The organism is Vreelandella sp. 162(4c) (assembly GCF_058152265.1).
Window position 1 is genome coordinate 4860342 of record NZ_CM176981.1, and the last position, 56259, is coordinate 4916600.

At 55.7% G+C, this 56259-nt stretch carries 54 protein-coding genes, 4 pseudogenes and 2 riboswitches (2 of these 60 running past the window's edge); of the genes and pseudogenes, 40 read left to right on the forward strand and 18 right to left on the reverse strand.

What is annotated here, in order from left to right:
* The 6 genes in view from cbiB to AC4EYZ_RS22340 are tightly spaced (each overlapping or abutting the next) and all read left to right on the forward strand, a layout consistent with a single transcriptional unit that may run on beyond the window.
* Positions 1–798: the 3' portion of an adenosylcobinamide-phosphate synthase CbiB gene (cbiB, locus tag AC4EYZ_RS22315; RefSeq protein ID WP_427769815.1), read on the forward strand. 207 nt of this gene lie to the left of the window's left edge; the window shows 798 of its 1005 coding nt (coding positions 208–1005); its start codon lies beyond the left edge, outside the window; its stop codon occupies positions 796–798.
* Complete coding sequence (gene cobD, locus AC4EYZ_RS22320; protein WP_190373041.1) at positions 795–1943, forward strand: threonine-phosphate decarboxylase CobD; 1149 nt, start codon at positions 795–797, stop codon at positions 1941–1943. Before cbiB ends, cobD begins: the two co-directional genes overlap by 4 nt.
* Positions 1940–2509 carry a bifunctional adenosylcobinamide kinase/adenosylcobinamide-phosphate guanylyltransferase gene (locus AC4EYZ_RS22325; protein ID WP_474191885.1) on the forward strand — a complete coding sequence of 190 codons (570 nt, stop codon included), beginning with the start codon at positions 1940–1942 and terminating at the stop codon, positions 2507–2509. The genes cobD and AC4EYZ_RS22325 overlap by 4 nt, the downstream gene beginning before the upstream one ends.
* A complete protein-coding gene (cobS, locus tag AC4EYZ_RS22330; RefSeq protein ID WP_474191886.1) occupies positions 2506–3276 on the forward strand; it encodes an adenosylcobinamide-GDP ribazoletransferase in 771 nt (256 codons plus the stop codon). The genes AC4EYZ_RS22325 and cobS overlap by 4 nt, the downstream gene beginning before the upstream one ends.
* Positions 3213–3866 (forward strand): histidine phosphatase family protein, encoded by a 654-nt coding sequence (locus AC4EYZ_RS22335; RefSeq protein WP_474191887.1) that lies wholly within the window; start codon positions 3213–3215, stop codon positions 3864–3866. The genes cobS and AC4EYZ_RS22335 overlap by 64 nt, the downstream gene beginning before the upstream one ends.
* Positions 3818–4243, forward strand: a complete 426-nt coding sequence (locus tag AC4EYZ_RS22340) for a bifunctional adenosylcobinamide kinase/adenosylcobinamide-phosphate guanylyltransferase (RefSeq protein ID WP_474191888.1) — start codon at positions 3818–3820, stop codon at positions 4241–4243. Before AC4EYZ_RS22335 ends, AC4EYZ_RS22340 begins: the two co-directional genes overlap by 49 nt.
* A 147-nt stretch (positions 4244–4390) precedes the next feature.
* Here the strand turns inward: AC4EYZ_RS22340 and AC4EYZ_RS22345 are convergent, their stop codons facing one another.
* Positions 4391–5008, reverse strand: coding sequence for a hypothetical protein (locus AC4EYZ_RS22345; protein ID WP_027957626.1), 618 nt, complete (start codon positions 5006–5008; stop codon positions 4391–4393).
* Between the two features lie 74 nt (positions 5009–5082).
* A riboswitch (cobalamin riboswitch) is annotated at positions 5083–5304 on the forward strand.
* 156 nt (positions 5305–5460) lie between these two features.
* Here AC4EYZ_RS22345 and AC4EYZ_RS22350 point away from each other — a divergent pair.
* Genes AC4EYZ_RS22350 through AC4EYZ_RS22365 form a run of 4 tightly spaced genes read left to right on the forward strand, consistent with a single transcriptional unit; the run spans position 5461 to position 9941 of the window.
* On the forward strand, positions 5461–7281 hold the full coding sequence (locus tag AC4EYZ_RS22350; RefSeq protein WP_490204026.1) for a TonB-dependent receptor domain-containing protein: 1821 nt from the start codon (positions 5461–5463) through the stop codon (positions 7279–7281).
* A gap of 46 nt (positions 7282–7327) precedes the next feature.
* The gene (locus tag AC4EYZ_RS22355) at positions 7328–8185 is read left to right on the forward strand and encodes a cobalamin-binding protein (RefSeq protein WP_427769846.1); all 858 of its coding nucleotides are present in this window, start codon (positions 7328–7330) and stop codon (positions 8183–8185) included.
* Entirely contained in the window at positions 8185–9171 is a 987-nt protein-coding gene (locus AC4EYZ_RS22360; protein ID WP_400671212.1) for a FecCD family ABC transporter permease, read from the forward strand. Before AC4EYZ_RS22355 ends, AC4EYZ_RS22360 begins: the two co-directional genes overlap by 1 nt.
* Entirely contained in the window at positions 9171–9941 is a 771-nt protein-coding gene (locus tag AC4EYZ_RS22365; protein ID WP_039859170.1) for an ABC transporter ATP-binding protein, read from the forward strand. The genes AC4EYZ_RS22360 and AC4EYZ_RS22365 overlap by 1 nt, the downstream gene beginning before the upstream one ends.
* Before the next feature lie 3 nt (positions 9942–9944).
* Here the strand turns inward: AC4EYZ_RS22365 and AC4EYZ_RS22370 are convergent, their stop codons facing one another.
* Positions 9945–10835: an NAD-dependent epimerase/dehydratase family protein gene (locus tag AC4EYZ_RS22370; RefSeq protein WP_474192268.1), complete on the reverse strand. Its 891-nt coding sequence runs from the start codon at positions 10833–10835 to the stop codon at positions 9945–9947.
* Between the two features lie 168 nt (positions 10836–11003).
* On the opposite strand from AC4EYZ_RS22370, the gene AC4EYZ_RS22375 reads away from it, so the two are divergent.
* Positions 11004–11615 (forward strand): Yip1 family protein, encoded by a 612-nt coding sequence (locus AC4EYZ_RS22375; protein WP_022523063.1) that lies wholly within the window; start codon positions 11004–11006, stop codon positions 11613–11615.
* Between the two features lie 79 nt (positions 11616–11694).
* Here the strand turns inward: AC4EYZ_RS22375 and AC4EYZ_RS22380 are convergent, their stop codons facing one another.
* The 6 genes from AC4EYZ_RS22380 to AC4EYZ_RS22405 all read right to left on the reverse strand — a co-directional run bounded on the left by AC4EYZ_RS22380 (position 11695) and on the right by AC4EYZ_RS22405 (position 17977).
* Complete coding sequence (locus tag AC4EYZ_RS22380; RefSeq protein WP_022523064.1) at positions 11695–12459, reverse strand: ABC transporter ATP-binding protein; 765 nt, start codon at positions 12457–12459, stop codon at positions 11695–11697.
* Entirely contained in the window at positions 12459–13523 is a 1065-nt protein-coding gene (locus tag AC4EYZ_RS22385; RefSeq protein ID WP_474192269.1) for a FecCD family ABC transporter permease, read from the reverse strand. The genes AC4EYZ_RS22380 and AC4EYZ_RS22385 overlap by 1 nt, the downstream gene beginning before the upstream one ends.
* Complete coding sequence (locus AC4EYZ_RS22390) at positions 13520–14536, reverse strand: ABC transporter substrate-binding protein (protein ID WP_474192270.1); 1017 nt, start codon at positions 14534–14536, stop codon at positions 13520–13522. The genes AC4EYZ_RS22385 and AC4EYZ_RS22390 overlap by 4 nt, the downstream gene beginning before the upstream one ends.
* Positions 14537–14600: 64 nt before the next feature.
* Positions 14601–14792, reverse strand: a riboswitch (cobalamin riboswitch).
* A gap of 242 nt (positions 14793–15034) precedes the next feature.
* Positions 15035–15490, reverse strand: coding sequence for a DUF2931 family protein (locus AC4EYZ_RS22395; protein WP_474192271.1), 456 nt, complete (start codon positions 15488–15490; stop codon positions 15035–15037).
* Between the two features lie 143 nt (positions 15491–15633).
* A complete protein-coding gene (locus tag AC4EYZ_RS22400; RefSeq protein WP_474192272.1) occupies positions 15634–16230 on the reverse strand; it encodes a DUF2931 family protein in 597 nt (198 codons plus the stop codon).
* Positions 16220–17977: a type VI secretion system PAAR protein gene (locus tag AC4EYZ_RS22405; RefSeq protein ID WP_474192273.1), complete on the reverse strand. Its 1758-nt coding sequence runs from the start codon at positions 17975–17977 to the stop codon at positions 16220–16222. Before AC4EYZ_RS22405 ends, AC4EYZ_RS22400 begins: the two co-directional genes overlap by 11 nt.
* A 327-nt stretch (positions 17978–18304) precedes the next feature.
* On the opposite strand from AC4EYZ_RS22405, the gene AC4EYZ_RS22410 reads away from it, so the two are divergent.
* The 9 genes from AC4EYZ_RS22410 to cobJ all read left to right on the forward strand — a co-directional run bounded on the left by AC4EYZ_RS22410 (position 18305) and on the right by cobJ (position 30457).
* Positions 18305–20101: an AAA family ATPase gene (locus AC4EYZ_RS22410; protein WP_490204027.1), complete on the forward strand. Its 1797-nt coding sequence runs from the start codon at positions 18305–18307 to the stop codon at positions 20099–20101.
* Entirely contained in the window at positions 20098–20691 is a 594-nt protein-coding gene (cobO, locus tag AC4EYZ_RS22415; RefSeq protein WP_190373054.1) for a cob(I)yrinic acid a,c-diamide adenosyltransferase, read from the forward strand. The genes AC4EYZ_RS22410 and cobO overlap by 4 nt, the downstream gene beginning before the upstream one ends.
* Positions 20691–22061: a cobyrinic acid a,c-diamide synthase CobB gene (locus AC4EYZ_RS22420; RefSeq protein ID WP_490204028.1), complete on the forward strand. Its 1371-nt coding sequence runs from the start codon at positions 20691–20693 to the stop codon at positions 22059–22061. Before cobO ends, AC4EYZ_RS22420 begins: the two co-directional genes overlap by 1 nt.
* Entirely contained in the window at positions 22048–23169 is a 1122-nt protein-coding gene (gene cobW / locus AC4EYZ_RS22425; RefSeq protein ID WP_474193159.1) for a cobalamin biosynthesis protein CobW, read from the forward strand. The genes AC4EYZ_RS22420 and cobW overlap by 14 nt, the downstream gene beginning before the upstream one ends.
* Positions 23169–27026 carry a cobaltochelatase subunit CobN gene (gene cobN, locus AC4EYZ_RS22430; protein WP_490204029.1) on the forward strand — a complete coding sequence of 1286 codons (3858 nt, stop codon included), beginning with the start codon at positions 23169–23171 and terminating at the stop codon, positions 27024–27026. Before cobW ends, cobN begins: the two co-directional genes overlap by 1 nt.
* Positions 27004–28170: a cobalamin biosynthesis protein CobG gene (locus AC4EYZ_RS22435; RefSeq protein WP_190373058.1), complete on the forward strand. Its 1167-nt coding sequence runs from the start codon at positions 27004–27006 to the stop codon at positions 28168–28170. Before cobN ends, AC4EYZ_RS22435 begins: the two co-directional genes overlap by 23 nt.
* A gap of 189 nt (positions 28171–28359) precedes the next feature.
* Positions 28360–28989 (forward strand): precorrin-8X methylmutase, encoded by a 630-nt coding sequence (locus AC4EYZ_RS22440; RefSeq protein ID WP_027957610.1) that lies wholly within the window; start codon positions 28360–28362, stop codon positions 28987–28989.
* A complete protein-coding gene (gene cobI / locus AC4EYZ_RS22445) occupies positions 28986–29711 on the forward strand; it encodes a precorrin-2 C(20)-methyltransferase (RefSeq protein WP_490204030.1) in 726 nt (241 codons plus the stop codon). The genes AC4EYZ_RS22440 and cobI overlap by 4 nt, the downstream gene beginning before the upstream one ends.
* Positions 29708–30457: a precorrin-3B C(17)-methyltransferase gene (gene cobJ / locus AC4EYZ_RS22450; protein ID WP_490204031.1), complete on the forward strand. Its 750-nt coding sequence runs from the start codon at positions 29708–29710 to the stop codon at positions 30455–30457. Before cobI ends, cobJ begins: the two co-directional genes overlap by 4 nt.
* Here the strand turns inward: cobJ and AC4EYZ_RS22455 are convergent.
* A complete protein-coding gene (locus AC4EYZ_RS22455; RefSeq protein WP_474193190.1) occupies positions 30454–31191 on the reverse strand; it encodes a cobalt-precorrin-6A reductase in 738 nt (245 codons plus the stop codon). The genes cobJ and AC4EYZ_RS22455 overlap by 4 nt on opposite strands.
* Between AC4EYZ_RS22455 and cbiE the strand changes: the two genes are divergently transcribed.
* The 10 genes and pseudogenes from cbiE to AC4EYZ_RS22505 all read left to right on the forward strand — a co-directional run.
* On the forward strand, positions 31190–32398 hold the full coding sequence (gene cbiE / locus AC4EYZ_RS22460; protein WP_490204032.1) for a precorrin-6y C5,15-methyltransferase (decarboxylating) subunit CbiE: 1209 nt from the start codon (positions 31190–31192) through the stop codon (positions 32396–32398). The genes AC4EYZ_RS22455 and cbiE overlap by 2 nt on opposite strands.
* On the forward strand, positions 32395–32778 hold the full coding sequence (locus tag AC4EYZ_RS22465; RefSeq protein ID WP_474192833.1) for a cobalamin biosynthesis protein: 384 nt from the start codon (positions 32395–32397) through the stop codon (positions 32776–32778). The genes cbiE and AC4EYZ_RS22465 overlap by 4 nt, the downstream gene beginning before the upstream one ends.
* Positions 32778–33581 carry a precorrin-4 C(11)-methyltransferase gene (gene cobM, locus AC4EYZ_RS22470; protein ID WP_474192829.1) on the forward strand — a complete coding sequence of 268 codons (804 nt, stop codon included), beginning with the start codon at positions 32778–32780 and terminating at the stop codon, positions 33579–33581. Before AC4EYZ_RS22465 ends, cobM begins: the two co-directional genes overlap by 1 nt.
* Positions 33578–34342 (forward strand): precorrin-6A synthase (deacetylating), encoded by a 765-nt coding sequence (cobF, locus tag AC4EYZ_RS22475; protein ID WP_474192830.1) that lies wholly within the window; start codon positions 33578–33580, stop codon positions 34340–34342. The genes cobM and cobF overlap by 4 nt, the downstream gene beginning before the upstream one ends.
* A 70-nt stretch (positions 34343–34412) precedes the next feature.
* Positions 34413–34853, forward strand: a complete 441-nt coding sequence (locus AC4EYZ_RS22480; RefSeq protein ID WP_342582739.1) for a YtoQ family protein — start codon at positions 34413–34415, stop codon at positions 34851–34853.
* Between the two features lie 560 nt (positions 34854–35413).
* A complete protein-coding gene (locus AC4EYZ_RS22485) occupies positions 35414–36799 on the forward strand; it encodes a hypothetical protein (RefSeq protein ID WP_474192831.1) in 1386 nt (461 codons plus the stop codon).
* A gap of 99 nt (positions 36800–36898) precedes the next feature.
* Complete coding sequence (locus tag AC4EYZ_RS22490) at positions 36899–37816, forward strand: hypothetical protein (RefSeq protein WP_490204033.1); 918 nt, start codon at positions 36899–36901, stop codon at positions 37814–37816.
* Positions 37817–37871: 55 nt separating this feature from the next.
* Positions 37872–38330: a hypothetical protein gene (locus AC4EYZ_RS22495; RefSeq protein WP_490204034.1), complete on the forward strand. Its 459-nt coding sequence runs from the start codon at positions 37872–37874 to the stop codon at positions 38328–38330.
* Between the two features lie 91 nt (positions 38331–38421).
* The gene (locus tag AC4EYZ_RS22500; RefSeq protein ID WP_490204035.1) at positions 38422–40107 is read left to right on the forward strand and encodes a hypothetical protein; all 1686 of its coding nucleotides are present in this window, start codon (positions 38422–38424) and stop codon (positions 40105–40107) included.
* Positions 40108–40717: 610 nt separating this feature from the next.
* Positions 40718–41196 (forward strand): annotated as a pseudogene (locus AC4EYZ_RS22505) (transposase); the annotation flags it as partial.
* Positions 41197–41232: 36 nt separating this feature from the next.
* Here the strand turns inward: AC4EYZ_RS22505 and AC4EYZ_RS22510 are convergent.
* Positions 41233–42249 (reverse strand): IS30 family transposase, encoded by a 1017-nt coding sequence (locus tag AC4EYZ_RS22510; protein ID WP_317998401.1) that lies wholly within the window; start codon positions 42247–42249, stop codon positions 41233–41235.
* Positions 42250–42296: 47 nt separating this feature from the next.
* Here AC4EYZ_RS22510 and AC4EYZ_RS22515 point away from each other — a divergent pair.
* Together AC4EYZ_RS22515 and rho are read left to right on the forward strand one after the other, a co-directional pair.
* A pseudogene (locus AC4EYZ_RS22515) lies at positions 42297–42941 on the forward strand (IS3 family transposase); the annotation flags it as partial.
* A gap of 557 nt (positions 42942–43498) precedes the next feature.
* A complete protein-coding gene (gene rho / locus AC4EYZ_RS22520; RefSeq protein ID WP_474193014.1) occupies positions 43499–44455 on the forward strand; it encodes a transcription termination factor Rho in 957 nt (318 codons plus the stop codon).
* 70 nt (positions 44456–44525) lie between these two features.
* Here the strand turns inward: rho and AC4EYZ_RS22525 are convergent, their stop codons facing one another.
* On the reverse strand, positions 44526–45722 hold the full coding sequence (locus tag AC4EYZ_RS22525; RefSeq protein ID WP_474193012.1) for a DEAD/DEAH box helicase: 1197 nt from the start codon (positions 45720–45722) through the stop codon (positions 44526–44528).
* Positions 45723–45941: 219 nt separating this feature from the next.
* On the opposite strand from AC4EYZ_RS22525, the gene AC4EYZ_RS22530 reads away from it, so the two are divergent.
* Positions 45942–46079 (forward strand): hypothetical protein, encoded by a 138-nt coding sequence (locus AC4EYZ_RS22530; RefSeq protein WP_474193013.1) that lies wholly within the window; start codon positions 45942–45944, stop codon positions 46077–46079.
* 106 nt (positions 46080–46185) lie between these two features.
* Positions 46186–46593 (forward strand): hypothetical protein, encoded by a 408-nt coding sequence (locus AC4EYZ_RS22535; RefSeq protein WP_490204296.1) that lies wholly within the window; start codon positions 46186–46188, stop codon positions 46591–46593.
* 161 nt (positions 46594–46754) lie between these two features.
* Here the strand turns inward: AC4EYZ_RS22535 and AC4EYZ_RS22540 are convergent.
* The 4 genes and pseudogenes from AC4EYZ_RS22540 to AC4EYZ_RS22555 all read right to left on the reverse strand — a co-directional run.
* Positions 46755–46856: pseudogene (locus AC4EYZ_RS22540) on the reverse strand (hypothetical protein); the annotation flags it as partial.
* A gap of 135 nt (positions 46857–46991) precedes the next feature.
* Positions 46992–47450 carry an acyl-homoserine-lactone synthase gene (locus AC4EYZ_RS22545; RefSeq protein ID WP_490204036.1) on the reverse strand — a complete coding sequence of 153 codons (459 nt, stop codon included), beginning with the start codon at positions 47448–47450 and terminating at the stop codon, positions 46992–46994.
* Positions 47447–48609, reverse strand: a protein-coding gene (locus AC4EYZ_RS22550; protein WP_490203814.1) for an IS3 family transposase whose coding sequence is annotated in 2 segments (ribosomal slippage) — positions 47447–48354 and positions 48354–48609 — 1164 coding nt in all. Because the reading frame shifts where the segments join, the coding sequence is not laid out codon by codon here. The genes AC4EYZ_RS22545 and AC4EYZ_RS22550 overlap by 4 nt, the downstream gene beginning before the upstream one ends.
* A gap of 62 nt (positions 48610–48671) precedes the next feature.
* Entirely contained in the window at positions 48672–49178 is a 507-nt protein-coding gene (locus tag AC4EYZ_RS22555; protein WP_490204037.1) for a hypothetical protein, read from the reverse strand.
* A gap of 214 nt (positions 49179–49392) precedes the next feature.
* On the opposite strand from AC4EYZ_RS22555, the gene AC4EYZ_RS22560 reads away from it, so the two are divergent.
* Positions 49393–49629 carry a hypothetical protein gene (locus AC4EYZ_RS22560; protein ID WP_490204038.1) on the forward strand — a complete coding sequence of 79 codons (237 nt, stop codon included), beginning with the start codon at positions 49393–49395 and terminating at the stop codon, positions 49627–49629.
* Positions 49630–49652: 23 nt separating this feature from the next.
* On the opposite strand, the gene soxR is transcribed toward AC4EYZ_RS22560, so the two are convergent.
* Positions 49653–50135, reverse strand: coding sequence for a redox-sensitive transcriptional activator SoxR (soxR, locus tag AC4EYZ_RS22565; RefSeq protein WP_041158577.1), 483 nt, complete (start codon positions 50133–50135; stop codon positions 49653–49655).
* Between the two features lie 178 nt (positions 50136–50313).
* Between soxR and AC4EYZ_RS22570 the strand changes: the two genes are divergently transcribed.
* From AC4EYZ_RS22570 to AC4EYZ_RS22585, 4 genes are all read left to right on the forward strand, one after another.
* Positions 50314–51884 (forward strand): IS3 family transposase gene (locus AC4EYZ_RS22570; RefSeq protein ID WP_233926273.1). Its coding sequence is split into 2 segments (ribosomal slippage): positions 50314–50767 and positions 50767–51884, totalling 1572 coding nucleotides; the frame shifts between segments, so codons are not numbered across the junction.
* A gap of 66 nt (positions 51885–51950) precedes the next feature.
* Positions 51951–52967 carry an IS30 family transposase gene (locus AC4EYZ_RS22575; protein ID WP_317998401.1) on the forward strand — a complete coding sequence of 339 codons (1017 nt, stop codon included), beginning with the start codon at positions 51951–51953 and terminating at the stop codon, positions 52965–52967.
* A 60-nt stretch (positions 52968–53027) separates the two neighbouring features.
* Positions 53028–53465 carry a VOC family protein gene (locus tag AC4EYZ_RS22580; protein WP_490204039.1) on the forward strand — a complete coding sequence of 146 codons (438 nt, stop codon included), beginning with the start codon at positions 53028–53030 and terminating at the stop codon, positions 53463–53465.
* A gap of 116 nt (positions 53466–53581) precedes the next feature.
* Positions 53582–54004, forward strand: a complete 423-nt coding sequence (locus tag AC4EYZ_RS22585) for a VOC family protein (RefSeq protein WP_490204040.1) — start codon at positions 53582–53584, stop codon at positions 54002–54004.
* 146 nt (positions 54005–54150) lie between these two features.
* On the opposite strand, the pseudogene AC4EYZ_RS22590 reads toward AC4EYZ_RS22585, so the two are convergent.
* Positions 54151–54327: pseudogene (locus AC4EYZ_RS22590) on the reverse strand (transposase); the annotation flags it as partial.
* A 360-nt stretch (positions 54328–54687) separates the two neighbouring features.
* A complete protein-coding gene (locus AC4EYZ_RS22595; RefSeq protein ID WP_490203942.1) occupies positions 54688–55680 on the reverse strand; it encodes an IS30 family transposase in 993 nt (330 codons plus the stop codon).
* Between the two features lie 182 nt (positions 55681–55862).
* Here AC4EYZ_RS22595 and AC4EYZ_RS22600 point away from each other — a divergent pair, with 182 nt between their 5' ends.
* Positions 55863–56259: the 5' portion of a LodA/GoxA family CTQ-dependent oxidase gene (locus tag AC4EYZ_RS22600; protein ID WP_490204041.1), read on the forward strand. Its footprint extends 1436 nt past the window's final position; 397 of the gene's 1833 nt are visible here — the first part of the coding sequence; it begins with the start codon at positions 55863–55865; the stop codon falls past the right edge of the window.

The window sequence follows — 56259 nt, forward strand, 5'->3', positions numbered from 1 at the left end:
GTATGGGGTATTAGCGGGCTAACGCTGGCGCTGCTGGAACGCTTGCACCCAGGGCTAGCGCTGATCGCCGAGCTTTGGCTGCTCTCTACTACGCTGGCGATCAAAGGTCTGGGCGATGCGGCCCGCGCCGTGATCCAACCGCTTACTCAAGGCGATTTGCCTGCTGCCCGCAAGGCGCTGGGGATGATTGTCGGCCGCGATACGCAAAATCTAGACGAAGCGGAGATTACTCGGGGCACGGTGGAAACCGTGGCGGAAAATACCGTTGACGGCATCACCGCGCCGCTATTTTTCGCGCTTATCGGCGGGGCGCCGCTAGCGCTGGCCTACAAGGCAGTCAATACTCTTGATTCGATGGTAGGCTACAAAAACCAGCGCTATGCCGATTTTGGCTTTGCCTCTGCCAAGCTAGACGATCTAGCTAACTGGGTACCCGCACGCTTAACCGCGCTGTGTCTATGGCTTGCAGGCTTGCTATTAAGTCTTTCAGGTGTTGTACGATTGCGTTGGCAAGGCGCACTGTGGGGCACCTTCCGCGATGCTCCGCGCCACCCCAGTCCCAACGCCGGTTGGCCAGAAGCCATGGTGGCCCGTTTGCTCGGCGTGCAGCTGGGCGGCACCAATTTCTATGCAGGCGAGGTCTCACACCGTGCGACCTTGGGCGAGCCGCTTGAGCAACTGCGTGTTGCCCATATCAGCACCACACTTCGTTTAATGCACGGCGCCTGGATACTGTTTATGTTGCTGCTTGCTGGGGTAATAGTTGGATTGATGTTTATGCTGCGAGGATCGCTATGAGTACTCCTCTATTGCCCAACGCTCCATGGCCAAGCTCTCCATGGCCCAGCCATGGCGGCCAGGCCGAGACACTGCTGGCCCATTTCGGCTTGCCCGCCGATCACCGCCTGGACGACTTTAGTGCCAACCTTAACCCCTTGGGGCCTCCGGCGTGGGTTAGCGATTGGCTGGCTAAGCAACTGGCAGGTCTTGAACGCTACCCCGCGCCGGATTACGCCGCTGCACGTCAGGCCATCGCCACCCATCACCAGCTTCAGCCCGAACAGGTACTGCTCACCAACGGTGGCGCTGAGGCAATTTTCCTCGCCGCCGCGCTGCATGCAGGTAAGCGAGCGGCGATTATTACCCCGAGCTTTGGCGAGTATGCCCGCGCTTGCCGTGCCCATCGGCTTTCAATCAGTGAGATCGCGCTGCCCGCGCCGCACTTCACGGTGGATATAGACGCGCTAACGGCTGGGCTTAACGACATTGATGTGCTGTTTCTATGCCGCCCCAATAATCCGACCGCTACGCTTATCGATATTTCAGCAATGGAAGACCTGTTGAATTACACCGCTGCGATGGGTTGCCGCGTTGTGGTCGACGAAGCCTTTATCGACATGGTGGGTGAGACGTCACAAGCGTCGTCGTTGGTGCCGCTACTGGCGCGCTACCCGCATCTGCTGCTGCTCCACTCAATGACCAAATTTTATACCCTGCCGGGGCTCCGGCTGGGCTACCTGCTGGCGGATGCGGCCACGGTTCAAGCGGCACAGGCTCACCAGCCACCTTGGAGTGTCAATCACCTCGCGGCTGAACTGGTGGCACCATTGCTGGCAGATGATGCCTTTGCCCGGCGCACCCAGCGGTGGTTGGCCAGCGAGCGCTCGCGCATGGCTGAGGCGCTTGCTCAACTAGGGCTGGAAGTCGTGCCCAGCCAGGCGTGTTTTTTTCTTATCCGGCCCTGTGCCGCGCAGGCAATCACCAGTGATGCGTTGTTTGAGCAGCTCCTACGCCGGGGTATTTTAGTGCGTCATACCCATAATTTTGCCGGGCTCAATGGTGATTGGCTGCGGGTAGCGCTGCGCGATGCCCCTGCTAATCGACGGCTGATAAGCGTGTTGAAACATGTTTTAGAAAATGTTTTGGAAAAAGGAACTGCATGATTGTCTTTGTTAGCGGCGGGGCGCGTTCCGGCAAAAGTGATATCGCCGAGCAGCGAGCAGTGAGTGCAGCAGGCAGTTCGCCCTGTTACTACTTAGCCACCGCAGACGTATATGACGACGAGATGGTCGAGCGGGTAGCGCGTCATCGTCAATCCAGGCAAGGGCAGTGGCGCACCGTTCAATGGAAAACGCTAGAGGCACCGCTGCGTATTGATCGAGCGATTGCCAAGGTGCCTGATGGTGGCGCCGTGCTGCTGGATTGCTTAACGCTATGGGCAAGCCAAGTCCTGTACGCCAGTAAACTAAGCGAAGAAGAAGGCTTCGCGTTGCTAGTAAACGCACTGGCTGATGCCCGAGCGCGCAGCCTTTATCTAGTGATTGTCTCCAATGATATCAACGAAGCTCTGCCGCCTACGGATGCTGAAACCTGGCGCTATCTGGCGTTTCTACAGCGGGCTCACTGCTGGGTAGCGCAAGAGGCCGATTCCGTGCTCGAAGTAGTCGCAGGCTGCGCCATTAAGTGGAAGCATCAGGAGTGTAAGCATGAGAAGGAGGTAAACGTTTGAAAAATGCCTTGTTCGGTGTGTTGCTGGCGCTGCAGTTTCTGACCCGAATCCCGATTCCTATAGCCGTTCCCTGGACGCCCGATACCCGGCGCTGGGCAGTGCGCGCCTATCCATTAGTGGGGTTGATGATAGGGGGCTTGCTGGCGCTAGTAGCGCTGGGGATGCAGAACGTTCCTGCGCCGGTCACCGCGTTGACGGTGCTAAGCCTCTGGGTGACGCTCTCGGGTGGGCTGCATTTGGACGGCGTGATGGACATCGCCGATGCCCTGGGCAGCAATCAGCCCCTGGCGCGCCGCTGGGAGATCATCAAAGACCCGCAAATTGGCAGCTTTGGAATGCTAGCGCTAGTGTTTTTGCTCGCCTGGAAGGGCATTCTGCTATGGGCATTGCTGGCCTATCAGGCTCCCTTGTGGTGGCTGTTGATGCTGCCTGCGCTAGGGCGCTGGGCTGGCGTTGCATTACTGGTGCTAACGCCATGCGCCCAGCAGAAGGGCTTGGCGTGGAGCTGGCAGCAGTCGCTTAGCGGCCAGGATGTGGCACTAGCGCTGGTGCCGATTGTGCTGATAGCCCTGTTAGCGCCCGCGATAGTGTTGATGATGCTTACGGTTACTGTTTTCGTGTTACTAATCCGCTGGCTAATGTTGCGACTGTTTAACGGCATTAACGGCGATATGGTAGGCGCCACCATCGAAGGAGGAGAGCTTTGGCTACTGATCTTACTGTGGAGCTGGTGGCAGTTCGCCACGGTATCACCGCTTGGAATTTAGAGCGCCGTTATCAAGGCCAGCAGGATATTCCGCTGCTGTTTCCTGATGCTGAAGCAGGGTTGCTGGAACTGCGCGACGTACTGGCGAATGAGCGGTTCGATGCTATCTATTCAAGCGATCTTAGCCGCTGCCAGCAAACCCTGGAGTGGGCTGACGTCACCAAGGATGGCGTGCCGCTTGTACTTGAGCAACGCCTGCGTGAACTCGATTTTGGCGAGTACGAAGGCAAAGTTTACGATGAGCTGAAAGACTTGCCCCATTACCGTGCCTGGATTGATAGCGTGGGCGAGCTGCAAATTCCCGGCGGAGAATCGGCGGCCCAACTGCGTGAACGTTTAGACGCTTGGTTGCATGATCTGGCTACGAATGGCCGCGTCGACGGCCATAAAAAGATTCTGGCCGTCACCCATGGTGGCGTGATTCGTGAGCTGCGCCGCCGCTTTGAAACGATTCATTTCTGGGACGGTACCGTGCTCCAAGCCCAAGGCAGGCGCTGGCAGCTTATTTATCAGCAAGACGACCATGGAAAAGGGGAATGGCAATGCAGCTCTTCATCGGCGGTGCCTGCGCTGGTAAACGTGACGCCGTAGCCGCACGCTTTCCCACTGCAAACGGATGGCGGCTTGATGCTGCTAAGCCCTTCAGCGATAGCCAGCAAGCGCTCGTAGCCGATACGCCGCTTGTTCTCACAGGTGTGCTTGAATGGCTTGGCGCTGCGCTTGAGCGTGACGATAACGATGCCCTGCGACAGCAGTGGCAGAGCGATATGGCAGCACTCTGCCAGCGCGCCGAAGAGCTAAACGCACCGTTAATCATCATTGCCAACGAAGTTGGCCGTGGGATTGTGCCCATGCAGCCCGAACAGCGCCGCCTGCGCGATCTTAATGGCTGGTTTATTCAGGATTCCACTGCCCAGGCTGAACAGGTGTGGTATGTCCGGCATGGGTTGGTGATGGCGGTTAAGTAGTTAGAAACCTCTGATTAACTACTGCGCTTGACCATACAGCGTTAAAAATCGCCTCAAAATGCTCATTTACAACCTGTAAACTCCGCTTTTTCGTTGATTTTTGCCTTGTCTGGCCTGCGCTCATCACGTTAATCAGAGGTTCCTTAGCTAAGCTTGGCTCCGCCAGCGCTGCCAGCCAATCATCAGCAAATGCACTGGCAGGTAGACTATTACGGGCCAGAGTAGCGAGAGTAGAAACAGATAGAGCAACGGGTTGAGGCTGTCCTGGGGTTGGCCGAAGGGCCCATGCACCCAATTGATATTGCGCTCGGCCTCGGTGAGCAGGTAGCTCAACGGCACCACTATCCAGGTCAGCAGGGTCTGCCACAGTAGGGCGCGGCGCGCATAGCCCAGCTTGGCGACGCCAATGCCAGCCACCAGCGGCAGTACCACGTGGTAGAGCGACATGGCTCGCGCCATGGGGGGATGCTCCGGGTCAAACATATACTCGGTGCCGCCGATAGGATGCACGCCAGTGAGCGCAGCCGTGGCGACGTCCAGGCTCCATAAACTGCCGACCAGTGCCACCGCTAGCCATTGCATCGACATCAGGGTGCGGTGTTCACTCCACAGCGCCACCAGCAGCAGAAAACTCGCCACGTTGCACAGCCAAAAGAAGTTCTGCGCTCCCAGCAGCACTACGTAGCTTGGTGCCCAGACCAGGACCCACAGTGTAAAAGCCAGCTTTAACCAGCGTGGCACACCGGCTGCCGAGAAATCGATCATGGCCGTCTCCTGTTCTGTGCACTGCCTTTACTCTAGCAGCTCATCATGAATTGACCTCTCTTGGGCAAGTTGCTAGCTTACGCCCACTCTCAGGTGCTGGCGGTGGATTAAAGCCGCTAGTGAAACGGGAAGTTGGTGAACGCCTTGCGTGATTCCAACGCTGCCCCCGCAACGGTGATCGAGATAAGAACGGCTAAGACGCCACTGTGCTAACGCACGGGAAGGTGGTCGTTCGGAAAGAATGAAGACGTCTTTCGCTCGTCAGCCCGGAGACCGGCCCGAGAGTAATGGTTCAACCTGAACCGATATATGCCGAGGTGCGGTGGGCGCTCTCAGGGCGATTAACGGTGGTGCGATGCGATCATGCCGCGCGACCGAGACTCCCTTGTTTGATCCTCCGTTCGGTCAAAAAAATGCGCTGTGCGGGTGAGCACACGAGCAAGGGGTCTCACATGAACCACCGTTTCCACACCACCGCCAAACGGGCGGCGTTTAGTATGGCTGCTTTACCGCTAGCCTTTCACATCCAAGCCGAAGCCCAATACGCCGAAACAACGACCGATTTGGCCACGCTTGATCCTGTCGTCGTTACCGCTGCGTTAGCGCCCCGCACTGCTAATGAAAGCCTCTCTTCCGTTAGCGTGCTGGATGAAGCCACTTTCCGCCGCCAAGACCCCACCAGCCTGACGGATCTTCTGCGCGGCCAGCCGGGCGTTGATGTCACGAGTAACGGCAGCTTTGGCAAAAGTAGCAGCGTTTATCTACGCGGTGCGCCCAGCGATGCCTCCGTGCTCATGATTGACGGTATCCGGCTACGATCCGCCACGGCGGGCGGTGCTGCATTTCAGTACTTGGATCCGCGTATGTTTGATCGTGCGGAAATCGTGCGCGGCCCCCGCGGTAGTCTTTACGGAGCGGATGCCGTCGGCGGCGTGATACAGCTTTTTACCCTTGATGGTGACGAAGAGGGGCCGCAACCGAGAATTTCAGTCGGCGGTGGTTCATTCAATACCCAGCGGTTAAGCGCAGGCGTTTCAGGGCGCGAGGGGGGCACGCGTTACAGCTTTGCCGCTAGCCATTTCAATACCGATGGCCAGCCCATTCGTCGGGGTGGTGAGGACAAAGGCTACGACAATACCTCAGCGCTAGCCCGTGCTGCGCATACCTTTGAGAGTGGCGCTGAAGTCGGCGTGTTGGCACTGCGCGCTCGTGGTAACAACGAGTATGACGGTGGGGAGAATGACTTCGTCCAGCAGGTAGCAGGCGTCTACGCTGAGTTGCCGGTAACTGATACGTGGCAGAGCCGACTGACCCTTAGCGAAGCCCGCGATGAGCTGGACACGTTGGATAATTTCGGCGACTCAGTCATTGATACCCGCACGCAAACCGCCCGTTGGCAGAACAACATTCAGTTTGGTGCCCATGAGTTGATCGCTGGCGCTGAAATCAGCGAAGACCGCGTTTCAAGCACCAACGATTTTGACGTTACCAGCCGTGATAACAAAGCAGTGTTTACCCAAGGGTTACTCGACTTTTCGCCGTTCGCCATTCAAGCAAGCCTGCGTTATGACGATAACGAAGCCTATGGTGATGAAGTCACCGGCAGCTTGGCGCTGGGCTACGATCTGGATAACTACCACACGCTGCGTGCCAGTGTAGGTACTGCGTTTAAAGCACCGAGCTTCAATGACCTTTATTGGCCGGATTCGGGTAACCCTGATCTCAATCCGGAAACCTCTGAAACCGTCGAGGTGGGCGTTCGCGGCCAATACAGCCAGTGGTTCTGGGACTTGGCCGCCTTTCAAAACGACTACGACGACATGATTGCCTGGGCGCCAACGTCGAGTGGCTTATGGGCGCCGCAAAACGTTAACAGCGCGCGTATACGCGGGGCTGAGCTGTCAAGCGGCGTAGAGGTCAATGACTGGACACTCCAAGCTGCCTTCACCTACCTGGATCCGGAAGACCGGGCAACCGGCAATCGATTAGCCCGCCGGGCCACTCAAAGTGTGCGTTTGGATGCAGATCGGGAGCTTGGCGATTGGTCGTTGGGCGGCTCACTTGTAGCGCAGAGTTACCGTTACGATAACACCACCAATACCCAGCGTTTAGGAGGCTATGGGCTGGTTAACCTGCGCGCTGGCTGGCAGTTTGCGCCACTCTGGAGCGCTCGTGTTACGCTAGAAAATGCCTTTGATAAAGAGTATTCAACCACCCGTGATTACATCAACGCTGGCCGAGCAGGGTTCTTGAGTGTTCACTTTGGCCAATAGAAAAAGTGGTTTTGCGCGCGGGGCCCTGGGCCTCGCACTACTGCTGATGGCGTCCGCTGCCCCGGCACACGAGCACTCGCGCTGCGCAGTGGATGATCGTGACCGTGAGGTCTGTCTGTATAATGCTGCTCAGCGCATTGCCACGCTCTCCCCTGGCGCAACCGAGCTGACCTACGCGGCTGGCGCAGGGGATCAAGTGGTCGCTGTCGTCTCGTATAGTGACTATCCCCCGGAAGCCAAACAAGTGGCGTCGGTGGGCAGCCATACCCGAATTGATTTAGAAAAACTGGTGGGACTTGCACCCGATATAGTGATTGGTTGGGTGACGGGTAACCCCGCCGAACAGCTTGAAACCCTTGAAGCCCTGGGCATGCCAGTGTTCTATATCGAGCCCCGCGATGTAGAAGGTGTGGCCAGCGCCATTGAGCGCTTGGCAAGGTTGGCAGGCACAGAAACAGTGGGGCAAGCAGTGGCCGACAATTTCCGCAATACCATGAACGCCCTTGAAGAGCGCTATCGAGACCGGGAGCCGGTACCCACGTTTTACCAAGTGTGGGATGAGCCGCTAATGAGCGTTAACGACCAGCACCTGATCGGCCAAGTGGTTGAGATTTGTGGCGGTGAGAATGTGTTTGGCGATCAGGCACGCCTTGTGCCGCGTATCGATGATGAAGCCGTGTTGGCAGCGAATCCTGAAGCGATTGTTGCCGGTGGCATGGGGGAAGAGAATCGCCACTGGCTGACGCACTGGGAACAGTATCCCAACTTGACGGCGGTTGCGGAAGATAACCTCTTTTTTGTGCCGCCCTCACTGATTCAGCGGCCCACGCCGCGACTGATGGAGGGCACCCAGATCCTCTGTGAGAAGCTCGACATCGCCCGCCAAAAACGTGAGCGCAGTTAATGCTCGCACGCCTGGGACTGCCGCTTAGCCTGCTATTACTAGCGGCCTTGGCTTCGCTGGTCATCGCCATTGGTGTCGGTAGCGCGCAGATTTCACCGGCTCAAATCTGGCAGGCGGTGGTGGGTAACAGTATCCAGGGCGAAGGCGATGCACTAGCGCGCACCATGGTGATCGAGCTGCGCTTGCCCAGGGCGCTCTCGGCTTTTGCCGTAGGCGGTTTACTGGCGGTAGCCGGTGCGTTGATGCAGGTGTTGCTGCGTAACCCCCTGGCAGACCCTTACGTGCTTGGTCTTTCCGGTGGCGCCTCGATTGGCGCACTAGCAGCCATGCTGGGTGGACTAGGCGGGCTGGCGATTTCAGGCTCGGCATTTGGCGGCGCACTGCTCTCAACGTTTTTAGTCTTTGGTTTGGCCCACGGCAGCGGCGGCTGGACGCCTTCGCGGTTGCTGCTCACCGGTGTGGTGGTCGCGGCGGGGTGGGGGGCAGTAATTACACTAATGCTGGCGTTGAGCCCCGCCGAACGTCTGCCGGGTATGCTTTACTGGCTCATGGGTGATCTCTCCTATGCGCGTACGCCTTGGCCGCCGCTACTGCTGTTACTGGCTACCTGCGTGGTGCTGATTCCGCTCGGGCGGAGCCTGAATGTGCTGGCCCGTGGCCCGCAGCAAGCCGCCGCGCTGGGCGTTGCGGTCAGACCGCTTGAGTGGTGTATCTATATTGCCGCCAGTCTGCTGACTGCTGCTGCCGTTACTACCGCAGGCAGCATTGGTTTTGTCGGTCTAGTGGTACCTCATATGCTGCGTTTACTGCTAGGCAATGATCAACGGCTGATACTGCCCGCCTGCGCACTGGCGGGTGGCACGCTGTTGGTGCTGGCCGATACCCTGGCGCGCACCATGATCGCCCCGGAACAGTTGCCCGTAGGAGTAATCACCGCGCTATTAGGTGTGCCTACCTTCCTGTTTCTGCTCTACCGGAGCCGCTGATGAGCGTACTGGCTACCCGTAATCTCATCATCGATGTGCCTGGCCGCGAAGGCGGTACGCAGCTTAATATAACCATCGAACCAGGGCAGGTGTGGGGTGTGTTAGGGCCTAACGGTGCGGGAAAAACGACGCTATTACACACCTTAGCTGGCCTGCAAGCGCCACGTTCAGGCAGTGTTCAGCTCAACGATTCAGCGCTTGGCCAACTGCGCCGCCGCCATGTTGCTCAGTGCTTGGGGTTAGTGTTTCAAGATCGCCAGGATGGGTTTCCAGCAACCGTGTTGGAAACCGCGCTGATTGGCCGTCACCCTTATCTATCGCCTTGGCAGATGGAGGGGGCTGAAGACTACGCCCGCGCGGAAGCCGCCCTTGAGCGCCTGGATGTTGCGCACCTGCGTGATCGTCTGGTAAGCACTCTTTCCGGTGGCGAGCGCCAGCGGGTGGCGATTGCCACGGTGCTGACGCAAGCGCCCAATGTGTGGCTAGCGGATGAACCCACCAACCATCTGGATCTTCATCACCAGAGTGCCGTGATGGCGCTAATGGCAGAACAGGCCATTCAGGGGCAGGCGGTCATCATGTGTTTACACGACCTAAACCTTGCTGCCCGCTGGTGCGACCATGTGCTGTTGCTTTATCCCAATGGCGAGGCGTGCTGGGGCTCGCGGGATAACATGCTGGTGCCCAGCGCGCTGGAAGATCTCTACCGCCAAAAGCTAGCAGTAGTAGAGGTGGATGGTGCACCGGTGTTTGTGCCGATAAAGGGGTGATACTTACTGCTCCAGCTCTTCCCGCCAGGAGTGGCGTGGTTCAAAGCCGACCAGACGACGGGCCTTTTCGATGCAGTAGAAGGTTTCGAATTCATCCATTTCGCGCTTGATAGGTACGCCGGAGTAGAAGCGCTCTATCACCTGGGCGTTGGTCAGGCTAACCGATAGATCGTCATTGGCGACGTTAAATACCTGGTAGCCGAGGCCATCCGTTTTCAGGCAGCAATCGACCATCTGGCCCAGGTCGCGGGCGTCGATATAGGCGAAGATATTGCGGCGGCGCAGGGCGGGGTCGTCCATGTAGGCTGGGAAATTTTGGCGGTATTCGTGGGGCTCAATAACGTTGTTGATGCGCAGGCCGTAGATGTCGATCCCTGAGCGCGCCTGGAAGGAGCGTGCCGTTACTTCGTTAACTACCTTGCTCATGGCGTAGCTATCTTGAGGCACGGTGAGGTGCTCTTCATCGACGGGCAAGTAGTCGGGTTTTTGCTCGCCATCAGCGAAGCAGACACCGTAGGTGGTCTCGCTAGAGGCGAAGATGACCTTGGGAATACCTAACTTGGTGGCAGCATCAAGAATGTTGTAGGTACTTAGCGTATTGATGCGGTAGGTCTCGTTGTCCGGCCTATGCAGAATGGCTGGTATGGCCGCGAAGTGGACTATCGCATCGTAACGCGGCACGCCGGTGCCGGGTTCCAGCTCATCGAACCCAGCGTAGGCTTGGCAAGCATTAAACACTTGCCCAGCATCGGTCAGATCGGTTTTCAGGGTAGTAATACCGGGCACATCAGACGCCACCCAGTCCAGATTAGTGACTCGATGGCCTTGATCGCGAAGATAAGCGGTCGCATGACGGCCAGCCTTGCCACTGCCGCCGGTGAACAGAAGACGCATATGAACTCCACCAATGAATAGAATGAACTCCTCCACCTTAGCAAAGAAAAATCCTCACCTCCGAAAATGATTTTGTGTTCTACACTAAAAATGATTCGGAACCTTGTTGATCCGATCGATCATCGCCTGATCCTAACAAAAGCGTGTCCACAAAAACGGGAGGTCGTTATGGTCAATCATGTTTGGGGGCTTCTCCATCATCCTGAACGGGAGTGGTATAAGATCAGTGAGGAGCATGAGTCTGTCAGTCATCTCTATGCTCACCATGTCCTGTTACTCGCTGCCGTTCCTGTTGTCTGTGCCCTGATAGGCACCACCCAGGTAGGCTGGACTTATGGTGGTTCGGCAACCTATAAAGTCTCCCTTGCCAACGGTATTGCCTTAGGCGTGGCTTTTTATGCGCTGATGCTAATGGCTGTGGGGGTGGTGGGGAGTGTGATCCATTGGATGGCCCGCCGTATTGAGAATCGACCTAGCCGCCGCGACTGTATTATCTTCGCAGGTTATATTGCGACCCCGATGTTCCTCAGCGGCGTTTTTGCGCTCTATCCGGTTTTCTGGTTGTGTGTGCTAGGGATGGTGATCGGCCTGCTCTATAGCACCTATCTGCTCTACAAGGGAACGCCCAGCTTTCTGGGAATCAGTCATAAGCAGGGGTTTATTCTGTCGACCACGACGCTGGGTATCGGTGTTTTGGTGCTGGAGGCGCTGCTTGTCGTCGTTGTACTTCTGTGGAGTATGGGCACGGATCACAGTGTGGTTTGGCATTTTTTTCGGTGAATGAGGACTGTAGCGCCGGGGGGCACGAAAGTTTGCGCTGTCGGTAACTGAGCATTTTTCCTAGCAGACTAGGATCTAGCTAAATCGCACTGTGAAAACGCATGACTTGCTTGCCATCGACAGGATCATCGATCACATGGGCATAGACCCCAAAGGTCTGTTGTAGCCTGTTAGGCGTGAGTATGTCTTGGGGGAGGCCGCTATCGATCAGGCGGCCGCCATCCATGACGCCGATGCGGTCACATTCCATGGCTTGATTAAGATCATGCAGTGAGATAACCACCGTGATCGGTAGTTGCCTGACCAATTCAAGAATCGAAAGCTGGTGGCGAATATCCAGATGATTGGTGGGTTCATCCAATAGCAGAATTTTAGGCTGTTGTGCCAGCGCTCGGGCAATATGAACTCGCTGGCGCTCACCGCCAGAGAGGGTATGCCAAAGGCGATCGGCCATGTGCGCCATATCCACATCTGCCAGCGCCTGCGCCACGATGGCATCATCTTCCGTTGACCAGGGACGCAACGCGGAAAGGAAAGGTGTACGACCCAGTGATACCACTTGGTGCACGGTAATGCGGTCGGTAGTGTCCGCCTGCTGTTCCACCAAGGCAACGGATTGTGCGATCGCCCGTTGCTTGAGCGTGTGCAGGGGCTGGCTATCCATCAACACCCGTCCTGCCTTGGGTTTGTTCAATCCCGCCAACAGACGCAACAGGGAGGTTTTCCCCGAGCCGTTCGGCCCCACCAGCCCAAAGGTCTGGCCGGGCTCGACGGTAAGATTGACGTCAGCAAGCAATGGCGTGCCGTGCACTGACCACGCAAGCTGTTCAGCCGATAAGCGCATCAGGACCTCTTGCCGCGAACCAGGATCAGCGCAAACGCGGGCGCGCCGATCAGTGAGGTAATCACCCCGATGGGAAGTACTTGGCCGGAGATCAGCACCCGGGAAAGAATATCCGAACCGATCAAGAACACGGCGCCTGCCAGAGCGGTTGCTGGCACCAGTCGGGTATGGCGGCTCCCCACGATAAAACGCATCGCGTGAGGGATCACCAGACCCACAAACCCAATCGCCCCTACGATAGACACCATCACCGCCGTGACCAGCGCCATGGCGATAATCAGCATGCCACGCACCGGGCGCACCGCGATGCCCATGGAGGCGGCGCTGTCTGCGCCGAAGGTAAATGCATCCAGGGAACGCCGGTGCCACAGGCAAACCAGCAGCCCGAATAGCGCAGCAGGCACCGCCAAGGATACATCGGCCCAGCGTACCCCGGATAGATTGCCCATCAGCCAAAACATGATGCCCCGGGCCTGCTCGGCGCTCGCTGACTTGGTAATGATAAAAGCGGTCAGCGCATTGAACAGCTGCGAGCCTGCAATACCCGCCAAAATAATTGCCCCGGCGGCCTGAACGCCGCGCCCGCCACCCACACCGCTGTTGGCTGCATGGGCGAGCATCACCACGATACCAAAGGAGAGTAGGGCGCCGATAAAGGCGCCGAGGGAGAGCGAAAGTGCTCCTGCGCCCAGCCCGGCGACGGCCACCGCCACCGCCCCGGTAGAAGCCCCAGCGGAAATACCCATCAAGTAGGGGTCAGCCAAGGGGTTACGCAGCAGCGCCTGTAGCACGACCCCGGCCAGGGCCAAGCTGGTGCCGCAACAGGCGGCAACCACGGCGCGGCTGAGACGATAGTTCCAAATAATGCCCGCGTCGATTCGGTCAACCGGGTAATCCGTTCCTATCAGCTGGTTGGCGAGCACTTTGACAATGGTATCCACGGGAATCGGCGTCTCGCCGATGGCGGTGCCCGCGATCAGTGCCGTCACAAGCACGAGCGGCGTTATCCATAGCCAGCGCAACCCGAAGTGTGCGGAGGAAGCCCTCGTTAGCGCTATGCTCATTCGTTAAACGACATATTGGATAGTGCCTCGGCAAGTGATTCAAGGCCGTAAATAGTGCGCATAGTGGCGCTCATGGCGTGGGCGTCCATCTCTACGATGCGGTTGTTTTTAACCGCCGTCATTTCACGGGTGACCGGATCACTGCGCAGAAACTCACGCTTGGCTTCAATGTCGTCGGCAGGAAAGCGACGACGATCCATGTTGGCGATAACAAGCACATCGGGATCAGCCCTGGCGATGCTCTCCCAGCCCACCGTGGGCCACTCTTCGTCAGACTCGATGACATTACGAATGCCGAGTTTTTCCATCATATACCCTGGTGCCCCCAGCTGCCCCGCCACGAAAGGGCTAACCCCCAGATCTGTCGATGAAAACCAGAATGCCGCCGACAAGTCTTCCGGTAAATCAAGGCTGCTCGCCAAGTCGATAGCGCGCTGTTCGCGGGCGGTAAGGTCGGCTATCAGCGCCTCGCCAGCGTCTTGAACATCGTAGATCTCGGCTAACTCGGTGATCCCTTTATAGATGGAATCGGTCGAGAAGGCGGCGGTGCGGGTGCCATCGCCGCCGGTAGAGTTATCCTTGGTGTCGCAATCGGCGGGCATAATATAGGTATTAATACCCAGCTCATGAAACTGCTCACGGGTGGCGACACTGCCGGTGGGGCCCACGTGCCACTCATACTGCACCGCCACCAGATCAGGCCGTTTATTGACCACGGCCTCGAAGCTCGGGTCGTCGTTGGCGATCCGCTCGATCGCTTCATTGGCATCAGCAAACTGGGGAAGAACCGGATTAAACCAAACCGAAGTGCCATTCACTCGATCAGCGAGCCCCAGCGAATAGAGAATCTCCGTAGCTGACTGGCCAACCGTCACTGTTCGCTCCGGGGGGGACGTCACACTGAAGTCAACGCCGCAATTGGTTAGCGTAAGGGGGTAGTCGGTGGAGGCGTAAGCCGCCTGTGCAAGGCCAACAGTGCTCGCGGCGATGGCCGTGGTCAATCTCAACATCATGTACACTCCCGTGCATGATGAGCTCCGCATTCGGGCAGAAAATACTGACCGAGCCACTTCGCTCGATGTAAGTAATATATCGGCAGTTCTCCTGACTGACGGGTCATGGCTAGCTCGCCTTCCCAGACTCTGTGTCCAGTGGCATCAAAGAGCATCGCTCGCCGCCTACAGTTGCGGGGGCAGTTCCGGTTCGCGGCAAGCCGCGGCGGATTCTCTATTAAGTTCCGGGGGGAACACCGACACTGGTCATTCTAGGTTGCAGGTGGATAGCGAACAACAGAAAGCCTAAGGATCTTATGAGTTCTTGTTTAAAATGAAATGTTATAACATTGTATTGTGTAGGAGCGTAAAAATCCAACTGTATCCTTAGCGTCAGCTGATATAAGTTCTCGCACAGTTAACCGCTTGCAACAGATTGGCCTCGCCGCCATGCCTTCCTCGGTTAAGAAATATGCATGAACTGGATGAGGCACCTTCGCGAGGATTGTTTAGCCGCCATTACTCACCAGGGCTGGGAAAGAGCCCCTCGTTAATAAATTGTTCGGTTTGGCTCCGGTATCGACTTGGATCGCCTTCCACCACGGTCGCTTGCGCATTTTCAACGATGGGGGTGCTAAAATCCTCACTGCGATCATAGCCACAATCCATGCATCTGGCCCGCCACCAAACAAGGGCTTCACCTTTTCCGGAAAAGCCCACAATTAAGTAGTGTCCGTATTTGGGTTCGGGGTACTTCTGGTACCAGTCATCAACACGGTCACTAAAGTCTTCTGGAAGCGAAAGATCGATCTGGTAAAAGGCTTGGATTCTATGTGAAAACCAGCGAGCCTGCACCGAATCGGGAACTGCCTTTGGCAACGACAATACCACCAGTGCGCCCCCCGGTGGATTGTGGTCAAAGCCGCCTCTAAGAATGCCTGCCGGAGCACCCCAGCTATTGTCAAATGTGAGCATTTCTACTCTGGCTGGCCACCCAGTTGGGCCACCTGCCACTGAAATAACAAAATTATATTCACGGGGTTCGCTGGAGCACGCGGTGGCCAGGGTTAGGCACAGAGCCACTAGCAAGGCTCGAAGCATTGAAGTTTTAGCTGTCATTACTCATTAGGTCTAGGAAAGAGCCCCTCGTTAATAAATTGTTCGGTTTGGCTCCGGTATCGACTTGGATCGCCTTCCACTATGTTCGCTTGCGCTTTTTCAACAATTGGGGTGCTAAAATCCTCACTGCGATCATAGCCACAATCCATGCATCTTGCCCGCCACCAAACAAGGGCTTCACCTTTTCCGGAAAATCCAACAATGAAGTAATGGCGATATTTGGGTTCAGGGTATTTTTGGTACCATTCATTAACACGGTTACTAAAATCGTCCGGTAGAGAAAGATCAATTTGGTGAAAAGTCTTGGTTCTGTAAGAATACCAGCGGGCTTGTACCGAGTTGGGAGCTGGCTTTGGCGATAATATTACCATTGCTCCCCCTGGTGGGCTGTGGTCGAACCCTCCTCTAAGGATGCCTCCCGGAGCACTCCAGTTATTGTCAAATGTGAGTTCTTCAACTCTGACTGGCCAACCTATGGGGCCGCCTGCCACTGAAATGCCAAAATTATATTCATGTGGTTCTCCAGAACACGCGGTGGTCAGGGTTAGGCACAGAGCCACTAGCAAGGCTCGAAGCATCGACGTTTTAGTCGCCATGACTCACCTGACTCCTTGGCTGTGCTGCACGTTGGGAATTGCTAAGGAAAAAACGCCGTACCCGATTCGGCTCTGGCCTATGGGCAATGTCACCGATGCGGTAAGAGGTATGAATATAGTCATAAAGATAATCACGTGCATTCGCTAGGTCGCCACCCGAGGTTTGCCACTGATTAAGGGCATCTTGCAACTGGGCAGGTATGGGATAATCGTTCATTAAGTCCAAAGGTACGCCTGCACTTATCGCTTGGTCGTACATTTTATGTAAAGCGAAGTAAGACAGCTCCTTGCGGGTAGGGCGTCGCTCCTCTGCGATCACATCGCTTCCTTCAATTCGGGGTTGAATGTTTCGTGAGTCTGTGGCGTTAAGTTCCGCAATCTTCTGCTGAGCAGACCGGATGGTTCGGGAGTTATGGCCGTGCCCCCTATACCTTCTTACCTCAAACCGTTCATAGTTCTGAAAGTCCACTTCAGGGTTCTCATAGCCCCCGCCCACATCGGAATGAACCCCCGGCAATGCCTCTTCTATAAAGTTACCGGGTAGGCCGTTAGCCCCTCTAATTCTTGACAGTGGAAAGTTTGTGCGGATTTCATGAAAGGCCGTTAGATGAACAACCTGCTCGGCGCTATGGGCACCCAAATGCAGGTTGAAATCAAGGTTCTGCTCGTTACCAGGAAGGTAAAAACTGCCCACCGTATCAAATAGGCCGACAAAACCGACGCTAGCGTTAACGCCTTGAGGAAAAGCTGTCACTTCCCTGAACTTGATTCTCGGTTGCGGCCACCAGGTAAGCTGCGGCATGGCAATAGTCGCAGGCCAGGAATTGACCAGATTAACGAAGTGCCTGGCCAGTGCCGCACCGCGGCTAAATCCAAATACATCAATAATCACCTCAGACGCTGAGGTATCTTCTACAATAGTCCGTACATCTGCCAGAGCCATCTCGATTCTTGCATGCCCTCCTGTGGCCCCTAAACCTAATGCTAGCCCCCAGCTATCTTCCGGCGCAACAAATCCGTCATCGGTGTCTTCACCATCCACTGTGCCGGGGCCTTCAACATATATCCTTTGCTCGGATCCTCCAGCACCTGAGTCACGGTAAAGGTCGTACAATCGAGCCACATTGGTAATATCCCGATCCGTTAGCCGTAGGTCGTTCTGCATATGGTTGCCCGTGCCATCGAAAAACACCCCAAGCCGAAGGGTTCTGGGCGAGTTTTCCTCATCATTTGTCGCTTGGGCTTGCGATGAGTCACCTGCGTTGGTCAGTCCTCTCTGGCCATTGTGCAGTGCGCTTGTACCCGGCTGCCGGGCAGTGCGGGAAAGCGCCGATTGGTTGAGACGAGTATTATGGTTGGCTGATTGGTGAGCGCTAGCACTGCTGGAATTAGCGTGCAATGCCGTCGCAGACCCACCCCCAGCCCCTTGCAGAGAGCGAGAGGGCGTCGCTATCTGATCATCGCCGATGATCACGCTGCCACTGCCTATAGTGACGCCACCACAATCGACTGAACCGCCGGTGAGGGCGGCGGGCCTGCCGTTGATAAGTACAGTGGTTGAACCACTTGAGATAGTGCGCGGGTGAGGAGGGTGGTTAGGCTTGGCGTGGGGTTCCAGAGGGTCACCCACCCGTCCTACGGGTTTGCTGTCCACAAATACATCCGGCGAGCCAGCGGTGACCGGTGTAGGTGGGAATTTCTCATGTTCAGTCCCTATATCTCCGACTATTACAATTTTCTTACCCACTCCCCATCTCCCTTCTTTTCCTTTGCGAATGCATATCATCATTACTAGTGGTTAATTAGCATTAGCTTAATGGGGCTCGGCGCAATATGAAAGTGTGAAGGTAATTATTATGAGGATTTTTTAACCAGGACTCCCTGTGGTCGAGGAACAGATTGGCTTCGTCGCCGTGCCTTCCTCTATACTGCATTCCTTTATGTCATCTCCTCTTTATGAATAGTTTTATCACTACTCACTTGGTTATTATGAATCAAACTCAAGTCCGTCGGTCATCACAGTGTTCAGCAAAGGTTGGCGGGTTGGCAGGCTTGCCTAGCACGGGAGGTGCCGGTGAGTGAGTTTCCGTTTGCGGCGGTGGTCGGTCAGGAACCGCTGAAAACCGCCTTGTTGCTGAATGCTATTAACCCCCGCATTGGCGGTGTGTTGATCAGCGGCCCCCGGGGGAGTGCGAAGTCCACCCTGGCGCGGGCGCTGGCAGAGGTTTTGCCTGAAGACCAAAGCGGCAAAAAACCACCCTTTGTGACTTTACCCCTCGGCGCCAGCGAAGACCGCCTGGTGGGCAGCCTGGATCTGAACAAGGTGCTGGCCGAGCGCGAAGCCACGTTTCATGACGGCTTGCTCGCCAAGGCCCACGGCGGGGTGCTTTACGTGGATGAGGTCAATCTGCTGCCGGATATGCTGGTGGATCTGCTGCTGGACGTGGCCGCCAGCGGGGTCAATGTGGTCGAGCGCGATGGCATCAGCCACTCCCACCCGGCGCGCTTCAGCCTGATCGGCACCATGAACCCGGACGAAGGCGAGCTGCGCCCACAGTTACTTGATCGATTCGGCCTCTGCCTTGAGCAGGCGGGTGCCATGAGCATCGACGAGCGCATTGCCATCGTCCAGCAGCGCGACGCCTTTGATCGCGACCCCGAGGCCTATAAAGCGCAGTTTGCGGCCGAGCAGGCCGCGCTGATGCAGCAGCTGGAAGACGCCCAGCAGGCGCTGGCAACGGTGTCGACTGAAAGCTGGGTCTACGCGAATATTGCCCAGCGCTGCGAATCCGCAGGCGTTGAAGGCCTACGGGCAGACGTAACCTGGCACCGGGCGGCCCAGGCCCATGCGGCCTGGCGCGGCGCGGCGAGCGTTAGCCAAGCAGATATCGATACGGTTGAACCCTGGGTGCTGGCTCACCGGCGGACGCGTTCATCAGACGCTGGTTCAGACGCCCAACCTCCCGAGCAAAGCGGGGGCTCCTCAAGCCCACCACCTTCCACACTGCCTGATCGGTCGTCGGGAGGCAGCGAGGATCATCGCAACAGCGCTGGCCCGTCAGACCCTCAGCGCGGCGCGTCAGGCCAGTGGGGCGCCATGCCGCCCCAGGCTCAGCAGGTGATAAGCGCCCCCGTGTCGCCCTGGCCGGACACTCCTTCGAGCAAGGCTTCAAGCCGGGCTGTCAGCAGCGCCGAATCACCGGCAACGTCGGGCAGCGGCCAAACGCAAGGTCGTGGCCGCTCCCAAGTAGCGACCTCGCGGCTCGACGGGTTCGCGACGCTGATCGCCAATCGCGGCCAGTGGCCCTGGCAGCAGCTAAAGATGCGCAAGTCCCGCGCCGGGCAGGCGACGGCACACCTGGTACTTCTGGATACGTCGGGTTCCACCCTGGGTCAGCGCCTGCTGGGCCAGGCAAAGGGGCTGGTCGAGTCGCTAGTCAGCCAAGCCTACGCCGCGCGGGAGCAGGTCGCGGTGCTGGGGTTTGGCAACGGCGGCGTGGTGCCGATACTCTCTCGCCGCCGAGCGCCCAAAAACGCGCGGGGCACTCTGGATAGTGCCAAAGGCGGTGGCGGCACCCCGCTGCGGGAGGCGATTATTGAAGCCAAGCGGCTGATCCGCCAGTGGCAGCGCCGCGAGCCCGGCCTGAAGGTGCGCACCTATCTGATCACCGATGGCCGCACCCGGGAAACCGTTGACGATCTCGCCCCGCTAGCGGACTGCCTGCTGATCGACACCGAACAATCCAAAGTCAAACGCGGGCAGGGTGCACGCATCGCCCAGCAGTTGGGCGCGCGTTACTGGCCGGCCTCGTTTGGCAGACCCTTTATGGCGCATACTGTTTCTGCACATCAACCTGGGAACTTCTCATGAGCGACGCAAGCCATTTAGATCGCATGCAGCGCAAAAAAGACGTGGTCGACGAGCGCATCAGCAAGGCGACGGAAGAGCGCGGCGTGCTGATTCTGCTGAAAGGCAACGGCAAGGGCAAAAGCAGCTCCGCCTTCGGCACCATGGCGCGCTCACTGGGGCACGGCCAGCAGTGCGCGGTGATCCAGTTCATCAAAGGCCGCCGCGAAACCGGCGAGTATCTGTTCTTTCGCGATCATCCCAAGCTTGACTGGCACATCATGGGCCACGGCTTTACCTGGGAAACCCAGAATCGCGAGCGGGATATCGAAGCCGCCGAGGCCGCCTGGGCCGTCGCCAAAGGGCTGCTGGAGAACCCCGCCTATCACATGCTCGTGCTGGACGAGATGAGCTATATGTTCAAGTACGGCTATCTCGACCCCGAACCGGTGGTGGAAGCGCTTAAGCGCCGCCCGGCGCACCAGAACGTCATCATTACTGGGCGCACCATGGCCACGCCGCTTCAGGAAATCGCGGATACTATCAGCGTCGTTCAGGACGAGCGCCACGCCTTTCGCGGCGGCGTTAAAGCCCAGGCGGGGATCGAATACTGATGACGACGCCAACCGCTCGCTGCCCCGCGCTGTTTATCGCTGCCCCGGCCTCAGGCCAGGGCAAAACCACCGTCACGGCGGGCCTGGCGCGTCTGCTGCGCAACCAGGGCAAGGTAGTGCGGGTGTTCAAGACCGGCCCGGACTACCTGGATCCGCAGATACTCGCCCAGGCCTCCGGCCAGCCGGTGGACCAGTTGGATCTATGGATGGCAGGCGAAGCCTACTGCCGCCAGCGGTTTTATGACGCCGCCTGTGAAGCGGATTTAATTTTAGTCGAAGGCGCCATGGGGCTGTTCGACGGTGAGCCCTCAAGCGCTGATCTGGCGGCCCTGTTCGATATTCCCATGGCGATCGTCATGGATGTAAAAGGCATGGCGCAAACCGCCGCCGCGCTGGTATCGGGGTTGGTCGGCTTTCGCGATGACATCCATATCGCCGGGCTGATCGCCAACGCCTGCGGCTCGCAGCGCCACCGCGAGCTGATCGAAGGCGCGCTGCCGCCGACGATTCCTCTGCTGGCCGCCATGCCCCGCGACCCCGCGCTGTCACTCCCCGAGCGCCACCTGGGCCTCGTGCAGGCGGCGGAGATTCGCGAGGATCTGGAAGCCCGCTTCGAGGCGGGCGCCAAAGCGCTGGAAGCGGCCGGGCTGCTGGACGCGCTCTCGGCGCTTTCACCCGTGACCTTTACCGCCCCCCAGGAACAACTCGCGGCCGTTAAGCCGTTGCTCAAAGGCCACACCATTGGCGTGGCCCGGGACGCCGCCTTTAGCTTCGTCTATCAGGCCAACCTCGACCTGTTGGAGCAGATGGGCGCGACGCTGCGTTTCTTCTCGCCGCTGACGGATAGCCGCCTGCCCGAATGCGACGCCCTCTGGCTGCCCGGTGGCTATCCGGAGCTTCATGCTCAAACGCTTGCGGATAACGGCGCCATGCGTTCGGCCATTGAGGCTTTTTATAGCGCCGACAAGCCCATTCTGGCCGAGTGTGGCGGGCTGCTGTACTGCCTGGAAACCCTGACCGACTACGACGATATTACTCATACCATGCTAGGCCTGCTGCCCGGGCAGGGGGCCATGCGCGGGCGCCGCGGCTGCCAGGGGATGCAAACCGCCGAGCTGCCGGAAGGCCCGGTTCGCGGCCATGCGCACCACCGCTCCATGGCGGAAGGCACCCTCGAGCCGATTGGCCACGGCCGCCGCCAGCGGCACCCCGCGCCGGGGGAGGCGATTTACCGTCAAAAGCGCCTGACGGCGACCTATTTGCATCTGTTTTTCCCCAATAATCCTGACGCTGTGGCAAGGCTCTTTTCTGCCAGCCCGGCGTACTGCGAACCGCAACACAGCGAGGCATTTACCCATGCAATTGAATAAGATTCCTGCCACGGTCGTGACCGGTTTTCTCGGCAGCGGCAAAACCACGCTGCTGGCCAATATTCTGCGTCAGGTGACCGGCAAGCGGATCGCCGTGATCGTCAATGAGTTCGGCGAACAGGATATCGACTCCAGCCTGCTGCGTAGCTGTGCGCTGGGGTGTGAAGAGGGTAGCGAAGGCGGGCAGCTAGACGGTGAAGACGGCAGCATCTATGAACTGGCCAACGGCTGTATCTGCTGCACCGTGGAAGAAGAATTTCTGCCGGTCATGAAAAAGCTGGTCGCCCGCCGCGACGATATCGACCACATCCTGATCGAAACCAGCGGCCTGGCGCTGCCCAAGCCGCTGGTGCAAGCGTTCAACTGGCCCGACGTCCGCCAGCACTGCACCGTGGATGCGATTATTACCGTGATCGATGGCCCCGCCGTGGCCGCCGGCCGCTATGCCAGCGACGTGGAGAAGGTGGCCGCCCAGCGCCTCGCCGACGAGAGCCTGGATCACGACCCCAGCCTGCGCGAGCTGCTCGATGACCAGCTCAGCGCGGCGGATCTGGTGCTGGTCAGCAAGGCCGACCTGCTCAGCCCGGAAGAGCGCACAAAGGTGGAAGCAGTGATTCAGGCGCGGGTGAGTGCCTCGGTGAAAACGCTGTTTATCGATCAGACCCAGACCACCGACACCACCCAGCTGGAAGCGCTGATGGGTATCGGCGCAGCCAGCGAAGAGCATATTGATAGCATCACCAATCACCACGACAAGCACCACGCCGAAGGCGCTCACCACGACCACGCCCACGACAACTTTGATTCCTGCGTGATCACCCTGGGCGAAGTCGATGGCGACATCTTGGCCGACAAACTGCAACAGCTGCTGAAAAGCCACGAGATCTACCGCGCCAAAGGCTTCGCGGCGATTCCCGGCAAGCCCATGCGCCGGGTTATCCAGGCGGTGGGCGAGCGCCTGGAAGGCTACTTCGACCGGCTATGGAGCGAGGACGAGACGCGTCAGACTCAGCTGGTGATCATCGGCAAATCGCTGGATAGCCAATTGCTGCAGGACGAACTTGCCGCGGCTGAAATGAACCCTGAACAGGCGCATACGGCTAGCTAATGCACTTATTTGCCGCCAAGCCCGGAGGCTTTGTCGATGATGAAGGCATCATCGACCTGCAACAGAGCCCCGCCGAGGTCGTGATACTTTCCGCCGCCGATAGCAACCTGTCGGCGCTGGCTCAGGCGGTTGACCGCCTGGGCGAGGCGTACCCCTCGGTGCGGTTGGCCAACTGGATGAACCTGGTAAAACCGGCGGCCTACGATCTCTACGAAGATCGGGTGCTGGAAAAGGCTCAGTTGGTCATCGTCTCGCTGCTGGGCGGCAAGGCCTACTGGCAGTATGGCCACGAACGCCTGCTCGCCTGGGCGGCGGCTAAACCCGAGCGCCAGCTGATACTGGTGCCGGGCTGCGATGCCCCGGATGATGCTCTGCTGGAAGACTCCACCATCGCCTTCGATGACGCTTACCGGGTGTGGCGCTACCTGCGTGAGGGTGGCACCGATAACGCCGAGCAGCTGCTGCGCTTTGTCGCCAATGAGTATATGGCCAGCGAGTGTATAGATAGACACCTGGGCGACTGGCAGGAGCCCAAGGTCATCCCGCCAGCGGTGATTTATGCGTCGCAGGAGCAGCAGGCGTCCAGCCTCAGCGAGTGGCGCGATCGCCAGGTGCCAGGGCGGCCAGTGTGCCTGCTGCTGTTTTATCGCAGCCATTTGCAGGGGGCGAACACCGCCGTACCCGACGGTTTGCTGGCGGCGCTTAAAGACCAGGGGCTGGAGCCGTTGGCGGTGGCCGTGGCGTCCCTGAAAGAAGGGCCGTGCATTGACTTTATCAATCACCTGATTGAGCAGACCGGCGCGATGCTGGTGATCAATACCACCAGCTTTGCGGTCAACCGCAACGCGGACGGGCTGAATGCCCTGGGTGAGGAATTACCTGACAACCTCTTTGTAGGCCGACCCGTGGTGCTCCAGGCGATTCTTGCCAGCAGCACGTCGGAAGACTGGCAGGGCATGGCCGCCGGGCTGCATAGTCGCGATGTGGCCATGCAGGTGGTGCTCCCCGAGATGGATGGCCGCATCATCACCCGGGCGGTGGGCTTTAAAGCCGAAGCCCACTACAACCCGCGCTGCCAGTTGGCGGTGACCCACCACGTGATCCACCCGGAACGAGCCGCCTTTGTGGCCGAGCTTGCGCGGCGGATTTGTTCGCTGCGGCTGACCCCCAACGGGCAGAAGCGTGTCGCGCTGATCATGGCCAACTACCCCAATCGCGATGGCCGGATCGGTAATGGGGTCGGGCTGGATACGCCTGCGTCGACGCTGCAGATTCTCAGCGCCCTGAAAGAGGCGGGCTACCCGCTCAGCGAACTGCCGGAAAATGGCGATGAATTGATCCGTCAGCTTCAGGGCGCAGTGACCAACGATCACGGCAGCCTCGACCAGCGCGCCTGCTGGCAGAGCATCAGCGTTGACGACTACCTGGCCTGGTTTCAAACCCTGCCTACCGAACTTCAGGAAACCGTATGGACGCGTTGGGGCGCTCCAGATGAAGACCCCAAATGCCGCCAGGGGCGGCTGATGATCGCGGGTATTCGTCTGGGTGAGACCTTTGTGGGTATCCAGCCGGAGCGGGACTTTATCGACGATCTCACCCAGTCCTACCACGATATGGAGCTGGCGCCGCCCCACAGCTATCTGGCGTTTTATTTTTGGCTGCGCGCGCACTACCAGGTCGATGCGGTCATTCACGTCGGCAAGCACGGTAATTTAGAGTGGCTGCCGGGCAAAAGCATCGCCTTGAGCGCCGACTGCTGGCCGGATATTGCCCTGGGGCCGCTGCCGCATTTTTATCCGTTCATCGTTAACGACCCCGGCGAGGGTGCCCAGGCCAAGCGGCGCAGTCAGGCGGTGATTATCGACCACCTGATGCCGCCGCTGGCGCGGGCCGAGCTCTACGGCGCCATGGCCGAGCTTGAAGCGCTCACCGACGAATATTATCAAGCGCTGGATATGGATCCCCGCCGGGAAGCGCTGATTCGCAGCCAGATTCTTGCTCACCTGCGTGATACCGGTATCGACCAGGAACTGGCGCATGTGGTAGACGGTTTTGACAACAGTACTGATGACGCCGAGATTCTCAACGAGCTGGATACCTTCCTGTGCGACATCAAGGAATCGCAGATCCGTCATGGACTGCACATACTCGGCACGCTGCCGCCGGAAGAGAAGCGGGCGGGCACTTTGGTGGCGCTGTTGCGACTACCCCGGGGCGAAGCGGTGGCCAGCCGCGGCCTGCTGCACAACCTGGCCTACGATTTAGGCTTGGATTTTGACCCGTTAGCCGCGGGCAATGAGCCCTGGCAGGGGCCTGAACCGGCTATTTTGACTCAGCAGCTTGATACCCCCTGGCGCACCGGGGCAGATGCCCGCGAACGCCTGGAGCTTCTGGCCGAGCGCTGGGTGACCGACTACGTCTTGGCAAACGGCTGCCTGGATGACCTGGCCCAGGATTATCCCGATACGGCAGCGCAACTGCGCTACGCCCGCGACCAGCTATGGGTCACCATGCAGCGCGGCGTGAAGATGGAGATTCAGTCGCTGCTCGACGGCCTTGAGGGCATTTTCGTGCCCGCCGGGCCCAGCGGCGCCCCCAGCCGGGGGCGGCTGGATACGCTACCCACCGGGCGTAACTTTTTTAGCGTCGATAACCGCTCGATTCCATCGCCCGCCGCCTGGACGCTGGGCGAAAAATCCGCTCAGGCGTTTGTCGAACGCTACCTCCAGGATCACGGCGACTACCCACGGCGGCTGGGGCTATCCATCTGGGGCACCGCCACCATGCGTACCGGCGGCGATGACATCGCCCAGGCCTTCGCGCTGATGGGCGTGCGGCCCATCTGGTCGCTGGGTTCCCAGCGGGTGAGCGACTTTGAAGTGATCCCCTCGATGCTGCTCAATCGCCCACGGGTCGATGTCACGCTGCGGGTCTCCGGGTTCTTCCGCGACGCCTTCCCCAACGTAATTCGCCTGTTTGACGCCGCCGTGCAGGCGGTGGCGCGCTATGAAGAGCCGGGCAACAGCAACACCATCCGCGAGGCGGTGCTTTCCCGCCAGCAGGAACTGGAAGACCAGGGGCTAAGCCCCAAGATGGCCGCTCAAGAGGCGAGCTACCGAATATTTGGCAGCAAGCCCGGCGAGTATGGTGCGGGCCTAAACCGGCTGATTGAAAACCGATCCTGGGAGAGCGCCGACGATTTGGCCGAGGCCTACATGGAGACAGGCGCCTACGCTTACGGCCAGTTTAAGGAGTCGGGTACGGCCGCACGCGGCGCCTTCGAGCAGCAGCTCCAGGGGCTAGATGCGGTGATGCAAAACCAGGATAACCGCGAGCACGATATCCTCGATTCCAACAGCTATTACGCCTTCCAGGGCGGCATGGCCAACGCCACTCGTTCGCTAAGCGGAAAGGCACCGGAGATTTACCACGCCGACCACGCCAACCCCGCGATGCCCAAGATTCGCACTCTGAAAGAAGAACTGGCGAAGGTGATTCGCTCGCGCGTGCTGAACCCCAAGTGGATCAACGCCATGCGCGAGCACGGCTACAAAGGCGCCTTTGAGATGGCCGCCACGGTGGACTACCTGTTTGCCTACGACGCCACCACCGATCTGATTGCCGACTACCAGTACGCCCAGGTGAGCGACGCCCTGGTGCTCGACGCCGCCAATCAGCAGTTCCTGCGCGAGCACAACCCGGCCGCCCTGGAAGAGATGGCCGAGCGATTACTCGAAGCCGCCCAACGGGGCATGTGGCAAGCCCCCGGCAAGCACGGCCAGGCGCTTCAGGATCTGCTGCTGGAAATGGACGAAGCCAAAGAGACCTATGGTCATGTCGCCCAGCCCGCGCATTAAAGGCTGGTGCCCCGGCGCGTGGCGACCCATGGCCACCGGCGATGGTTGGCTTGTACGCGTGCGTCCGCCGCTGGGTGAGCTTTCACAGGAACAGGTAGTGGCACTGTGCAACGCCGCCGAGACCTTCGGCAGCGGTTTAATCGAGCTAACCAGCCGGGCCAACCTGCAGCTGCGTGGGGTGACCGACGAAAGCTGGCCGCTACTGATGGCGTTTCTGGTCGAGCATCAGTTGGTGAGCGATGACCCGGAAGCAGAACGCCTGCCACAGCTGATGCTGGCGCCCGCCTGGCAAAAGGGCGATGACACCCATACCATTGCCCGCTTGTTGCAGGCGCGGGGCAGTGAATTGGCATCCATGCCCGGCAAGGTCGGCATCGCCATTGACGCGGGAGAAGCGCCGGTACTGGGCGATAGCGCCGCTGATTTTCGCATCGAGCGCTCAACGGAAGGCGGCCTGCTGGTACGCGCCGATGGTTACGCGCTAGGCACGGTGGTGAGCGATATTGATGCCGCCGTCGAGCAGCTGATACGCCTGACCCACTGGTTCGTGGACACCGGCGGCTGGGAGTCAGGCCGCATGCGGCGGCATACAGCAACGCTGCCCGATTGGGCGCCCGCTGATACCGCCCCCGCATCCCCCGGCGAGAAGCTGGCGCTGGGCGAACATGGCGAGGGCATGGTGGTGGGGCTTCCCTTTGGCCGGGTGGCGGCTGATACGCTGCGCGAGGCGGTCTTTCCGGCAAGTGGCTCGCAAACAAGTATCAGTGCTGTGCAGGTCACCCCCTGGCGGCGCCTGTTGTTGAAGGATTGCGATACACTACCCGCGGTGGATGGCTTGATCCGTCATAATAGTGACCCGCGGCTAGCGATGGACGCCTGCCCCGGCGCGCCCTACTGCGAACAGGCGAGTGTCGCCACCCAGCCGCTTGCCGAGAAGCTAAGCGGCTGGGTGGAAGGAACGGTGCATATATCTGGCTGCGCTAAAGGCTGCGCCCGGCGCGCCCCAGCCGATGTGTGCTTGGTCGGGCAAGCAGGTCGATTTAATGTTGTTGTTAACGGCCGCGCTGATAGCACGCCGGTTAAGTCAGGCCTCACTGAGAGTGAGGTGGTTGGTTTTTTGAGAAAGCTCAGCGAAAACAGTTAGGTTGTTCCTCGGTAGCTGAGTGTCAGGGCAGGTTGTAGCGAGGGTCTTTTTCCACGGATGGAAAAAGTAGCGCCCAAGGATGGGTTCACAGCGCCCTCGCGTAAACCTGCCCTGGCACGGGTGTCTTGCAGACCAGCATGCAGACCAGCATGCAGACCAGCAGCGAATTAGTTTATTTGGAGAGTTTGGGTGCCCTATAAGTATGAAACCAGTGGCCCGGCGATTTACCGGGAGTCGTTTGCGATTATTCGCAGTGAAGCCGAGCTTGGCCGCTTTTCAGTGGAAGAAGAGACCGTGGCGGTGCGCATGATTCACGCCGCCGGGCTGGTGGAATTGGCCGCCTATATTCATTTTCAAAACGACGTGGTCAATAAGGCCCGTGCCGCGCTAGAGCAGGGCGCACCGATTCTCTGTGATGCCCGCATGGTCTCGGAAGGCATCACCCGCAAGCGGCTGCCCGCTGACAACGAAGTCATCTGCACCCTCAACGATGAGCGCACGCCCGGCCTCGCCCAGGAAATGGCCAATACCCGCTCGGCGGCGGCGCTGGAACTGTGGCGGCCACACCTGGAAGGCGCCGTGGTCGCCATTGGCAATGCACCCACCGCGCTGTTTCATCTGCTCAATATGTTCGAAGACCCGGCGTGCCCGCGCCCAGCGGCGATTATCGGCTGCCCGGTAGGCTTTGTCGGCGCGGCGGAATCCAAAGAAGCGCTGTTGGCTAACCCGGCGCTGCCCAGCTGTATCGTCCGCGGTCGTCTGGGCGGCAGCGCCGTGACGGTGGCGGCCATCAACGCCATGGCGGATCGCATCGAATGACCCAGGGAACGGTATACGGCGTTGGCCTGGGGCCAGGCAGCCAAGACTTGATGAGCGTGCGCGCCGACCGCCTGATACGCGGGGCGACCCACGTGGCGTATTTCCGTAAAAAGGGCCGCTGTGGCCATGCGCGCACCATCGTGGAGGGCATGATCCCCCCCGGCGCGATCGAGCTGCCCATGGAGTACCCGGTCACCACGGAAATTCCTTTTGACGACCCGCGCTACAATGAGCTGCTGGCTGCTTTCTATGAACGCAGCGTGGCCCAGCTCATCGAGATGGCGGAGGCCGGGTGCGATGTGGTGGTGCTCTGCGAAGGCGATCCGTTCTTCTACGGCTCCTTTATGCACCTCTATACGCGGCTGCTAAACCGCGTGCCGGTCTCGGTGGTGCCTGGGATTACCGGCATGTCGGCAGCGTGGACGGCCACCGGCCAGCCAATTACCTGGGGCGATGACATCATGACCGTGCTGATGGCCACGCTACCCGAAGACGCGTTGGCCGAGCGCATCGCCCAGACCGATGCGCTGGTGGTGATGAAGATTGGCCGCAACCTGGCCAAACTCCGGCGAGCACTGGTTCACGCTGGCCGCGAAGGAGAGGCGTGGCTGATCGAGTACGCCGCCATGTCGCAACAGAGAGTGCTGCCATTAAGTGAGGTTGGCGAGAGCGTGCCGTACTTCTCGATTGTGCTGATCCATGGCCACGGGAGGCGGCCATGAGCGGCTGGCTGAAAATCGTCGGCCTGGGGCCGGGCTCAGAGGCCATGGTCACTCCCGAGGTAACCGCTGCGCTGCAGGAAGCCACTGACGTGGTGGGCTATGTGCCCTACGTTAACCGGGTTGCGCCTCGTGCTGGATTGGTTCGCCACGGCTCGGACAACCGCGAAGAGATCCGCCGGGCGGAGCAGGCGCTACAGCTGGCGCTTGAGGGCCATAGGGTCGTGGTGGTGTCTTCCGGCGATCCCGGCGTCTTTGCCATGGCCGCCGCGGTGTTCGAGGCGCTGGAAGCGGGCGATGCCCAGTGGCGCGCGCTGGATATTCAGGTGCTGCCGGGCATTTCCGCCATGCTGGCCGCCAGCGCAAGCGTCGGCGCGCCGCTGGGGCATGACTTCTGCTGCATTAATCTATCCGACAATTTGAAGCCCTGGGCGCTGATTGAAAAGCGCCTGCGCCTGGCCGCGGAGACCGACTTCGCCATGGCGTTTTACAACCCGCGCTCCAAGGCGCGCCCGGCGGGCTTTGAGCGCACGCTAGAGGTACTGCGGGAAGCCTGCGGGCTGGATAGGCTGATCATCTTCGCCCGGGCGGTTTCCACCACGGAAGAGTCGATTCGCGTCACCACGCTAGGCGAGGCGACGCCGGACATGGCCGATATGCGCACCCTGGTGATTGTCGGTTCCCAGCAGACACGCTTGATCGAGCGAGCCGGGGCACCGCTGGTTTATACGCCGCGCTCAGCTGATTAAGCGTGGTCGCTGAGCCAGCTAAAGACGTCATCGATGCGATGAACTTCGTGGCGGGGTGGCAGTGCTGGCCGTTCGATCATCACAATGGGCAGGCCGAGGGTTCTTGCCGCGGTGAGTTTGGATGCCGCCCCTTCGCCGCCAGCGTTTTTACACACGATGCGCTGGATGCGCTGGGTTTCCAGCAGAGCGAGATCGCCTTCCAGTGTAAAGGGGCCTCTATCGATCACGGTGCTGACATCCGGCAGCGGTGGCGGGCTGGTAGGCTGGTCAACCAAGCGCAGCACGTAATGGTGCTGTGGCTGGGCGGCAAAGGCCGCAAGGTGCATGCGGCCAATGGCGAGCAGCACCCGCTGGGGCGGGCCAGCCAGGGTGCTGACGGCTTCATCGATACTTGCCACGCGTTGCCACTGGTCGCCGTTAACAGGTCGCCAGGCAGGCCGGGTAAGGGCAATGGCCTTTACGCCGCTCTGGGCCGCAGCGGCTAACACATTCGTGCTCATCTGCGCGGCAAAAGGATGGGTGGCATCGACGATATGGGTGATGCGCTCCCGGGCCACAAAGGCGGCAAGGCCGCTAACGCCGCCAAAACCACCAATGCGAGTAGGTAGTGGCTGGGGTTTAGGCGTGGCAACACGACCCGCATAGCTGAATATGGCGGGCAGCCCGCGCTTGGCAACCGCACTGGCCAGGGCGCTGGCCTCCGAGGTTCCCCCGAGAATTAGGATCTTGATCATGGTTGAGGTTAACAACACTCCCTGGCTGACCCTGTTAGGTTGGGGGGAGGGTGGCACACAGGCGCTAACGGCGGCAAGCCGCGCCGCACTGGAAAGTGCCGAGGTAGTGTTCGGCGCACGCCGTCATCTGCCCCTTTTGCCGCCCCTAAACGCCGAGGTGATTGAGTGGCCGGTGCCCTTTGCCGATGGCATTCCTGAACTACTCAATCAGCGTGGCCGCCGGGTGGTGATGCTGGTCTCCAACGACCCTTTCTGGTTTGGCGCGGGCACAACATTAGCGCAGCACCTTAGCGCTAGCGAGTGGCTGGCATTGCCAGCGCCTTCTACCTTCAGTCTGGCGGCTTCACGCTTGGGCTGGCCGGTGGAACACTGCACCTGCTTGGGTTTGCACGCCAAACCACTGACCCGCATTCGGCCTTACCTGCACGTCGGTAGGCGTTTGCTGGTGCTGGTAAGAGACGGCGAGGCGGTGGCCGAACTCGCCACGTTGATAAGCCGATTCGGCTTTGAGGATTCCCAACTAACGGTGCTGGAAGCCCTGGGCGGTGATAACGAGCGCATTCGCCATTGCCGTGTCGACGCCAGCTTGCCCCAGGATATCGCCCATCCAGTGGCGTTAGCGCTGGAAGTAGCAGGCAGCGGCCCCGCTTTGCCGCTGACCCCCGGCCTGCCGGATCATTTTTTTGACCACGACGGCCAGATCACCAAACAGACCGTTCGCACCATGACTCTGTCGGCGCTGGCCCCCATGCCCGGCGAGCGGCTATGGGATATCGGCACTGGTTCAGGCTCTATCGCCATTGAGTGGCTGCTCGCTCACCCGGATAATCAGGCGGTGGGCTTTGAGCAAAACGCTGAACGGGCAGCGCGAGCGCGCAGCAACGCAGAGAACCTGGGCGTTGATTGGCTTGAGGTCAAAGAGGGCCGCGCGCCAGAAGTGTTGAACGATACGCCGCTGCCGGAGGTGGTATTTATCGGCGGCGGGTTATCCCAAGCGCTGTTGGAAGACTTATGGCAGCGCCTGCCCGAAGGCGTGCGCGTCGTCGCGAATGCCGTCACCCTGGAATCCGAAGCGCTGCTGGCGCACTGGCAGCACAAAGCGGGTGGCGAACTGCTACGGCTGGAGTTTGCCAACGCCACTCCCATTGGCACCCGGCGGGGTTGGAAGGCCAGCTACCCGATTGTTCAGTGGCGGGGCGTTCGATGAGCGCGCAGGCGTTGCATGTCGCCGGATTTGGCTTTCGTCGCGAGGCCACGCTTGCTTCGCTCGGTCAGGCGCTTGATCATCTTGCTGACCAATACGGGGCAATCGATAAGCTGGCGGCGGCTCGCTCCATGCTGCCGTTAGTCGAAGAACTGGGCCGACTGCGATGCATCGAGGTTATCGCCGTAGTGGACGCCGAGCTACAAACGGTGACAACGCTGACTTATTCAGCGCAAAGTTTGCAGGCGCGGGGCACGGGCAGCGTTGCCGAGGCCGTGGCGCTGTTAGCGGCGGGCCCTGGGGCAACGCTGCTAGGGCCAAGAATAATCTCACCGGATCGGCAGGCCACCGCCGCGTTGGCGTTAGCAGAAGGAAATAGATAATGACCGTACACTTCATTGGCGCCGGCCCCGGCGCGCCGGATCTTTTGACGCTACGCGGGCGGGATTTAATCGCCGCCTGCCCGGTGTGCCTGTATGCGGGGTCATTAGTGCCGGAGCAAATACTCGAACACTGCCCGGCAGGAGCGCGGGTGATCAATACCGCTCCGCTCTCGCTGGATGACATCATGCAGGAGATCAGCCGCGCCCACGCCGAAGGCCAGGATGTCGCCCGGCTGCATTCGGGGGATCTCTCGGTATGGTCGGCCATGGGGGAGCAGTTGCGCCGCCTGCGCGAGCTGGATATCCCCTACAGCATTACCCCCGGCGTGCCAGCCTTCGCGGCAGCCTCGGCAACCTTGGGTCAGGAGCTAACGCTGCCCGGTGTCGCCCAGTCAGTAGTGCTCACCCGTACGCCCGGTCGGGCCAGTGCCATGCCCAGCGATGAGACGCTAGCCAATTTCGCCCGCACCGGCGCCACGCTGGCCATCCATCTCTCTATCCATAACCTTGCCCAGGTGGTCGAGAGCCTGACGCCTTACTATGGCGAACAGTGCCCAGTGGCGATCGTGTGGCGGGCAAGCTGGCCCGATGAGCGGGTGGTACGCGGGCGGCTAGCCAGCATAGAAGCGTTGATCGATAACACCATGCAGCGCACCGCGCTAATTCTGGTGGGGCCGGTGCTGGAGAGCGACGACTTCCAGGAGAGCAGCCTCTACGCCGTAGGCTACGACCGCCGCTTTCGCCCCCAGTCGGCGGATTCGCCTTTTGCCACGGCAAGCCAAGACCAAGAGAGCGAATCATGATCACGCTGTCGCTCATAGGCATCGGCACCGGCAACCTCGATCACGTCACCCTGGCCGCCGTGCGCGCCCTCAATAACGCCGATCTGATCCTGCTGCCCCGCAAGGGCGAGGCCAAGTCGGATCTTATCGACCTGCGCCGCTTGCTCTGCGAACGACTGTTGGAAGAACCGGTGACCACCAAGATCGTCGAGTTTGATCTCCCTAGTCGTGATGGCCGCAATGATTACCTGGGCGCGGTAGACGACTGGCACGCTGCCATCGCCAGCGTCTGGGCGCAGCTAATCGATGAACACCTCTCCAACGGCGGGCGGGTAGGGATGCTGGTATGGGGTGACCCCTCGCTTTACGACAGCAGCCTGCGCATTACCCAGCGCCTAAGCGCTGCGGGTAAGCAGGTCGATGTAGAGGTAGTGCCGGGCATCACCAGCCTGCAAGTGCTCACCGCCGAACATAAGATCCCCCTCAATGCTCTCGCCGAGCCGGTACAGATCACCACCGGCCGCCGCCTGCGCGAGCGCGGCTGGCCAAGCGATGCCGCCACCGTCGCCGTAATGCTGGATAGCGGCGGGGCCTTTGCCTCGCTCCCGCAAGAGGACACTTACATCTGGTGGGGCGCCTACCTGGGCATGGATAAACAGTGCCTGATCAAAGGCTGGCTAAGCGAGGTCAGTGATCAGATCATCCAGCGCCGGGGAGAACTACGCGACACCCACGGCTGGATAATGGATATTTATCTGCTGGCCAAACAGCCTCTGCTATAGTGCTGGTATTAATATGGAACGATTTTCCATAAAATGGCGCTACTGACCAACTAGTATTTGAGGAATAGCCATGAGCTTTTACGTTTACTTATCCGGCGAGATCCACACCGACTGGCGCGATGAAATCCAGCGCGGCGCTGACGAAGCAGGCCTGGATATCGTGTTTACCGCACCGGTAACCGACCACGCCGCCTCTGACGCCGCCGGCGACCACCTGGGCAAGCCGGAAAATGGCTTCTGGCGCGACCACCAGTCCTCCAAGGTCAACGCCATCCGCACCCGCACCATGATCGAGCAAGCGGATCTGGTCGTTGTACGCTTCGGCGACCAGTACAAACAGTGGAACGCCGCCTTCGACGCAGGCTACTGCGCAGCCCTCGCCAAGCCCTACATCACCCTGCATAGCGAAGATATCGTTCACCCGTTGAAAGAAGTCGATGCCGGTGCCCAAGCTTGGTGTACCACCACTGATCAAGTTGTTGAAACTCTGCGTTACGTTCTCAAAGCGTAAATCCAAGGCGCCTCCCACAACCTTGCCACTGCACATCAGTGGTGTTGAACCGGTGTTGTGGGAGGGCGCTTCAGCGCGCGAAGACCCCTCCCCATAAACAATCCAGCCCAATATGGTGTCAGGCCACTATTGCGAGTTCGCTTCGCTTACCACGCACTACAAAAACCCTAAAATCAAACGATTGCACACTTTAGCACGGCGTAACGCTTGGCGAGGAACGAGCCAAAAGGCATCCGCGAAGGCACCTCTAGCTGCTCAAAAGCCTGCTCCAGCTCAATTTTTCTGCAAAGTCTCGTGACCTAAGCCAATTTTATGAATAGAGTGTAATTAGAACTTTAAAAATAACGTGTATTTGAATTTTAAAAATACTGTCAAATTGTTTTTAATTTTATTAAATATCAGGTGGTTAGGGGTGTTTCGGCACGCGCGATAAGAGTGTTAAATAGTGCGGCGCGTTTATTCAATATCAGAACGTGCAGTCTAATCACTGTTAGCCACCATAGAGCATCGGCGCGGTATTCAAGAGCGCGACGTTGGTTAACTTGCAGTCGGAGTCGAAAATGTCTCGTAAGTGCATAATATGCGGCGATCCCGCAGGATCAAGAGAGCATCTATTTCCTGCGGCCTTTGGTGGTAGAAGAGTCAGTAAGAAAATATATTGCGAAGAGCATAACAATGCGCTTGGTATTCATGTTGTGGCACTTCTTGACGCGCTGGAATACTTTAATGCCGCCCTTGGTGTTCGCTCTGATCATAGACGTTCTCCAAAGCCGTATGAGGTTGAGCTGGAAACAGGAGAGCGTTTTCATGTATTGCGCGATCAGTTCGATATCGCGCCACCGCGTCCCCTTCGAGAGACGCCAGAATTAGTGGAGCGGTCTGCAACATTGAAATTTTCGAGCAAAGCCAAGTTCTATGAGTGGGCTGAAAATCAGCGGCGAGACGGCTATCAGGTTCAGAAGATTTCAGAGTCTAAAGTCGAGAAACAGTACTTTACTGGGCCAATTAAGTTGTCAATGGAGTTTGGGAGCGAGGAATTCCGCCGCGCCATTGCGTATCTTGGATTAACGTATCTAGCGCACTACTATCCCGCTGCCGCCGTACAGAGCGGACTCCAATCAACCAAGTTATGCGTCCTTGGAAAGGAACCGGTCGAAGACCGGGTTTGGTGGGCGGATCCACATAAAATTACCTCCTGCGTCAGTGATGAATTTAAGGCAACTCATTTCGTTACGGTCGTGATTGAGGAAGGCGGAAACTCATATGCACAGGTGGGCTTTTTTGGAAATCTATGTTTAACGGTTAGTCTTGGTTTGGTGCAGGGTGTGCAGCCAGAATGCGTAACCACCTATATCAACTCAACTGCAGAGTCAGCTGCTCCGGACATAGACGTAAAAGTGAACCGTGAGCTCGGAGGGGAAATTCATCTGGGGTCGCCTGAACAAAGTAAGGAGTATCTTTCAAAGGTAATAGGCGGCGAAATCGCCCACCCAGTGTCTCAGATACTTAGAGCGCTTGACGATGCACATCTCAATGCTCAGGTAGAAGACATACGTCGGAGGTTAGATAATGCTCAGGGGCAACCCAAAGACGTCAGAGAAAATGTTTTGGCGGAAATTGTTGATGAGCAAGGGCAGCGGATATTCAATCATCTGCATAAAGGAATTTCGGAGTTAATCGAAAGAAACCTAGATTTTCCTGCTCATATTCGGGCCCAGCTTGTCCAGTTGATCGCGCCGGATTCGGATTCGCCGAGTGGGCTATCGGATGCTGCGCTGACTGCCTTAGAGCGGGGAAAGGTCGGCCTCTCCAACGAAATTTCACGTCTTCAGGAAAAGGGTCAACTTACAGATGAAGCGCTGAAATTGCTACTTGCTGGTGGATCTGGCTGCGCTGCCGTTTTGAGGCCAGTGCTTGATGACTTTCAGGCATCACCGCCACAGTAATTGTCGAGGTGGCGGCTAACAATTCGCTGCAGACCGACGCCCCTGACGGGCCGCAGCCTGAACTCAAACGTTAGGCAGTAAGGAATTGAGACATTAATAATGGACATTTCAGAAGCTACATTATCGCATTTTAGAGACTTTGCCTCATTTCATATAGATTTGAATAAGTATGTGAAGCTCTCGGTGGCAGCTCTTCATCACTTATCGGGTATAAGTAATGACTCCAAGGAATTATCTGATCTTATTGCCGAATTAATTAAAGGGGCAGGTGAGCGATGGTACCCCACAAATTATGTTGACCCACATCACGAAATCGAAGATTTAAAATTTCAACTTACCGAATCAGCTTTAATGAGGGTTTATTCCTCGTTTGAAGTTTTTTTAGGAGAAGTTTCAGGTTCTTATAGTGAGTACAAAGTTAAAAATCCTGTTGAGGTAGATTCAGAATTATATGGTTTAACAGCGACAAAATTGTATGCAGCATTTGACTGGGACACGAAAAATATCGAATACCTGCTGCCTGTTTATCATTTTTATAATGTTGCACGACATTGTGTAGTTCACCAAATGGGAAAAGCCAACAAAGAGCTGATTGAGTTGTCAACTTCAAGTGATTTTCTTGATGCAATTGAGAATTGGCCAACAGTCAATCCTGGAAAACAATTGTCACCACCACCAACAGTCAAAGACAATCAAAAAATTGATTTGAGGCCTCATCACGCCATAACGTACTCTGATGTGTGTTTTCGCCTAGCTTCAGATGTAAATAGAAAATTAATTGAAATGGTTGGCTACGAATATATTGTACGATTTGTAGCCATCGAAAGAATATTGAAAAAAGATACTCTTGATTATCCACCATGTAAGGATTCATATTATTATCTAAGATATATACTAAAAGAGGAATATAAAATTAAGAATGTCGAATTCCCTTTAATTAAGGAAGTGCTAGAAAAAGAAGGAATCAGACAGAAATGTTATCACAAACATGCTTCGATGCTGGCACGTGGTGCCTAGCAAAGCATTGCAGCGGTCAAGCCGCTGAATGCGGCGTTATGTTTAAGGAAATTCCGTGGATGTTTTGACAAATCTTGCTGTTAGCGTCACTTCTGGCGTCATAGCTGCCTTCCTGGGTGCATGGTGGGCTATAAGGAAGTTCTATGCCGAGCGTAACTGGGAGCGCCGTGAGCGGGCATATGAAGAAATAATTTATGCACTTTATGATATTGCACGTTACTGCGCGATCCAGAAGGAAGACTATGGCCAAGGTACCGGACTATCAGCAGAGAAAGAGCATGAACTCCAAATCAAATATATGTCTGCTTACTCATCCGTGAATAAATCAATCGATATAGGCAGCTTGTACATATCTTCTAACGCTAATAGGATATTGCAACTGTTACGTGAACGCCGAAAAGTTAACTATGAAGGCGAGCCCGCATTTGAGGTGTTCGAGCATGAACATAGCATACACAAAGAGGCTCTGGATTCGTTTTTAATAGTGGCTCGTAAAGAGCTTCATATTAAATAAACATAACAAATAGCATTACAGAGACCGATTTTCCGCCGCTTCGCGGCTACAAATCAGCCGCAAATGCGTTATGCGACCATGAGGAAGTGAGATGACGCTGGCTCTTGTCCGAAATGAGCTGAACCGTTTTTTGAGATCCCCTGATGCTGAAGTGCTAGCGCTGCGCGGCAAATGGGGAGTAGGTAAGACGTACAGTTGGAATCAAATTCTCATAGATGCCAACCAACGCAATGAAATTTCACGTGAGCGCTATGCGTACCTTTCTCTGTTCGGAATAAGTTCACTAGACGAGTTGAGATTCTCGCTCTTTGAGCAATCAATTGACCGTCAACTCATTGGGAGAGAACCAACATTAGCCACATTTCGAGACAACGCTACACAACTCTCGTTGTCGCTTGGACGAAAGGCCTGGAAGCTGGCTAGCTCGACACCGTTTATGAAGTCCGTATCACCTGCACTTGAGGCGGTATCTTTCTTCTCAATTCGCGATACCTTGATCTGTTTAGATGACCTAGAGCGGCGTAGCAGTTCACTTTCGGCACGTGATGTTCTCGGCTTGGTTTCTCTGCTGAAGGAGCAGAGAAACTGTAAAATTATTCTTTTGCTTAACGACGGAGAAGATGGGCTCGAAGACTTTGAAAGATACCGGGAAAAGGTCGTAGATATAGAGCTTCTCTTTGACCCGACTGCGATGGAATGCTCAGGAGTCGCGTTTGCTGGCGCGGCCCCTTTGTATCAATCGATAGGCGAGCTGAGCCAAAAGCTCGATATTACAAATATTAGAACCCTGAAAAAGATTGAACGGTTGGTGCGACTGGTTGAACACAAACTGAACGACTTGGAGCCGGAGTTATCTCATCAAATTTTGCATTCTTTGGTACTGTATGGATGGTGCCACTACCGTGCAGGTAGCAAAGAAATTCCACCGTTGGAATATGTTCAAAAGATTGGGTATGCACTGTTCGGCCTGGGTGAAAAAGAGGGGTGGACAGATGAAGAAAAGGCTTGGAACAGGAAGCTTCAGGACTACGGTTATCAAGTTACTGATGAATTAGATGAGGTGCTCGCTAAAGCTGTTAAGACTGGATACGTAGTCGATGCTGACTTCGAAAACGCCGCAACGGAAAAAAACTCTCAGGTAATAGCACAAAAAGCCACAGGATCCTTTTCGGAAGCTTGGCGCACGTACCACGACAGCTTTGATAATGACCAAGAACGCGTAATATCTACGCTTTACGAGAGCTTCAAGGTCAACGCCAAGTACATCACGCCATTAAATTTGAACGGTACTGTGCGCCTATTTCGAGAGCTTGGAGAGGAAGCGAAGGCTGATGAGCTCATCAAATTGTATATTGAGACTAGGGCTGATGAGCAGGAATTATTCAACCTCAACGGCTACGCCTTCTCGGGAGATATTTCTGACAAAAATGTCCGAGATGCCTTTGAAAAGGCTTACCAGGGCTCTGTGATACGTGAATCACCGAAGTCGGTACTTCTGCGTATAACCGGCCAAAATGGCTGGAACGATAAAGATGAAATTGTGTTGGCAGAGACAACCGCTGACGAATATTACAAACTGTTCATGTCTGAGTCTGGGGGGCACCTTTCAAGCATAGTCAACACGTGTCTTAAATTTGGCCAGTTTTTGAATGCGACCGAACGGCAGCAGCAGATAGCTAAAAATGCAAAGGAGGCGTTGGTGAGAATTGGCAGAGAAAGCGCAATCAACGCTCGCCGCGTTCGCAAGTTCGGGGTGGACATTGACGGCGGTGCATAACAAATCGCTGCAGGTCACGTTTGACCTGCCATGCACTTTTTGCTGTCGAAAAAGTGCGCGCCGCCTCAAACGCACCTGCGCTTAGGCGTTACGTATCCGTGTAGAAGCTGCCCTTTGCAGGAGTTGAAAGGAAAATTAAAGATCTGAACAAGAAGCTACAGCAGTACAGTCCATGCTACTCGGAAGATGATGGGCTGAGGTCTAATGGTGGCCCTGTCCAGATATTTGAGCTTTTGGACATTTCTTAGGTTGATGCAGAGTCTGGCAGGTTGGAAGATGGGTCTGGTAGACCATGGTTGAAATTCGGGAAATCCGATGATTCTTCGAAATTCATTCTCATCGAAATCACATCCGATGCCTAGACCTCTAGAACCAACGCACAAGTGCATCAGTGCGCGCTTGGCGGCGCAGGACGCCAGCTTCGCTGCCGCCGCTTTGCACGGTGTTATGAACTGCCCAGTAAGGAGATCTCATGGTAACCAGAGAAAGCATGAAACTTTGGATAATTGCATGTCTTCAACAGCGAGGAGGTAGTGGTTGGCCCGACGTCATCCCCAGATTGAGTAGCGCTACACTTTAGAGTCCGATCCTATGGGTAAGGAGATGGGACATGAAGAAGCGTTTCAGCGAAGAACAGATCATTGGTTTCCTGGGCGAAGCAGAAGCAGGACTGCCCATCAAGGAGCTGTGCCGTCGGCACGGTTTCTCTGAAGCCAGTTACTACCTATGGCGCAGCAAGTTTGGTGGCATGAGCGTACCCGATGCCAAGCGACTCAAAGAACTCGAAGCCGAAAATGGACGCTTAAAAAAGCTGCTCGCCGAATCACTACTGGAAATGGAGGTCACTCGCGAGGCGCTGAGAAAAAAGTGGTGAGTGCCGCTGCACGCCGCGACTTGGTGCGCTTCATGGTGTCACGTGGTCTAAGCGAGCGCCGGGCGCTCCGTGTCATCCGCATGAGTGCCAGTGCATTGCGCTATCAAGCGGCCCCTGACCGCAACAAGGCTCTGCGTGAACGTATTGTTGCCTTGGCACACCGGCATCGTCGCTATGGCGCTGGCATGATCTACCTGAAACTGCGTCAAGCCGGTGAACAGGGGCGGATGCAGACTCTGAGTGCAACACACTCACTGGATGGTTGATGGGCTTTCATGGTACTTGGTCATCAGCTCGCTCATCACTTCTATCGGACATTTAAACCCAAAGCGTTTTCGAGGTCGCATATTTAGCTCAAAGGCAATGGCGTCTAGCTCTTCCTGGCTATGCACTGAAAGATCCGTTCCTTTCGGTAAATATTGACGGATTAGGCCATTGATATTCTCATTGGCCCCCCGCTGCCAGGGGCTATGGGGATCGCAAAAGTAAATCGCAACACCGGTTTCTTGAGTAATTTTTGCATGGTGTGCCATTTCACGCCCCTGATCATAAGTCATGCTTTTTCGAGCGGTGGTCGGCATTCGGTTCAGGGCAGCACTAAAGCCTGCGACGGCGGATGTGGCGGTGGCGTCATCCATTTTTGCGAGTATCAGATAGCCACTACTAAGTTCTACCAAGGTGCCTACCGCAGACGCGTTATTCTTACCTTTAATCAGATCGCCCTCCCAGTGGCCGGGCATTTCACGCTTACTGACCTCGGGCGGACGTAAGTGAATGCTGACCATGTCAGGGATCTGTCCACGTCGATCCACTTCGCCACGGCGAGGCTTGCGTGTGGTTTTACCTTGTCGCAAGCAGTGAATCAGTTCCTTGCGAAGGTGGCCAACAGGCAAGGCATAAATGGCCGTGTAGATGGTTTCTCGGCAGACGTAGGCATCGCGCAAATCAGGTAGTTTCATCATTTTGAGCTTGCCGCTAATTTGTTCAGGAGACAAGCGTTGTCGCAACATATAAACGATGAGGTCAAAACGCTCCGTGCCCGGCACAAGCTTCTGTGTCGGGCGACAGGCAGCTCGACGCTTTTCTCGCTGACGTTGAGCGTGCCGGGCACAGTAACCGTTCTGGGCTATTTGGTTACGGCGTATTTCACGAGAGATGGTTGAAGGAGCTCGCCCTAAGAGCTGGGCAATATGCCGAAGGCTCATCCCTTGGGCTTGACCCACTTGGATGCTGGCACGTTCTTCAATGCTGAGTTCGAGGTAAGACATGGGACAACACCTTAGCGAAATGCTCAGGTGTTGCACTCAATTTCTGCGGCCAAGAGGTCAATCATAAGCGCGTCGAACGTCTCTACAGCGCCGCTCGGTTGCAGGTGAAGCGCCGCAAGCGTAAGAAGGTGCCTACGTCTCAGCGTAAGCCCCTCGGTCGCCCTTGTGCCGCCAACCAGGTCTGGTCGATGGATTTTGTGTTTGACCGTACGGCGGAAGGCCGCGTGATAAAGAACCTCACCGTTGTTGACGACGCTACTCATGAAGCCGTGGCTATCGTGCCTGAACGTGCCATTGGTGGGTTGTCTTTAACACGGATACTTGACCATCTGGCTTTACAACGCGGGCTCCCTCACGCCATTAGTACGGATAATGGCAAGGAATTCTGTGGGCGGGCAATGCTGGCGTGGGCGCATCTACGTGGCGTTGCCCTGTTTTTAATCGAACCTGGAAAACCCAATCAAAACGCCTACATCGAATCGTTTAACGGGCGCTTTCGAGATGAATGTCTGAATGAGCATTGGTTCACCAGTCTTCATCACGCCAAGGTTGTCATCGAAGCATGGCGGCGGGAGTACAACGAAGAAAGACCGAAGAAAAGTCTTGGTGGGCTGACCCCTTCAGCCTATGCCGAGCAACTGGCGGTAAAACACGATAAAGTTACTTCTGACTCTAAACCCGGCTGCTACTGAAGATGGGGTGACGTCGGGCCTCGTGAGGTTTCAAAATATGTTTGGGACAATCACGAAGCAGAGCTCAAAGCTTCTGGCGATCTTTTGTATACGTGGCAGTATGATATTCGATGGGCTGCTCAGCAGTTAAGAAATGATGGCGTACTTAAACCCGTAAATGGACGACGCGACTTACCATGGGAATTGGTGTAAATAAGCCCACAAGCTTATAAAAAGCGCCAGCTCAAATACCCACTGCGGCGCTGGACTCGCAACAAATGCTCTCCTGTGTGGCCGTACGTTGAGGCTGTATAAAAGCCCCACTGACGCCTAAGCTTTAGTAGGATCGAGAAAAAAGACGAGGAGTGGTCAGTAAGCCGCGCTTCAAGCACTACAATCACGATCAGAACGCCATGATGAAGACCAACTACTAAGATCAGCTCCAACCCGATCCCTTTGCGCACAAGTTAGACTTATCCGTTTTCCATGCCAAGTACTGCAACAATGTGACCAGTCGGCTGACCTATGATGCAGCTATTTTAATAAATTCAAGTTATTCAAGGCGATCCACCAATATTATGGTTAGAAAAACACTAAGTCTGAAGACGAAAAAACAGGTAGATGCCAAGCCCGCTGACGAGGTTGAAGATCAATTCACTGATGATCCCGAAAAACGTTTTTTAAATGGCGTTGCTATTCATCCTTCCCCACGCATCTATTTAGAGCCTGGCTCTCAAGAGCGTACTGTACGAGCGATGGATTTGATTACGCCCATTGGGATGGGGCAACGTGGGTTGATTGTGGCGCCGCCAGGCTCTGGCAAAACGACGATGTTAAAACATATCTGTCAGGCCGTGGCCGAGGCTCATCCGGAAATAAAGCTGTATGCCTTACTGATTGATGAGCGCCCTGAAGAAGTGACCGATTTTAAGCGCAGTGTGTCGGCAGAAGTACATGCATCGTCTTCAGACGAAACCTACACGCACCATGTGCGTATGGCCGATAAGCTACTTGAGACGGCGCGTACGCAAGCAGGCGAAGGTCATAATGTGATGATTGTGATCGATTCTCTTACCAGGCTCTCGCGGGTTCATAATGCAGAGCAGCGAGGCAATGGTCGCACTATGTCGGGTGGGCTGGATTCTCGCGCAATGGAAATACCGCGAAAACTGTTTGGCGCTGCGAGGAAGATCGAAAACGGTGGTTCGCTCACCATTCTGGCCACAGTGCTGGTGGATACGGGAAGCCGTATGGATCAGGTGATTTTCGAGGAGTTCAAGGGCACGGGCAATATGGAACTCGTCTTATCCCGGGATGTGGCCAATCAACGGATTTTCCCGGCGATAGATATTACCAAAAGCAGCACCCGTCGCGAAGAGCTTTTGATTGATGCAAAAGATATTGAAAAGGTAAGGACATTGCGTAGAGGTTTGACAACGCTTAAGCCAGTAGAAGGCGCCCAGAAGTTGTTTGCGTTATTGGATAAGTATCCCACTAACGCCGAGTTATTGGATGCGTTTTTACCAGATTCGTGAAATATCTATAATAAAGAAGCTCACCTTTGATTTTTTAAGAATACAGGGAGGTGAGCTTGTTGGGTAAGGTTTAACGATTACTTTGTTTGTTATAATTCAAGTTTGATTCAGGTACTGCTTTTCGAACCGGAAAGCCTGCAATCTCTTTGCGCTCAATAATGCTTTTTAACCGTCTTTCAATGGCGCATAGATTTTTAAAGTCACTCATGTCGACTAAAGAAATGGCTTCGCCTGAGGCACCTGCGCGGCCGGTTCGGCCAATGCGGTGGATGTACTCTTCTGGCTTAAAGGGTAAATCATAATTCACCACACGGCTCAGTTCGCCAATATCCAAACCTCGCGCGGCAACCCCCGTGGCGACCAAGTACTTTAATTCGCCGGTTTTGAACTGAGCCAGAATCTTTTCGCGCATCGCTTGGCTTCTATCGCCATGAATGGAATCCGCTGTGATGCCGCGTTTTTCCAGTTGAGCAACAAGCTTGGCTGCATTGTGTTTTTTCTCGGTAAAAATAAGCGCCTGATCCCACTTTTGTTCGTTGATCAAGTGGCTCAACAAGGCGGATTTCGTGTCTTTATCGACGGTGATTAGCCATTGTTTGACATTAGCGGCGGCTCGGACGTTTGGAGAAATGGATATTTCAGCCGCGAGATCGGTCATCTTGCTATCTGAAAAATCGTAGGCGAGGGCGCGAACGTCGTCAGTCATTGTGGCCGAGAACAGTAGGTTCTGACGGTCTTCAGGCAGGCGTTCTATGATTTTATGGATATCGTCGACAAAACCCATGTCGACCATTCTGTCCGCTTCGTCCAGTACCATGACTTTAAGTTCATCAAAGTGCAGCGCACGCTGATGTGCCAAATCAAGCAATCTGCCCGGCGTGGCGACCAGAATATCTACTCCTTCGATTAGGCGCTCTTTTTGAGCTGCGGTATCCACACCGCCATACATCGCCATCGAGGTTAGGTGCGTGTGCTTGGCGTATTGAGCCACACTGGCTTCGACCTGAACCGCTAGCTCACGGGTCGGCACGAGAATCAGCGCACGTGTGCGCTTGCCGCGTAACGTCCCTGCATTGCTGAATCGCTCTAGCAGAGGCAGAACAAAGGCAGCGGTTTTACCTGTGCCTGTCTGTGCGGTGGCGATTAAGTCGTTACCCGAAAGAATGGCAGGAATCGCTTGTTCCTGAATGGGCGTTGGCGTTTTGTAACCTAGTTCGGTAATCGCTTGAACAAGAGGACTGGATAATCCTAGTTTTGAAAATGGCATTAGGAGCTCTGACCGATGGTCGTAAGGTGTGTCGAAAATGAAAAATGGTTCAGTCTAGCGTAAAAGCAGCCGCTCGTTGCTCGAACAGGGCAATTAGCTTCATAGTGCTGAGCGGCGACTTTTGTGATGAAATTAAAGGCATTCATTAAATGAATGGTAAGTGATGCTTTATAATACGCGAATAATGGTTAGAATTAGCCTTGAAATTGGAGAGATAACATGGGTGATATAGGATTCATTTTTGGAATGATGGGAATGTCGATGGGCATTTTGGGGTTTGTTTTTGGCATCATTTCATTTTCTAAAATTGTTAAGCTCGAGAAAAAATTGGCGAAAGCGGAGTCTCAGGGTAATTGAAGTTAGATCGTGAGTGAGCGAAATAAAAATGCAATTAAATTCGCTCATTTAAGTCGCTGCACGCTTGTTCCTCGCACCGTTATGGCAAACGTTAATCAATATGCAAATGAATCCCATCATTCAAGAAGAAATATCCGGCTGTGGCATCGCATCATGCGCTACTCTTGCGGGCATTACCTATGCGCAGGCCAAAGAGACAGCCAACGCCTTGGGTATTTATGCCGAAGACACAGCGCTTTGGTCAGACACCGAGTACGTCCGTAAGCTTTTGCGTGCTTTGGGTATCACGGCTGCCCCTACGGAGACGCCATTTGATACCTGGGAGAGCCTTCCAGATAAAGCACTGTTGGCGATCAAATGGCGCATGGAGCAGGGCAGACCTTTCTGGCATTGGGTGGTGTTTATTAGAAGTGAGCGGGAAGCCGTGGTGCTGGATTCCAAAAAAGCCCTGAAAACAAACACCCGTCGCGACTTTGGGCGCATCAAGCCCAAGTGGTTTATCCGTATAGATTAAGGCTCGATAGCTATTATTGAGGTCTACTATCAAGGTCTATGAGCTAGCGCTTGGTTCTTGCTAAGCTCTCGCTTTCTGCTCTGCCTGATCCAACAGGACTGGCCCGCTACCTGATTCCGCCAACTTGTCGTCCGGGTTATAGAGCGGGCAACTGGTCATGCTCAGGCAGCCGCTGTGGCTGTCTCAGTTACGCTTGCTGCATCCATTAATGAAGGTGCAGTGACGGAAACAGGTGAAGCGGCGAAAGAATACCGAACACTGGAAGATAGCGGGGTAGGGAGCCTTCCATCTTGTGCTTATTCCATTGTTCCTTTTCGATCTTTTAACCCTTGTAGACACCGTTTGGTGTAGCACGGTGTATCAGGATAAAGAAGCATTGAGGTAATATGCCCCTTTGCCTAGGTACCTGCATCGGATGAACCGAAAGTACTGTGGAGCGATTGCTCAGGAACTCCGATCCAACATGCAAAAAGAGGATGTCCGCCGATGAGCATTGGTGGTCCTGCCCTATAGGCGTGAACACCTGCCCTGCTTAGCAGCCGTTCTACTCCGATTGGCGATACCGTAATAAGACGCCGCACCCCCCTAAGCTTGGCCTGGGATAGTGCTTCATGTAACAGAGCTAACGTAATTGGCGAGGAGAATTGATGTGTAGATCCAGCATTTGCAGATTCAAGATCTACTGCCGCGAAGCGGGATAGCTCCCATATGAATGGTGAGTTCGGTGCCGGTAATGTTCCCATGAGTTCTGGGAATATTTCACCTAACAAATATGGTTGTGTTGTCGGTAACAGTCGTGCCGTTCCCACCAACTCACCATCATCTCGGAGAGCGGCAAGATATAGTGTAGTGGTCAACTAATCCCGGACAGTAATTTAAGATTTTCCTCAGCCACAACGGGAGGCATGCCACCGTTAAACGAATGAGGGCGCTGCTGGTTGTAGTAACCCATCAGATATCCACTAACGTCTTTCTTGGCCTCAGGTAGATTTCGATATCCCAAAGCCGGTATCCACTCCGATTTCAGGCTCCGGAACAGCCTTTCCATCGGCGAGTTGTCCCAGCAGTTGCCACGTCGGCTCATGCTTTGTTTAATTCGATAGCGCCAAAGTCTTTGGCGGAACTTGCGGCTTGCATACTGACTACCCTGATCGGAATGGAACATGACGCTCTTTGGCTGACCACGTTGCTCCCAAGCGTGATCCAGCGCTTTCACAACAAGATCTGCATCTGGGCTGGACGAAATGGCCCAGCCAACAACACGACGAGCATAAAGATCCAACACAACGGCAAGATAGCTCCAACGCTGGCCACTCCAGATATAAGTGATGTCACCACACCAGACCTGATTGGGCTGGTCTGGTATAAATTTGCGGTCAAGATGGTTCGCAATATCAGGTCGCTCAACGGTCGCCTGCTTGTAAGCATGAGGGCCCGGCTGCTTACAGATCAACCCCATTTCGCTCATCAAACGCCGAACCTTGAAACGACCAATGGTGACGCCTTCTTCGTTGAGCAAACCCTTGATCGAGCGGCTACCAGCTGAGCTGCGACTCTTTTTGAAAAGGCGGTTTACCTGAGCTTTTAAGGCCAGACGCTCAACATACACGCGGTGCCGCCGCTGGCGGTACTCGTAGTAACTGGAGCGGCTAATATCAAACGCGTTACAGACCATTTCAACAGGCATTTGCTCACTCAACTGGTCTATCAGCGCGTACGATTCATGTCGTCCGACATCAAGAGAGCAGTAGCCTTTTTTAGGATGGTTTTTTCCATCTCAAGGCGTTTGCAGCGAGCCTCAAGCTCCTGAATACGCTGCTGTTCTGGGGTTAACGCTTTGCCCTTAGGGGTTACTCCCTGACGCTCGTCCGCAAGCTGGTGAACCCAGCGTCGGAGGGCGCTTTCACCGACACCCAACGAGGTACAAGCTTGGGGATAGCTGTACCCTTGATCTAGTACTAGGCTGGCAGCTTCCTGCTTAAATTCAGGCGAAAAAGTACGTCGTTTCTTGGTCATCAGACACCTCGCTTATGGTGGCAATATTACCACCTACGTTGGTGTCCGGTTTTATTGAACCACTACACAGGTGTAATGGGAAGGTATGGTGAACTTGCCCGACAAGGGTTCCAAAGGCCAGCATCTTGCAGAATCCAGCCACGGCTAATCAATTCGGCTACCAGAACCTCGCCTTCTGAAACAACCATATCAGGAGATAGATAAGTCTCAATGTCGCCGTGTGGCCAGCACAACGTGTCGTTGTCATTTACCACCCATCCTTGTGTAGTCAAACACAACAGAATTTCTCGTACCGCCTTAGTCGAAGTGAGAGTTTCAAGTATGGACAGCGGGAGAGGCGGTGCCACGGAAACCTTACCATCTTTACCCAATGAATATGAGGAGCTGATTCCCACTCCTCCAGGATCAACTTCTTCCCACCCGCTGGACTTTAATAGGTCTATAGTCTCTATCCTTTGTGTCTGCGAGTTGCAAGCGTCTAGCAAAGCGGCTGGGATGAACTTCGGCTCGTGAACATTCAAATGCTTGGGTACCGCTCCAACGGGAGCCGCCGTAATGAACATCTGCATTGATTACCCCCTATCTCCAAATTTCACATCGACTCTTACTGCACTGAGAATGCCGCAGGATGATGGGTTGTTTCCTGCTGGTGCTTTAGGTCATTTAATCCCTCGGTCTTCAGTGACAACAACTACCCCTCCAGGTAGGTACGTCTAAGCTATCTATGCCGAAGACACAGCGCTTTGGTCAGACAGCGAGTACGTCCGTAAACTCTTGCGTGCCTTGGGAATCACGGCTGCACCTACGGAGACGCCATTCGATACCTGGGAGCGCCTTCCAGACAAGGCGCTGTTGGCGATCAAATGGCGCATGGAGCAGGGCAGGCCTTTCTGGCATTGGGTGGTGTTTGTTAGAAGTGAGCAGGAGGCATTGGTGCTGGATTCCAAGAAAGCCTTGAAAACAAACACTCGTCGTGACTTCGGGCGCATCAAACCCAAGTGGTTCATTCGTGTAGATTAATGCTTGAGGGCTGCTAATAAGCGCTATGAGCTAGCGCTTGGTTCTTGCTGAGCTCTCGCTTTCTGTTCTGCCTGATCCAACAGGACTGGGCCGCTACCTGATTCCGCCAGCTTGTCGTCCGGGTTGTAGAGCGGGCAACTGGTCATGCTCAGGCAGCCGCAGCCGATACAGCCTGCCAGGTTATTACGCAGCTTTTGCAGATAAGCAATCCGGCCATCAAGCATCTGCTGCCAGTTTTTTGAAAGCTGTTGCCAGTCTTCAACCGTCGGTGTGCGGTTATTGGGCAGTGATTCAAAAGCTCGCTTGATCTCATCCAGGCTCACGCCGACTTTCTGCGCGGCTTTAATCACCGAAATCCGCCTTAGCACTTCCGGTTTGTAACGGCGCTGGTTGCCCGCATTGCGCCAGCTTTGGATCAGACCTTGTTGCTCGTAAAAGTGCAAGGTGCTGACTTTAATGCCGCAGCGCTTTGCCACCTTGCCAACACTCCAAATTGCCTCTGCCATCACGCACTCCTGAATCTTTTTTGCCATTTTTTTCCAAAAACAGCTTTACCTCAAGTGAAGTTGAGGTTTTATCTGCTTGGCCGCAGAAATTGAGTGCAACACCCCCCCTCTGTCAGCCTTGTTGTCCGGTTGGTGATATCGCCTAAATCTAATCCAGAGGGAGCGGCATGGAGTCCTTGTGCCACGTTATTCTGCAGAGCGTAAAGCAGCCGTCCTGAAGAAGTTGTTACCACCCCATAATCACAGTGTGGCATCGGTAGCAACAGAGGAAGGCATCTCTGACGCGACGCTGTATAGTTGGCTAAAACAGTGTCGAGTAAAAGGAGTGCCTGTGCCGGGTTACACCCAAGGCGACAGCGAATGGTCGCCCGACGCCAAGCTCGCCGTGGTCATCGAAACCGCCACCCTGTCAGAGGCGGAGCTTGGCGCTTACTGCCGCGAAAAAGGCCTTTATCCCGAGCAAATTCAACAGTGGAAAGCGGCTTGCCTCGAAGGCGCTGGTCGGCAAGAAGATCAGGAAAAAGCGGCGCAAAAGCAACGTAAAGAAGACCGTAAGACCATCAAGCAACTCAAAGCGGAAGTGCGACGCAAAGACAAGGTAGTGGCAGAGACGACGTCGTTACTGGTGCTCTCAAAAAAGCTCGACGCCTTGTACAGCGAAGATCCCGACAGCGGCGAGGACGACTAACGCCGCTCGACGAACGTGCAAGGCTTATCGCGCTATTTGACGAAGCGGTTATGGGGGGCGCTTCCCGCTATCAAGCAGCCGATATTATCGATGTAAGCGAGCGCACACTAAAGCGTTGGCGATCTGAGTGTGGCACTGTTGTTGAGGATCAGCGTCCACAGGCGGCACAAGGGAGGCAGCCGCATCAGCTGACGCATGAGGAAAAGCAGACCATTTTGAACACGTGTCATCGTCCCGAGTATCAGAGCTTGCCGCCGTCTCAAATCGTGCCCTTACTGGCAGACAACGGCGTCTATCTGGCCTCCGAATCGTCGTTTTATCGGGTCTTGAAAAAGCATCACCAGCAGCATCATCGTGGCCGTACGAAAGCACGCCGCACAGTACCCGCGCCGACCAGTTTTACGGCGACAGGGCCGAACCAGGTTTGGAGCTGGGATATTAGCTATTGCGCCTCCGTTGTACGAGGCCAGCACTGGTATCTCTACCTGATCATGGATATCTACAGCCGCAAAATCATTGCCTGGGAAGTTCATGAGACGGAATCGGGCGACTTGGCTAAACAGCTGATGGAGCGTGCATTATTGCGTGAGAAATGCTGGCATCAGCCGCCGGTGTTGCACTCGGATAATGGCGCGCCGATGACGTCCTATACGCTCAAAGCGAGGTTAACCGAACTAGGGATGTTGATGTCTTACAGTCGACCGAGAGTAAGCAACGACAACCCTTACTCGGAAGCGCTGTTCCGTACCGTCAAATACTGCCCAGCATGGCCCACCAAGGGCTTTACATCGCTGAGCGCGGTACGAGAATGGATGTTGGTGTTCGAGCGGGCTTACAACGAACAGCACCTTCACAGTGGCATCCAATATGTCACGCCAGCTGACCGGCATCGTGGCGTTGATCGAAAACGCCTTGAACGTCGTAAAGCGGTTTATGAAAGCGCTAAGCGTCGCTATCCGAAACGCTGGTCGGGCAGCACCCGAAACTGGGAGGTCACTGGTTCAGTGTCGCTTAACCCAGGGAAAGTGCAGGAAATCGAGCGTAATAAAAAGGCTGCTTAAGTGCAGCCATTTGGACAACTGGGTTGAAAATCACCGCACCTGAGCATTTCGCTAAGGTGTTGTCCCATGTCTTACCTCGAACTCAGCATTGAAGAACGTGCCAGCATCCAAGTGGGTCAAGCCCAAGGGATGAGCCTTCGGCATATTGCCCAGCTCTTAGGGCGAGCTCCTTCAACCATCTCTCGTGAAATACGCCGTAACCAAATAGCCCAGAACGGTTACTGTGCCCGGCACGCTCAACGTCAGCGAGAAAAGCGTCGAGCTGCCTGTCGCCCGACACAGAAGCTTGTGCCGGGCACGGAGCGTTTTGACCTCATCGTTTATATGTTGCGACAACGCTTGTCTCCTGAACAAATTAGCGGCAAGCTCAAAATGATGAAACTACCTGATTTGCGCGATGCCTACGTCTGCCGAGAAACCATCTACACGGCCATTTATGCCTTGCCTGTTGGCCACCTTCGCAAGGAACTGATTCACTGCTTGCGACAAGGTAAAACCACACGCAAGCCTCGCCGTGGCGAAGTGGATCGACGTGGACAGATCCCTGACATGGTCAGCATTCACTTACGTCCGCCCGAGGTCAGTAAGCGTGAAATGCCCGGCCACTGGGAGGGCGATCTGATTAAAGGTAAGAATAACGCGTCTGCGGTAGGCACCTTGGTAGAACTTAGTAGTGGCTATCTGATACTCGCAAAAATGGATGACGCCACCGCCACATCCGCCGTCGCAGGCTTTAGTGCTGCCCTGAACCGAATGCCGACCACCGCTCGAAAAAGCATGACTTATGATCAGGGGCGTGAAATGGCACACCATGCAAAAATTACTCAAGAAACCGGTGTTGCGATTTACTTTTGCGATCCCCATAGCCCCTGGCAGCGGGGGGCCAATGAGAATATCAATGGCCTAATCCGTCAATATTTACCGAAAGGAACGGATCTTTCAGTGCATAGCCAGGAAGAGCTAGACGCCATTGCCTTTGAGCTAAATATGCGACCTCGAAAACGCTTTGGGTTTAAATGTCCGATAGAAGTGATGAGCGAGCTGATGACCAAGTACCATGAAAGCCCATCAACCATCCAGTGAGTGTGTTGCACTCAGAGTCTGCATCCGCCCTGCCATTTCACTTAACGCAAGGAGACTCTTATGTACTTGGAACACGTGAATCTGGTCGTTGATGATATGGATGCCATGCTGGATTTTTACCGCGCCGTATTCCCGCATTGGCGGGTACGCGATGAAGGCCATGGCGAGTGGTATGGCAAACCGCGTAAATGGGTGCACTTTGGTGATGATGAGCATTATCTGGCATTAAGCGATCATGGCGAAGGGGCGAATCGCGATTTGAAAGGCCACAGCGTTGGCTTGGCCCATTTTGCCTATGTGACCGATAACCTGGATGCCGTTGTGGCCAGGTTGAATAACGCGGGTTATGCCATTGCCAAACCAGGAGCTGTAGAGCCGTTTCGCAAGAATGTCTATTTTGTCGATCCGACCGGTTTTGAAGTGGAGTTTGTCGAATACCTGAGCGATATCCCGGCCGAGCGGAATTTAAACCGCGATGCTCAGCAAACAGCAACGTAGGAGAGATAGACAATTAGCGGTGTTTGGTAGTCAAGCATGCTCTTAATAAGCAGGGGTATGTAAGCAATAACGAGCCAGAAAGTCTCTTTTTTAAAACTAGAAATTTTGGATTAACAATGAAAATAGATGTCGGCTTTACGCACATTGCGTTATCAGCAAGTAACTTAGATCAGAGTATTAATTTTTATCAGCGCTACGCCCACATGTCTGTCATTCATGAGCGAACAGATAAGGAAATTGACAAGCGAGTCGTTTGGTTGTCAGATAAATCACGGCCATTTGTATTAGTGTTAGTACAAAGCAGTAATCCGGTTCCTATATTAGGGCCTTTTGCCCACCTGGGTGTTGGTTGTAAAAGCAAGAGTGAAGTAGATGATTTATGTGACCAAGCTAGGCGCGAAGGAATATTGTCCCGGGAGGCGACTGATAGCGGCTATCCGGTAGGCTATTGGGCATTCATAAATGATCCTGATGGACATGTTTTAGAAATTTCGTATGGACAGGAAATCGGCTTAACGGTTGAAAGATCGGAAACTTAGGGGCACAGCAATACCGCCTCTGTTGCCAAGTGCTCTGTTGAGCTTCTTTCAAAACTGTCGTGTGAGCTGTTTAATGCCAATCAGTGAGCAGCCCGCCCAGCAAAGTGAACGCATGGTGGAGATCAGTACGCCGCTCTTATCGTGTTGCAAGTGACGCCGGAACCGCATCCCATTTCTTGAGGTAACACTTCCCACGGGATGCCTGATTTAAGAACAAACAGGATGCCGGTCAAGGTGGCACGGTTCGAAGCACATGGCCCACCACCATCATGCTTGGGTGGATCCAGTGGCAAGAGCGGCTCAACAATTCCCCAAAGTTCATCAGGACATTTTTCTTAGCCATAATAGCTAAGCTAGGCACGTGGTGAGCTATTTCAAGGGTTTTGCGAGGAGCTCTTATCAAATTCAGGCTGGATAGCTGCCTTCATGTGTTTAGAGGTCAGCTATGAGTTTACACCGATTAATTTTGGAAATCGTAGGGGATAATGGTTTGGGTTGTGTTTAATAAACGCTTAAGCAGGGGAGGCCAGTTACCTTGTAAAAGGTAGCAGCACAATTTGAATAGATGAGACCCAAATTAAATTTCACCTTTTGCAGTGAATAAGTGGCTGTCTTGTTCTATCTTGGTAAGCAGCAGTGTACCGCTGATCCAGCTTTACTATTTCTTCAGTTACAGCCTGAATTCAAACATTAAGCGCAGCACCCGCGGTTTCCAGCGCTCCTGAATACTCTCCCAGGAACACTTGTGCCGGTGTCCGATACCCCAAGCGTTTTCTGGGGCGATTATTCAGCTTGGCAACGACTCGCCTCAGTGCTGAGTCGCTCACCTTTCGGAAGTCCGTCCCTTTCGGGAAATATTGGCGAATCAGTCCGTTGGTGTTTTCATTGGTGCCACGCTGGCATGAGCGGTACGGGTCGCAAAAATAGGTCTTGGCCGAGACGGCCTTGGCAACCTGTCGGTGCTCGGCGAATTCCGAACCGTTATCCAAGGTGATGGTCTGCACTGCACCTCGGCGTGGTTTTAATAACCGGGTCATCGCTTTGGCCGTTCCTGTGGCCGTGATTGTCGGCAGGCGCGCTGCCAAGAGGTATCCGCTGCGTCTCTCGACCAGGGTCACCAGGCCGGATTCTTTGTGGCCCTTGAGCACCGTATCGCCTTCCCAATGGCCGATATGGCGCCTTTCTTCCACTTCGGCGGGACGTTGTTCAATACCTACCCGGTGTGGAATTTTGCCCAATCCCGCATGCTTGGCCAATCGGCGCTGATAGCGCCGCTGGTGTGGTAAGCGGAGTCGCTTCCATAAGTCGCCGCCGTGTTTCTTGTCGTCCCAGATTAACGCATAGATCCACTGATGGCTTACGCAAACGCCGTTGGCATTCGCCATGAAGCCACTAATTTGCTGGGGGCTCCATTCGTCCATCAGTTGATCAGTGACCCATCGAATTAGGCTGGGCAGTCGCTTCGTCACTTTCCAGGCGCTGCGTCGACGCTGATCACTTCTCAATTGAGCCTGCTCAGGCGCATAGCCAGCAGTAAGCCCATTGCGCTTTATCTCCCGGCTAATGGTGCTGCTGTGAACCCCAATAGCCTTGGCTATCTGTCGCTGGCTGATGCCAGTCTCGAGGTAAGCGAAAATTTGGTATCGTTGGGCCTGGGTCAGTTGTCGGTATCCCATTCTCTGCTTCACTTTGGTCGGTAAAGTCGAGAGGGTACCGGCGCTGGCCCTCCTTCCTCTACTGTGTGATCCAAAGTGCTGCGGTTATTCTATGAATCCAGGAGTTCAGAGATTCATGAGCCTATGCGGCGCCAGAACACCTTCGCTTCATGGTGTCGTCCCATACAAAAAGGGAGTGACAGATGTCTGAGATCGCTTACGCCAAAATTCACCCGGCCATTGGTATCGCCAGGGTGGGCAATTCCAAGCAAAGCGACGGTTTTTACATCGGCCCCCAGGTCACCGAGCCCCTGCCCAGGGAACCGGGGGCCTATCGGGACGCCACTGGTGCCTTGAAACGCGAGGTCGCCGAGTTCCGCATCTACGCTTACGACGGCAACGGTAGGGTAGTGCGGGAACTGACCATGGATCCTACCACCGAGATTACCTGGACGGTGGAGGTAGCTAACCATAAAGCGGCTTGGTACAACTTCGAGCTCGCGTTGGATATCCCCGAAGCTGAGACGGCAGCGCCTTCCACGCGTCGTAACGCCGAGGTGGCTCTGCGGGATAGGCACAATCTGTCCATTACCCCAGGAG

Bases quoted from the DNA above. Each gene is read 5' to 3' on its own strand.
- AC4EYZ_RS22355 (WP_427769846.1), top strand. From the start codon at position 7,328: ATGGCGTCCGCTGCCCCGGCACACGAGCACTCGCGCTGCGCAGTGGAT.
- AC4EYZ_RS22350 (WP_490204026.1), top strand. From the start codon at position 5,461: ATGAACCACCGTTTCCACACCACCGCCAAACGGGCGGCGTTTAGTATG.
- AC4EYZ_RS22510 (WP_317998401.1), bottom strand. From the start codon at position 42,249: ATGTCTTACCTCGAACTCAGCATTGAAGAACGTGCCAGCATCCAAGTG.
- cobW (WP_474193159.1), top strand. From the start codon at position 22,048: ATGCAATTGAATAAGATTCCTGCCACGGTCGTGACCGGTTTTCTCGGC.
- AC4EYZ_RS22370 (WP_474192268.1), bottom strand. From the start codon at position 10,835: ATGCGTCTTCTGTTCACCGGCGGCAGTGGCAAGGCTGGCCGTCATGCG.
- AC4EYZ_RS22380 (WP_022523064.1), bottom strand. From the start codon at position 12,459: ATGCGCTTATCGGCTGAACAGCTTGCGTGGTCAGTGCACGGCACGCCA.
- AC4EYZ_RS22395 (WP_474192271.1), bottom strand. From the start codon at position 15,490: ATGCTCACATTTGACAATAGCTGGGGTGCTCCGGCAGGCATTCTTAGA.
- cbiE (WP_490204032.1), top strand. From the start codon at position 31,190: ATGGTTGAGGTTAACAACACTCCCTGGCTGACCCTGTTAGGTTGGGGG.
- AC4EYZ_RS22485 (WP_474192831.1), top strand. From the start codon at position 35,414: ATGTCTCGTAAGTGCATAATATGCGGCGATCCCGCAGGATCAAGAGAG.
- AC4EYZ_RS22420 (WP_490204028.1), top strand. From the start codon at position 20,691: ATGACGACGCCAACCGCTCGCTGCCCCGCGCTGTTTATCGCTGCCCCG.
- soxR (WP_041158577.1), bottom strand. From the start codon at position 50,135: ATGGCAGAGGCAATTTGGAGTGTTGGCAAGGTGGCAAAGCGCTGCGGC.
- AC4EYZ_RS22465 (WP_474192833.1), top strand. From the start codon at position 32,395: ATGAGCGCGCAGGCGTTGCATGTCGCCGGATTTGGCTTTCGTCGCGAG.
- cobO (WP_190373054.1), top strand. From the start codon at position 20,098: ATGAGCGACGCAAGCCATTTAGATCGCATGCAGCGCAAAAAAGACGTG.
- AC4EYZ_RS22360 (WP_400671212.1), top strand. From the start codon at position 8,185: ATGCTCGCACGCCTGGGACTGCCGCTTAGCCTGCTATTACTAGCGGCC.
- AC4EYZ_RS22595 (WP_490203942.1), bottom strand. From the start codon at position 55,680: ATGGGATACCGACAACTGACCCAGGCCCAACGATACCAAATTTTCGCT.
- AC4EYZ_RS22500 (WP_490204035.1), top strand. From the start codon at position 38,422: ATGACGCTGGCTCTTGTCCGAAATGAGCTGAACCGTTTTTTGAGATCC.
- cobN (WP_490204029.1), top strand. From the start codon at position 23,169: ATGCACTTATTTGCCGCCAAGCCCGGAGGCTTTGTCGATGATGAAGGC.
- AC4EYZ_RS22365 (WP_039859170.1), top strand. From the start codon at position 9,171: ATGAGCGTACTGGCTACCCGTAATCTCATCATCGATGTGCCTGGCCGC.
- cobM (WP_474192829.1), top strand. From the start codon at position 32,778: ATGACCGTACACTTCATTGGCGCCGGCCCCGGCGCGCCGGATCTTTTG.
- AC4EYZ_RS22455 (WP_474193190.1), bottom strand. From the start codon at position 31,191: ATGATCAAGATCCTAATTCTCGGGGGAACCTCGGAGGCCAGCGCCCTG.
- AC4EYZ_RS22525 (WP_474193012.1), bottom strand. From the start codon at position 45,722: ATGCCATTTTCAAAACTAGGATTATCCAGTCCTCTTGTTCAAGCGATT.
- AC4EYZ_RS22375 (WP_022523063.1), top strand. From the start codon at position 11,004: ATGGTCAATCATGTTTGGGGGCTTCTCCATCATCCTGAACGGGAGTGG.
- AC4EYZ_RS22580 (WP_490204039.1), top strand. From the start codon at position 53,028: ATGTACTTGGAACACGTGAATCTGGTCGTTGATGATATGGATGCCATG.
- cobJ (WP_490204031.1), top strand. From the start codon at position 29,708: ATGAGCGGCTGGCTGAAAATCGTCGGCCTGGGGCCGGGCTCAGAGGCC.
- AC4EYZ_RS22535 (WP_490204296.1), top strand. From the start codon at position 46,186: ATGAATCCCATCATTCAAGAAGAAATATCCGGCTGTGGCATCGCATCA.
- AC4EYZ_RS22340 (WP_474191888.1), top strand. From the start codon at position 3,818: ATGCAGCTCTTCATCGGCGGTGCCTGCGCTGGTAAACGTGACGCCGTA.
- AC4EYZ_RS22480 (WP_342582739.1), top strand. From the start codon at position 34,413: ATGAGCTTTTACGTTTACTTATCCGGCGAGATCCACACCGACTGGCGC.
- AC4EYZ_RS22530 (WP_474193013.1), top strand. From the start codon at position 45,942: ATGGGTGATATAGGATTCATTTTTGGAATGATGGGAATGTCGATGGGC.
- AC4EYZ_RS22575 (WP_317998401.1), top strand. From the start codon at position 51,951: ATGTCTTACCTCGAACTCAGCATTGAAGAACGTGCCAGCATCCAAGTG.
- rho (WP_474193014.1), top strand. From the start codon at position 43,499: ATGGTTAGAAAAACACTAAGTCTGAAGACGAAAAAACAGGTAGATGCC.
- AC4EYZ_RS22400 (WP_474192272.1), bottom strand. From the start codon at position 16,230: ATGGCGACTAAAACGTCGATGCTTCGAGCCTTGCTAGTGGCTCTGTGC.
- cobI (WP_490204030.1), top strand. From the start codon at position 28,986: ATGACCCAGGGAACGGTATACGGCGTTGGCCTGGGGCCAGGCAGCCAA.
- AC4EYZ_RS22435 (WP_190373058.1), top strand. From the start codon at position 27,004: ATGTCGCCCAGCCCGCGCATTAAAGGCTGGTGCCCCGGCGCGTGGCGA.
- AC4EYZ_RS22555 (WP_490204037.1), bottom strand. From the start codon at position 49,178: ATGCAGATGTTCATTACGGCGGCTCCCGTTGGAGCGGTACCCAAGCAT.
- cobD (WP_190373041.1), top strand. From the start codon at position 795: ATGAGTACTCCTCTATTGCCCAACGCTCCATGGCCAAGCTCTCCATGG.
- AC4EYZ_RS22490 (WP_490204033.1), top strand. From the start codon at position 36,899: ATGGACATTTCAGAAGCTACATTATCGCATTTTAGAGACTTTGCCTCA.
- AC4EYZ_RS22585 (WP_490204040.1), top strand. From the start codon at position 53,582: ATGAAAATAGATGTCGGCTTTACGCACATTGCGTTATCAGCAAGTAAC.
- AC4EYZ_RS22390 (WP_474192270.1), bottom strand. From the start codon at position 14,536: ATGATGTTGAGATTGACCACGGCCATCGCCGCGAGCACTGTTGGCCTT.
- cobF (WP_474192830.1), top strand. From the start codon at position 33,578: ATGATCACGCTGTCGCTCATAGGCATCGGCACCGGCAACCTCGATCAC.
- AC4EYZ_RS22345 (WP_027957626.1), bottom strand. From the start codon at position 5,008: ATGATCGATTTCTCGGCAGCCGGTGTGCCACGCTGGTTAAAGCTGGCT.
- AC4EYZ_RS22385 (WP_474192269.1), bottom strand. From the start codon at position 13,523: ATGAGCATAGCGCTAACGAGGGCTTCCTCCGCACACTTCGGGTTGCGC.
- AC4EYZ_RS22325 (WP_474191885.1), top strand. From the start codon at position 1,940: ATGATTGTCTTTGTTAGCGGCGGGGCGCGTTCCGGCAAAAGTGATATC.